The sequence below is a fragment of the Pseudomonas reinekei genome (assembly GCF_001945365.1).
In the GTDB taxonomy this organism is placed as follows: Bacteria; Pseudomonadota; Gammaproteobacteria; order Pseudomonadales; family Pseudomonadaceae; genus Aquipseudomonas; species Aquipseudomonas reinekei.
The window spans coordinates 112,053-169,723 of the sequence record NZ_MSTQ01000010.1 but is presented as its reverse complement, the minus strand read 5'-3'; the positions used below and the strand labels follow the sequence as shown (position 1 = coordinate 169,723).

The window sequence follows — 57,671 nt, the reverse complement described above, 5'->3', positions numbered from 1 at the left end:
CTTGGGTAGTATCTGGAAATTCCCCTACATGGTTGGCGTCTATGGCGGCGGCGCGTTTGTGCTGATGTTCCTGGCCTGTATCGCGCTGATCGGTGTGCCGGTCATGCTCGCGGAAACCCTGATCGGCCGGCGCGCCCGGCAGAGCCCGGCCAATGCCTTGAAGGTGCTGGCGCTGGAGGCGGGGCATTCGGCCAAGTGGTCGTGGGGCGCATTCGCCGGGATGATCACGGCGTTGCTGATCCTGTCTTTCTATAGTGTGGTTGGCGGCTGGTCGCTGGATTACATCATCGACATGGGCCGTGGCGACTTCCAGGGTGCGACCCCCGATCAGGTGGGCGCTTACTTTGGTGCAGTGATCGCCGATCCATGGCGGCTGACACTTTGGCACACAGTGTTCATGCTGCTGTCGGCCGTGGTGATTGCCAAGGGTGTGGTAGCCGGGCTTGAGCGCAGCTTGCGGATCATGATGCCGCTATTGTTTGTGATGATCCTTGTGCTGCTGGGCTACAGCATGACCACCGGGCATTTCATGGAAGGCGTGCATTTCATGTTCGACTTCCACCCGGAAAAGGTCATGGACGGCTTGCTGCCAGCGATGGGGCATGCCTTCTTTTCCCTGAGTGTCGGCGTTGGTTCGATCATGATCTACGGCGCCTACATGCCGAAGGATTCGTCGATATCCGGCACTGTTGTCGGCGTTGCACTGCTCGATACCTTCGTTTCACTGGTCGCCGGTCTGGCACTCTTTCCGATTGTGTTTGCCGGGGGGTTGAACCCGAGCGAGGGCCCTGGCCTGATGTTTGTCAGCCTGCCTTTTGCCTTTGGCAACGTAGCGTTTGGCCAGTTGATGGGCGTAGTGTTCTTCGTGTTGGTTGCGATTGCGGCGTGGAGTTCGGCCATTTCGCTGCTCGAACCCATGGTGGCTTACTTGGTCGAGCGCTCGAAAGTCAGTCGGGCCTGGGTCACGTTCTGGCTGGCTTTCATCTGCTGGTTTGTCGGTCTGGGCACAGTGTTTTCCTTCAATATCTGGAAGGAAGCCAAGTTTTTCGTGAACGAAGGCGGGTTGTTCCACCTCTACCAATGGGGAGCGGCAGGCGGTCTCGACTTCTTCGGCGTGATCGATTTTTTCACCTCGCGGATCATGCTGCCACTCGGTGGGCTGTGTTTCGTGGTGTTTGCAGGCTGGGTGATGGGCCGTGACGCGGTGCGTGAGGAATTGTCCATCCGCAACCCGGCATTGTTCGCTCTGTCCCTGTTTTTGATGCGCTATGTGGCGCCCATCGGCATTCTCGTAGTGTTTGCCGCCCAGCTCTGGAAGTAACGCTGACATGACGACACACATTTCACGATCAGCCCTGCTGCCGTATCCGGCGCAAGCGCTTTATGACCTGGTCAACGACGTTGCGCGGTATCCGGAATTCCTGCCGTGGTGCTCAGCGGCTGAAGTCCTGGAGAGTTCTCCCGAGCACATGCGCGCCAGCGTTGGTGTGGCCAAGGGCGGGCTCAGCCAGCATTTCGTGACGCGCAATACCCTGGTGCCTGGTCAATCGATCGAGATGAACCTGGAAGAAGGGCCGTTCACTCAGCTGCACGGCGTCTGGGTCTTCAAACCGTTGGGTGAGAAGGCCTGCAAGATCAGCCTGGACCTGTCGTTTGACTACGCGGGGCCGATTATTCGTGCCACCTTGGGGCCTTTGTTCAATCAGGCCGCCAATACGCTGGTGGATGCGTTCTGCCAGCGTGCCAAGCAAATGCATGGTTGAGGTGATGATCGAGGTCGAGGTGGTGTATGCCGCTGAAGATCGTCAGGTGCTCATGTCGGTCGCAGTGCCGGCGGGGACCACGGTTCGTGCTGCATTGTTGAAGTCCGGGATCGGTGATGTGTTTGCCGAGCTGGACTTGGCTGAATGCCCGGTGGGTATCTTCGGCAAGGTGATTGGCGATTCCGACACCCGAGCGGTCCAGTCGGGAGATCGCATCGAGATTTACCGGCCGCTGCTGGCAGATCCCAAGGAAGTCCGGCGACTTCGGGCTGCCAAGGCGGCCGAGGCCAAAGCCCGGAATCAATGAATTGCAAAACAGCAGGTAATAAAAAACCCGGGCATGCCGGGTTTTTTATTGCGTCGCAAATTATTGCGGCGAGGTGTCCAGTGGTTCTGGAGTCGGAACAGGAACGGTTTCTACGCCGTCGACGTCCTTTTGAATCTGATCCAGCAACGAACCTGGCTTGACCGGTTTTTCCGGTTTCGGCTTCTCGACGTTTTCTGCCGGTGCGGTGACAGTAGTGCCACTGTCCTTGCCGAGAATCGCCTCGTCGCGGCTCACGCCCGGCATGAAATCGCCGGAGAGACTGACAAGCTGGTCATTTGGGTTGAAGATAACGCTAATGCGTTCCTGTTGGCGTTCACCGCCCCCTGGTTGCAGGCTGTACAGGTAATCCCAGCGATCGGCATGGAACGTGTCGGTCAGCAGAGGGTTACCCATGATAAACCGTACTTGCTTTCGGGTCATTCCCGGGCGTAACTGGTCTATCATGTCCTGCGTGACGACATTGCCCTGCTGGATGTCGATTTTGTAAACCCCGGGGAATGAACAACCGGCGAGTGCGAGCAGTCCCACAAAGGTGAAACTGGTTAGCAAGAGCTTGGTGTTTTGCATCGGTGGGCGACTTCCACTATCTTGGCTGGGACAACGTAAACGCCGATCATACCCGCATTAAGAGAAGCTGCGAAGCAGCATCGCGAGAAAGCTGACCATGGTTGAAAATAGCGAACTACGCAAAGCCGGCCTCAAAGTGACCCTGCCACGGGTCAAAATTCTGCAAATGCTCGACTCCGCCGAGCAACGCCACATGAGTGCTGAAGATGTCTATAAGGCACTGATGGAGGCTGGTGAGGACGTCGGTCTGGCCACGGTTTACCGTGTACTGACTCAGTTCGAGGCAGCTGGCCTTGTGGTGCGGCACAACTTTGACGGAGGCCATGCGGTCTTCGAGCTGGACGACGGCAAGCATCACGACCATATGGTCAACGTCGAAACCAGCGAAGTGATCGAATTCTTCGACGAAGAAATCGAGCGCCTGCAGAAAGCGATCGTCGACAAGTACGGTTTCGAGATGGTTGATCACAATCTGGTGCTGTACGTACGCAAGAAAAAGTAAGCATGTCGCGCGAACCTGGTTCGCGAAACGAACGAAGGCGACCTTAGGGTCGCCTTCGTGCTTTCTGCGTACCTTAAACTTTTGCCGCCACCACCATTTTTTTCGCGTGAGCCAGGGACTCCTTGGTGAGATCGATGCCGCCGAGCATCCGGGCGACCTCTTCCACGCGATCGTTCTTGCTCAATTTGGAGACGGCCGTGCGAGTAGCGTCTTCGCCTCGTACCTTGTGGACAAAAAGATGTTGGTGCCCCTGTGCCGCTACTTGCGGCAAGTGGGTCACGGTCAGCACCTGTCCGCGCTCGCCGAGTCGACGCAGCAACTGGCCGACAATTTCGGCCGTCGGGCCACCAATGCCCACGTCCACTTCGTCAAACACCAAGGTCGGCACGCGAGAGGTCTGTGCGGTAATGACCTGAATCGCCAGGCTGATCCGCGACAGTTCGCCGCCGGATGCCACTTTCGCCAGGGCTTTTAATGGCTGGCCCGGGTTTGCGCTGACCAGCAGTTCGACCTGTTCGAGGCCGTTCGGCAACAGTTCATCGCTGCTATTGGGGCGAAGCTCAATGGTGAAGCGGCCGCCGGGCATGCCAAGGCGCTGGATTTCCTGCTCCACGGCGCTGGCCAGGCTGCTTGACGCCTGGTGGCGCAAGTCACTCAGCTCCCGGGCCTTCTCCTGATAATGACGGGCATAGGACGCCAGCTCTTCGCTCAGTCGCTCGATGGATTCGTCGTTGGCATTCAGGGTTTCGATTTCATCCAGCAGGCGTTGCTGCATCTCCGCGACTTCGGTCGGCTGGATGCGATGTTTGCGCGCCATGGTGTAAATCGCGTCGAGACGCTCTTCCAGATATTGGAGGCGCGCAGGGTCGGCATCGAAATTATCCAGGAATCGGTTTAGCTCCCCGACGGCTTCCTCCACCTGGATCTGGGCACTGGTCAGCAGGCTGCTGGCTTCACCGAGTGCGCCGATGGAACTGTTCGCGCTCGACAGACGATTGAGGCTGGCGGTAAGAGCATTCAAAACGTTGCCGGAGTCGCTTTCGCTGCATTGCTCGACCACTTGCCGGCAAATCCCCAGCAAGGTTTCGGCATTGGTCAGGTTCTTGTGTTCCTGTTCCAGCTGTTCCAGTTCGTTGTCGCCCAGGCCGAGATTTTCCAGTTCTTCCAGCTGATAGCTGAGCAGTTGATGGCGGGCGCGTTGCTCATCGCCGGAATTGGAGAGGCGTTCGAGCTCCTGGCGAGTCTGGCGCCAGCGCTGGGCGGCGAGCTGTACCTGGCGGGCGAGATCGGTTGCGCCGGCGTATTCGTCGAGCAGGCGGCGGTGGGTATCCGTCTTGAGCAGGGATTGGTGCTCGTGCTGGCTGTGGATATCGATCAGCAACTCGCCCAGCGACTTGAGGTCGCCGAGCGGGCAGGGCGTGCCGTTGATATAGCCGCGTGAACGTCCTTCGGCGGTGATTACCCGGCGCAGGATGCACGGGCCGTCGTTTTCGAGGTCGCGTTCGGCCAGCCAGGTGCTGGCTTCCGGAATGTCCGCCAGGTCGAAGGTTGCCAGGATGTCGGCCTTGTCTGCGCCGGGGCGAACCACGCCGCTGTCGGCGCGATCGCCCAGCGTCAGGCCCAGGGCGTCGAGCATGATCGACTTGCCGGCGCCGGTTTCACCCGTGATCACGCTCATTCCGCGATCGAGTTCGAGATCGAGATGTTCAACGATGGCGTAGTTATGTACGGACAGGTGCACCAGCATAAAGGCCGCTCCCAGGCTTTAGGTCTGGTTATTTATACAGTGTTTTGTTTCTGGCTGACAATGCCCTCGCTTAGCTCGTTTCGTTTGATCCGACGAAATCGTTAGCGCAGCAAGTAATACCAATGCAGAGCTTTTTGTAGGGTTAATCACATCGCCCCCCTTGAAGCCGGATTTTGCGGCCCCATATAGCTGGGCAGAAGCGCGAGTTGAGCTCGCGGACGATATTGAAAGGAGAATTCTATGGCTGACGAACAGACAGTGGATACGCAAAATCAAGACGCCGATCAGGCTCCTCAAGCTTCGGGTGATGACCTGGCGGCCCGTGTACAAGTGCTCGAAGAGCAGCTGGCAGGCGCGCAGGATCAAGCTTTGCGTGTAGCCGCCGATCTGCAGAACGTCCGCCGTCGCGCCGAGCAGGATGTCGAAAAGGCTCACAAATTCGCGCTGGAAAAATTCGCCGGCGACCTGCTGCCGATCATCGACAGTCTCGAGCGTGGCCTTGAGTTGTCGAGCCCGGATGACGAAAGCATCCGTCCGATGCGCGAAGGCATCGAACTGACCCTGAAAATGTTCCAGGACACCCTGAAGCGTTATCAGTTGGAAGCGATCGATCCGCATGGCGAACCGTTCAATGCCGTTCTTCATCAGGCGATGGCCATGCAGGAAAGCGCCGATCTCGAGCCGAACAGCGTGCTCAAGGTGTTCCAGAAGGGCTATCAGCTCAATGGTCGTCTGCTGCGCCCGGCAATGGTCGTGGTCAGCAAGGCTCCGGCACCGGTTTCGCCTTCGATTGACGAGCAGGCTTGAAATTAGCCGCAAGGCCCCCATTTAGAAGTCAAGCGTTTAAGTGCTACCGCAGTTAGCCACCACTGCTGCGGCATCCAAATCCAAAGTTTCGGGAGAGTGAACATGGGCAAAATTATCGGTATCGACCTGGGGACTACCAACTCCTGCGTCTCCGTACTTGAAAACGGCGTAGCCAAAGTTATTGAAAACGCCGAAGGCGCGCGTACCACGCCGTCGATCATCGCTTACGCCAACGATGGCGAAATTCTGGTCGGCCAGTCCGCCAAGCGTCAGGCGGTGACCAATCCGCATAACACCCTGTACGCGGTGAAGCGTCTGATCGGTCGCAAGTTCGACGAAGAAGTCGTGCAGAAAGACATCAAGATGGTCCCTTACAAAATCGCCAAGGCTGACAACGGCGATGCGTGGGTTGAAGTGAACGGCCAGAAAATGGCGCCGCCACAAATCTCGGCTGAAATTCTGAAGAAAATGAAGAAAACCGCCGAAGACTATCTCGGCGAGCCAGTGACCGAGGCGGTGATCACCGTTCCGGCCTACTTCAACGACAGCCAGCGTCAAGCCACCAAGGACGCCGGTCGCATCGCGGGCCTGGACGTAAAACGTATCATCAACGAACCAACCGCAGCCGCTCTGGCTTATGGTATGGACAAAGCCAAGGGCGATCACACCGTGATCGTTTATGACCTGGGTGGCGGTACTTTCGACGTTTCCGTGATCGAAATCGCAGAAGTCGATGGCGAGCACCAGTTTGAAGTGTTGGCTACCAACGGCGACACCTTCCTGGGCGGTGAAGACTTTGACATTCGTCTGATCGACTACCTCGTCGACGAATTCAAGAAAGAAAGCGGCATGAACCTCAAGGGTGACCCGCTGGCCATGCAGCGCCTGAAAGAAGCCGCTGAAAAAGCCAAGATCGAACTGTCTTCCGCTCAGTCGACCGACGTGAACCTGCCGTACATCACAGCAGACGCCACCGGTCCTAAGCACCTGAACGTGAAGATCTCCCGTGCCAAGCTGGAAGCACTGGTTGAAGACCTGGTTCAGCGCACCATCGAGCCTTGCCGCATTGCGCTGAAAGACTCCGGTATCGACGTTGGCGCGATCAACGACGTGATCCTGGTCGGCGGTCAGACCCGTATGCCACTGGTTCAGAAGCTGGTCACCGAGTTCTTCGGTAAAGAAGCTCGTAAAGACGTTAACCCGGACGAAGCGGTTGCCATGGGTGCTGCGATTCAGGGCGCTGTTCTGGCCGGTGACGTTAAAGACGTTCTGCTGCTCGACGTCAGCCCGCTGACCCTGGGTATCGAAACCATGGGTGGCGTGATGACCGCGCTGATCGAGAAAAACACCACGATTCCTACCAAGAAATCGCAAGTGTTCTCGACTGCCGACGACAACCAGGGCGCTGTAACCATCCACGTGTTGCAAGGTGAGCGTAAGCAAGCGGCGCAGAACAAGTCCCTGGGCAAGTTCGACCTGGCCGAGATTCCACCAGCACCACGTGGCGTGCCACAAATCGAAGTGACCTTCGACATCGACGCCAACGGCATTCTGCACGTAGGCGCCAAGGACAAGGCCACTGGCAAGACTCAGTCGATCGTGATCAAGGCCAACTCTGGTCTGTCCGACGAAGAGATCGAGCGCATGGTGCGTGATGCCGAGGCTAACGCCGAGGAAGACCGCAAGTTCGAAGAACTGGCCGCTGCCCGTAACCAGGGTGATGCACTGGTTCACTCGACGCGCAAAATGGTCGCTGATGCTGGCGACAAAGTGAGCGCTGAAGAGAAGACTGCAATCGAAGCCGCTGTAGTTGCCCTTGAAGCCGCTGTTAAAGGCGACGACAAGGCTGCTATCGAAGCCAAGGTTGAAGAGCTGTCGAAGGTCTCCGCGCCAGTGGCTCAGAAAATGTACGCCGAACAGGCTCAGCCAGCTGAAGGCGCTGCACCGCAAGGTGAGTCGGCCGAGAAGGCTGACGATGTCGTAGACGCCGAGTTCGAAGAAGTAAAAGACCACAAGTAAGTTGTTGGTCGCCCGGTTGACTGCCTTCAGGCGGTGACTGGTAGGATGTCGCCGCGCGGGAGCTTGCTCCCGCGTTGGCGTGTCTGGAACACGCGAATTTTTACAGTATGCGACCGCGTTCGCGTGCTGCTGGCATGGCCGGGAATGCTCCTGCTTTCCGAGCCTCAAGTGCCACATCGAAACAAAGACCAGGATCGTTGAATTGACGTGAGTTGGGTCCGGGCCTGTATTGGGGCTCAACGAGTTCGGCAGGGTTCAGGAGAGGTTTGCCGAACGTCCTCAAGGGTGCAAATGACTTATGGCAAAGCGTGACTATTACGAAGTATTGGGTGTTGAACGAGGCTCAAGCGAGGCGGACCTGAAAAAGGCTTACCGTCGCTTGGCGATGAAGCACCACCCGGACCGTAATCCCGATGACAAAGCGTCGGAAGAAATGTTCAAAGAGGCCAACGAGGCCTACGAAGTGCTGTCCGATTCCAGCAAACGTGCAGCGTACGACCAGTACGGCCATGCCGGTGTCGACCCGAGCATGGGTGGCGGCGGTGCCGGTTTTGGTGGTCAGAACTTCTCCGACATTTTTGGCGATGTCTTCAGTGACTTCTTCGGTGGCGGTCGCGGCGGTTCCCGTGGCGGCGCTCAGCGCGGCAGCGATTTGCGCTACACCCTGGAGCTGGACCTGGAAGAAGCGGTGCGCGGCACGACCGTGAATATCCGCGTTCCGACGCTGGTCAACTGCAAGCCGTGCGATGGCTCGGGCGCGAAGAAAGGTTCTTCGCCGGTGACTTGCCCTACCTGTGGCGGTATTGGCCAGGTACGCATGCAGCAAGGCTTCTTCTCGGTGCAGCAGACCTGCCCGCGCTGCCATGGCCAAGGCAAGATCATTTCCGATCCGTGCGATTCCTGCCACGGCGAAGGTCGTGTCGAAGAGTACAAGACCCTGTCTGTGAAAGTACCGGCCGGTGTCGATACCGGTGACCGCATTCGCCTGTCCGGCGAAGGCGAGGCGGGCGCACAGGGCGGCCCGACTGGCGACCTGTACGTGGTGATCAATGTGCGCGAGCACTCGATCTTCCAGCGCGATGGCAAGCACCTGTTCTGCGAAGTGCCGATCAGCTTCGTCGATGCGGCGCTGGGCGGCGAGCTGGAGATTCCGACCCTTGATGGCCGGGTCAAACTGAAAATCCCTGAAGGGACTCAAACCGGCAAGCAGTTCCGTGTTCGTGGCAAAGGCGTGGCGCCCGTGCGTGGCGGCGGTGCCGGTGACTTGATGTGCCGTGTGGCAGTCGAGACGCCGGTCAACCTGAGTCGTCGTCAGCGCGAAATGCTCGAGGAGTTCCGCAGTTCCCTGGCGGACGACAACAGCCATTCGCCGAAAACCACCGGCTGGTTCGAAGGCGTGAAGCGCTTCTTCGGCGATTTGTAAGGAGACGGGCATGCGACGTATAGCAGTGATGGGCGCCGCCGGGCGCATGGGCAAAACCCTGATTGAGGCCGTTCAGCAAGCGCCGGGTGCCGGTTTGACGGCGGCGGTGGATCGTCCTGACAGTACGCTGGTCGGCGCTGACGCTGGTGAGTTGGCTGCAATCGGTCGCATCGGCGTGCCGCTGTCGGGCGATCTGGATCGGGTGGTCGATGAGTTCGACGTCCTGATCGACTTCACGCACCCGACGGTGACCCTGAAGAACCTCGCGTTCTGCCGTAAGCACAACAAGGCAATGATCATCGGCACGACCGGCTTCAGCGTTGAAGAAAAGGAGTTGTTGGCTGAGGCGGGCAAGGATATCCCGATCGTCTTCGCCGCCAACTTCAGCGTGGGGGTGAACCTCTGCCTGAAGCTGCTCGACACCGCTGCTCGCGTGTTGGGCGATGATGTCGATATCGAAATCACCGAGGCCCACCATCGCCATAAAGTCGACGCGCCGTCCGGTACGGCCGTGCGTATGGGCGAAGTGATCGCTGATGCCTTGGGTCGTGATCTGAAGAAGGTCGCGGTTTACGGTCGTGAAGGTCAGACCGGTGCGCGTGATCGCGAGACCATCGGTTTCGCCACGGTGCGTGCTGGCGATATCGTCGGTGATCACACTGTGCTGTTCGCCGCTGACGGTGAGCGTGTCGAGATCACGCACAAGGCATCCAGTCGCATGACTTTCGCCAAGGGGGCAGTACGTGCTGCATTGTGGCTTGACGGGCGTGAGCCTGGTCTATACGACATGCAAGACGTGCTCGACTTGCGTTAAGATGCACCCGAAAATCGGGCTCGCGCGCAGCGTTTGAGCCCGGTTTTGTTCCGCCAGGCGACGTCCTGTCGCATTCTCCAGCCTTTAAGGCTCATTGGCGGTAGACCAAAAAGGCCTTTTTCTGTAAGCTACAGCTTTAGTGTGTCCACTAAAAGCGCGCAGAATAATTCAGTGAAGAAGCGGGGTGACGTGTCCATACGTCACTCCGCTTTTTTACAACCTGCGATCGCCCTTTCAGGCTTTATTTACGGGAGGTCTTCTTGACTAAGCCAGCCATACTCGCCCTTGCTGATGGCAGCATTTTTCGCGGCGAAGCCATTGGAGCCGACGGTCAAACCGTTGGTGAGGTGGTGTTCAACACCGCAATGACCGGCTATCAGGAAATCCTTACCGATCCTTCCTACGCCCAACAGATCGTTACCCTGACTTACCCGCACATCGGCAACACCGGTACCACCCCGGAAGATGCTGAGTCCAACCGTGTCTGGTCGGCTGGCCTGGTCATTCGTGATCTGCCACTGGTTGCGAGCAACTGGCGTAACACGATGTCCCTGTCCGATTACCTGAAGGCCAACAACGTGGTGGCCATTGCCGGTATCGACACCCGCCGCCTGACGCGTATCCTGCGTGAAAAAGGCGCGCAGAACGGCTGCATCATGGCCGGTGACAACATTTCCGAAGAGGCTGCCATCGCCGCAGCCCAGGGCTTCCCGGGCCTGAAAGGCATGGACCTGGCGAAAGTCGTCAGCACCAAGGACGCCTACGAGTGGCGCTCCACTGTCTGGGATCTGAAAACTGACAGCCACGCGACCATCGAAGCTTCCGAGCTGCCGTATCACGTGGTTGCTTACGACTACGGCGTCAAAGTGAACATCCTGCGCATGCTGGTCGAGCGCGGCTGCCGCGTGACCGTGGTGCCTGCTCAGACCCCTGCTGCCGACGTGCTGGCCCTGAAACCGGACGGCGTGTTCCTGTCCAACGGCCCAGGCGATCCTGAGCCTTGCGACTACGCGATCCAGGCCATCAAGGAAGTGCTGGAAACCGAGATCCCGGTCTTCGGTATCTGCCTCGGTCACCAGCTGCTGGCCCTGGCCTCTGGCGCCAAGACCCTGAAAATGGGTCACGGCCACCACGGTGCCAACCACCCGGTCCAGGACCTGGATACCGGTGTGGTGATGATCACCAGCCAGAACCACGGTTTTGCGGTAGACGAAGCGACCCTCCCAGCCAACGTCCGCGCGATCCACAAATCGCTGTTCGACGGCACCCTGCAAGGGATCGAGCGTACCGACAAGAGCGCCTTCAGCTTCCAGGGTCACCCGGAAGCCAGCCCTGGCCCGAACGACGTAGCGCCATTGTTCGATCGCTTCATCAATGAGATGGCCAAGCGACGCTGATCGCTCGCCCTGATGCAGCAAAGCTTGAGGGTGGTCCCGAAATCGGCGGCCCCCTCAAGGCTTCACAGATTGAACAAGACGGCTTGCCGACTGACCTGCGGATTTGAGTGACAAACCCATGCCAAAACGTACAGACATTAAAAGCATCCTGATTCTCGGCGCTGGCCCGATCGTGATCGGCCAGGCCTGCGAATTCGACTACTCCGGCGCCCAGGCCTGTAAAGCCCTGCGCGAAGAGGGTTACCGCGTCATCCTGGTGAACTCCAACCCGGCCACCATCATGACCGACCCGGCCATGGCCGACGCCACCTATATCGAGCCGATCAAATGGCAGACCGTTGCCAAGATCATCGAGAAAGAGCGTCCGGACGCACTGCTGCCGACCATGGGTGGCCAGACCGCTCTGAACTGCGCCCTGGACCTGGAGCGCGAAGGCGTTCTGGAGAAGTTCGGCGTAGAGATGATCGGTGCCAACGCCGACACCATCGACAAGGCTGAAGACCGTTCGCGTTTCGACAAGGCGATGAAATCCATCGGCCTGGCGTGCCCGCGTTCCGGTATCGCCCACAGCATGGAAGAGGCCAACGCGGTCCTCGAGAAGCTCGGCTTCCCATGCATCATCCGTCCGTCCTTCACCATGGGTGGCACCGGTGGTGGTATCGCTTACAACCGTGAAGAGTTCGAAGAAATCTGTGCCCGTGGTCTGGACCTATCGCCGACCAAGGAACTGCTGATCGACGAATCGCTGATCGGCTGGAAAGAGTACGAGATGGAGGTTGTCCGCGATAAGAAGGACAACTGCATCATCGTCTGCTCCATCGAAAACTTCGACCCGATGGGCGTGCACACCGGTGACTCGATCACCGTGGCTCCGGCACAAACCCTGACTGACAAGGAATACCAGATCCTGCGTAACGCCTCCCTGGCGGTACTGCGCGAGATCGGCGTGGAAACCGGCGGTTCCAACGTTCAGTTCGGTATCTGCCCGAACACAGGCCGCATGGTCGTGATCGAGATGAACCCGCGTGTATCCCGTTCCTCGGCACTGGCTTCGAAAGCCACCGGTTTCCCGATCGCCAAGGTCGCGGCCAAACTGGCTGTGGGTTACACCCTCGACGAGTTGTCGAACGACATCACCGGCGGCAAGACCCCGGCGTCCTTCGAACCGTCCATCGACTACGTCGTGACCAAGCTGCCGCGTTTCGCCTTCGAGAAGTTCGCCAAGGCTGACGCCCGCCTGACCACTCAGATGAAGTCGGTGGGTGAAGTCATGGCCATCGGCCGTACTTTCCAGGAATCCCTGCAGAAAGCGCTGCGCGGTCTGGAAGTGGGCGTTTGCGGTCTGGACGAGAAGGTCGACTTGAGCAACCCGGAAAGCATGAGCGTCCTCAAGCGCGAGCTGACGGTACCGGGCGCCGAGCGTATCTGGTACGTGGCGGACGCGATGCGCGCCGGCATGAGTGTTGAAGACATCTTCGGCATGACCATGATCGATCCTTGGTTCCTGGTGCAGATGGAAGATCTGATCAAGGACGAAGTGAAGGTCAAGACCCTGGGTCTGACCAGCATCGACCGCGACCTGATGTACCGCCTCAAGCGCAAAGGCTTCTCCGATATGCGCCTGGCCAAGCTGCTGGGTGTAACCGAGAAGAGCCTGCGTGCTCATCGCCACAAGCTGGAAGTGTTCCCGGTCTACAAGCGCGTCGATACCTGCGCCGCCGAGTTCGCCACGGACACCGCCTACCTGTACTCGACGTACGAGGAGGAGTGTGAAGCCGCGCCATCGGGCCGCGACAAGATCATGATCCTGGGTGGTGGTCCTAACCGTATCGGCCAGGGCATCGAGTTCGACTACTGCTGCGTACACGCGGCATTGGCTCTGCGCGACGACGGGTACGAGACCATCATGGTCAACTGCAACCCCGAAACCGTTTCCACCGATTACGACACTTCCGATCGCCTGTACTTCGAACCAGTGACCCTGGAAGACGTGCTGGAAATCGTTCGCGTCGAGAAGCCAAAAGGCGTGATCGTCCAGTACGGCGGCCAGACTCCGTTGAAACTGGCGCGTGCCCTGGAAGCGGCCGGCGTACCGATCATCGGTACCAGCCCTGACGCCATCGACCGTGCCGAAGACCGTGAACGCTTCCAGCAGATGGTCCAGCGCCTGAACCTGCGTCAGCCACCAAACGCCACCGTGCGCAGCGAAGACGAAGCGATTCGTGCCGCCAGCAAGATCGGTTACCCGCTGGTAGTGCGCCCGTCCTATGTACTGGGCGGCCGCGCGATGGAAATCGTCTACGAAGAAGAAGAGCTCAAGCGCTACCTGCGTGAAGCGGTTCAAGTGTCCAACGACAGCCCGGTGCTGCTGGACCACTTCCTCAACTGCGCCATTGAAATGGACGTGGATGCGGTCTGCGACGGCAAAGACGTGGTGATCGGCGCGATCATGCAGCACATCGAGCAGGCCGGCGTTCACTCCGGTGACTCCGCGTGCTCGCTGCCGCCGTACTCGCTGCCTGCCCACATCCAGGACGAGATGCGCGAACAGGTCAAGAAGATGGCCCTGGAGCTGGGCGTGGTCGGCCTGATGAACGTTCAGTTGGCGCTGCAAGGCGACGACATCTACGTCATCGAAGTCAACCCGCGTGCCTCGCGTACCGTGCCGTTCGTGTCCAAGTGCATCGGTGTTTCCCTGGCAATGATCGCAGCGCGCGTCATGGCCGGTAAAACCCTGAAGGAAATCGGTTTCACCAAGGAAATCATCCCGAACTTCTACAGTGTGAAAGAGGCGGTGTTCCCATTTGCCAAGTTCCCTGGCGTTGACCCGATCCTCGGCCCGGAGATGAAGTCGACCGGTGAAGTGATGGGCGTGGGCGATACCTTCGGGGAAGCGTTCGCCAAAGCCCAGATGGGTGCCAGCGAAGTGTTGCCGACTGGCGGTACTGCGTTTATCAGCGTACGTGACGATGACAAGCCGCTGGTTGCAGGCGTAGCCCGTGATCTGATCAACTTGGGTTTCGAAGTGGTCGCCACTGCCGGCACTGCCAAGCTGATTGAAGCCGCAGGCCTGAAAGTGCGTCGCGTGAACAAGGTGACCGAGGGGCGCCCACACGTGGTCGACATGATCAAGAATGACGAAGTCACCCTGATCATCAACACCACCGAAGGTCGTCAGTCGATTGCTGACTCCTATTCCATTCGTCGCAATGCTCTGCAGCACAAGATCTACTGCACCACCACCATTGCTGCTGGCGAAGCGATCTGTGAAGCGCTGAAGTTCGGTCCCGAGAAGACCGTGCGTCGCTTGCAGGATCTACACGCAGGATTGAAGGCATGAGCATAACGAAGTACCCAATGACCGTTCAGGGCGCTCGCGCCCTGGAAGAAGAACATGCACACCTGACCAAGGTCGTTCGTCCGAAGCTCAGCCAGGACATCGGTACGGCTCGTGAGTTGGGTGACTTGAAAGAAAACGCCGAATACCACGCTGCTCGCGAGCAGCAGGGTATGGTCGAGGCGCGGATCCGTGATATCGAAGGCCGGATTCAGAATCAGGTCATCATCGATGTCACGACCATTCCTCACACCGGCAAAGTGATTTTCGGCACTACCGTTGAAATCGCCAACGTCGAGACGGATGAGCGCGTCACTTACCACATCGTGGGTGAGGACGAGGCAGACTTCAAACTCGGCAAGATTTCGGTGGGTTCGCCATTGGCTCGCGCCTTGATTGCCAAGGAAGAGGGTGATGTCGTTGCCGTAAAAACGCCGGGTGGCGTTATCGAGTACGAGATTGTCGAAGTTCGCCACATCTAACGGCAGGCGCCCGCTTCGTGCGGGCGCGATGCTTTGGCAGTTGACCCAGATGTTGTGGGTCGGCGGCTTGTGGCTGTTGCACATCGGTCTGCTGCCGGTGCTGGGGCGCATAGGCCTGGCGCCGCTGCTGATTGATGAGATAGCAAGCATGTTGAATGCGCTGATGATCGGCTTCGCCGCAGCGTGTGTGATTTTTCAGGCTTTGGTGCTGATTCAGGCCGAGGGCCTTGTCAGTCTATGGCTCGATATTCGTGGGCAACTGCTGTTGATCGCGTTTTATGCGTGCGCGATGTACATCGCGGTGCGCATTGGCTGGCCGGATGCGGTGCGTTGGCAGGTGTTCAGCTATCTGGTGTTGGGCTTTTCCGGGCTGGTTCTGGTCTTGCAGCCGGTGCCGGGATGGAGTGGCAGGGTGCGCGAAGCACACCCGTGACCCTTGTCATCACTTGAAGCGATGAACGTTCGACAGCTGCTTGTTGACGCTGAAGTTCTTGCGGTAAATCAGTGCCATCTTGCCGATGACCTGGACGAGATCCGCTTTGCCGACCTTGCACAGTTCTGCAATGGACGCCAGGCGCGATTCGCGATCGAGGATGTTGAGCTTGATCTTGATCAGCTCGTGATCCGCCAAGGCGCGTTCAAGTTCGGCGAGGACACCTTCAGTCAAACCGTTGTCTGCCACAATCAGAACTGGTTTCAGGTGGTGGCCAATGGATTTGTACTGTTTCTTCTGCTCTGGAGTGAGCGGCATAATCTGACCCTTTCGTCTGGATTCTGTAAAATGGCGGCCATTTTACCCGAGGGTTCGTGGATCCGCCCAATTAATCACGACCCTTATCAAAGAGGTGCCCAATGGCGCGTTCCAAGACAAGCCTTGGTTGGCTGAAAAGACATGTCAATGATCCCTATGTGAAGCAGGCGCAGAAGGATGGCTACCGCTCGCGTGCAAGTTACAAGCTTCTGGAGGTCCAGGAGAAATACAAGCTGATCCGTCCTGGCATGAGCGTTGTCGACCTGGGGGCGGCGCCCGGTGGCTGGTCGCAGGTCACTAGCCGACTGATCGGTGGTCAGGGGCGCCTGATCGCCTCGGACATACTGGAAATGGACAGTATTCCGGACGTGACTTTCATCCAGGGTGACTTCACTGAGGACGAAGTGCTGGCAAAAATCCTTGAAGCCGTGGGTAATTCGCAGGTGGACCTTGTGATTTCCGATATGGCCCCCAATATGAGTGGTACACCTGAAGTGGACATGCCGAAAGCCATGTTTCTGTGCGAGCTGGCGCTTGATTTGGCGGAACGGATACTCAAGCCGGGTGGCAATTTTGTGATCAAGATTTTTCAGGGCGAAGGTTTCGATGTTTACCTGAAGGATGCGCGTAAGAAATTCGACAAGATCCAGATGATCAAGCCGGACTCTTCGCGTGGCAGCTCCCGCGAGCAATACATGCTGGCTTGGGGCTATCGCGGTCGCAGTGAATAAAACGAGGTTTTTTGGCGGGGTGATAGGTTTTTCGTATTTCGCCTCGCGTGCATAAGCGAATATTGTGTAGAAAGTGTTTCACAAAGGGTTACAGACGGCGCCTGCCAGTGTTGTAGGTAATGTAGTAAGTTAGGCCGGTGAATATCATGCGGAGCGCGCGCCACCAGCGGCGCTTGCTTCAGAGGGTAGTTAATTGAACGATATGGCAAAGAATCTGATCCTGTGGTTGATCATCGCGGCAGTCCTGGTGACGGTGATGAACAACTTCTCCAGCCCTAACGAGCCGCAGACCCTCAACTATTCCGACTTCATCCAGCAGGTCAAGGATGGCAAGGTCGAGCGCGTAGCGGTTGATGGCTACGTCATTACCGGCAAGCGCACCGATGGCGACAGCTTCAAGACCATTCGTCCGGCAATCCAGGACAACGGTCTGATCGGCGACCTGGTGGATAACCATGTCGTGGTCGAAGGCAAGCAGCCAGAACAGCAAAGCATCTGGACCCAGCTCCTGGTCGCCAGCTTCCCGATCCTCGTGATCATCGCCGTGTTCATGTTCTTCATGCGGCAGATGCAGGGTGGTGCCGGTGGCAAAGGCGGTCCGATGAGCTTCGGCAAGAGCAAGGCGCGCCTGCTCTCCGAAGATCAGGTTAAAACCACTCTGGCTGACGTTGCCGGTTGCGACGAAGCCAAGGAAGAAGTTGGCGAACTGGTCGAGTTCCTGCGTGATCCAGGCAAGTTCCAGCGCCTGGGCGGTCGAATTCCCCGCGGCGTGCTGATGGTTGGTCCTCCGGGTACTGGTAAAACCTTGCTTGCCAAGGCGATTGCCGGCGAAGCCAAGGTGCCGTTCTTCACTATTTCCGGCTCCGACTTCGTTGAAATGTTCGTGGGTGTCGGTGCCAGCCGTGTTCGCGATATGTTCGAACAGGCGAAGAAGCACGCGCCATGCATCATCTTCATCGATGAAATCGACGCCGTCGGTCGTCACCGTGGTGCCGGTATGGGCGGCGGTCACGATGAGCGCGAGCAGACTCTCAACCAGTTGCTGGTAGAGATGGACGGCTTCGAAATGAACGATGGCATCATTGTGATTGCCGCGACCAACCGTCCTGACGTACTCGACCCTGCGCTGCTGCGTCCGGGCCGGTTTGACCGTCAGGTCGTGGTGGGTCTGCCGGACATTCGTGGTCGTGAACAGATTCTCAAGGTTCACATGCGCAAAGTGCCCATGGGCGACGACGTCGCTCCGGCAGTGATCGCTCGTGGTACTCCGGGCTTCTCTGGTGCCGACCTGGCCAACTTGGTCAACGAAGCGTCGTTGTTCGCTGCCCGCGCTGGCAAGCGCATCGTCGAGATGAAAGAGTTCGAACTGGCCAAGGACAAGATCATGATGGGCGCCGAGCGCAAATCCATGGTCATGTCCGAGAAAGAAAAACAGAACACCGCTTACCACGAAGCAGGTCATGCCATTGTTGGCCGCGTCGTGCCTGAGCATGATCCGGTGTACAAGGTGTCGATCATTCCGCGCGGTCGTGCGCTGGGTGTGACCATGTTCCTCCCGGAAGAGGATCGCTACAGCCTGTCCAAGCGCGCGTTGATCAGCCAGATCTGCTCGCTGTACGGTGGTCGTATCGCTGAAGAGATGACGTTGGGCTTCGACGGTGTCACCACCGGCGCATCCAACGACATCATGCGTGCGAGCCAGATTGCGCGGAACATGGTGACCAAGTGGGGCTTGTCCGAAAAACTCGGTCCGTTGATGTACGCCGAAGAAGAGGGAGAAGTGTTCCTCGGTCGTGGCGGCGGTGGTCAGAGTGCCAGCTTCTCCGGTGAGACAGCCAAGCTGATCGACTCCGAAGTGCGCAGCATCATTGATCAGTGCTACGGCACGGCCAAACAAATCCTTACGGACAACCGCGACAAGCTTGATGCCATGGCGGATGCCCTGATGAAGTATGAAACCATTGATGCCGAGCAGATCGACGACATCATGGCTGGGCGTACACCTCGCGAACCTCGTGACTGGTCTGGTGGTACCGGAACATCCGGAACGCCTCCAGCGGTGCAGGGTGAGCGTCCGGAAACACCCATCGGCGGCCCGGCTGCTGACGTTTAAGGTTTGAAATGACTTCTGTTCAGTCCTCGACCCGGTTGCCTTGCGGCAACCGGGTTCTTGATTTGGCCCGTACGCATGTCATGGGCATTCTCAATGTAACCCCCGATTCTTTCTCCGATGGCGGCCAGTACAGCCAGCTCGATGCGGCCATGCGTCATGCTGAAGCCATGGTGGCGGCTGGCGCGACGCTGATCGATGTCGGTGGTGAATCGACGCGGCCGGGTGCCAGGGCGGTGTCGCCACTGGAAGAGCTGGAGCGTGTCGCGCCGATCGTCGAGCGGATTCACCGCGAACTGGATGTGATTATCTCGGTAGACACCTCGACCCCTGCCGTCATGCGCGAAACCGCACGGCTGGGCGCCGGATTGATCAACGATGTTCGATCGTTGCGTCGCGATGGTGCGCTGGATGCGGCTGCTGCCACCGGGCTGCCGGTCTGCCTGATGCATATGCTGGGTGAGCCCGGTGATATGCAGGACAATCCGCACTACCACGACGTCACGAAAGAAGTAGGCGAGTTTCTTGCCGAACGAATGGCTCAATGTGCTTCGGTGGGCATTGCGGTGGAAAAGATCATTCTCGATCCGGGTTTTGGCTTCGCAAAAACCTTGCAGCACAATCTAAGCTTATTCAAACATATGGATGCCTTGCATGCTCTGGGGCGACCCCTGTTGGTCGGGGTTTCGCGAAAAAGCATGATAGGGCAGGCGTTGAATCGCCCGGTGGGTGAGCGCTTGTACGGTGGTCTCGCACTCGCGGCGCTGGCTTCGCACAAGGGTGCGCGTATATTGCGCGTCCATGATGTAGCCGAAACAGTCGATGTGGTGAGGATGATCGCCGCAGTGGAATCAGCCGAATAAGAATGATGGAGCGTTTATGACTAGGAAATACTTTGGTACTGACGGCATTCGTGGTCGGGTCGGCGAATATCCGATTACTCCTGACTTCATGCTCAAGCTCGGCTGGGCGGCTGGCATGGCGTTTCGCAAGATGGGCGCCTGCAAGGTGCTGGTCGGCAAGGACACCCGAATTTCCGGGTACATGTTTGAATCCGCGCTTGAGGCCGGCCTGACTTCGGCGGGTGCTGATGTAATGCTCCTGGGACCGATGCCAACTCCTGCCATCGCCTACCTGACGCGCACGTTCCATGCTGAAGCCGGTATCGTGATCAGTGCGTCGCACAATCCCCACGACGACAACGGCATCAAGTTTTTCTCCGGCAAGGGCACCAAATTGCCGGATGAAGTCGAGCAGATGATCGAAGAGCTGCTGGACACGCCGATGACAGTGGTTGAGTCGAGCAAGATCGGCAAGGTTACGCGCATCAACGATGCGTCGGGTCGTTACATTGAATTCTGCAAGAGCAGTGTGCCTACGGGCACCAGTTTTGCCGGGCTTAAAATCGTCATCGATTGTGCTCATGGCGCGACTTACAAAGTGGCACCTAGCGTGTTTCGTGAGCTGGGCGCTGATGTCGTCGTCCTGTCCGCGCAACCCAATGGCTTGAACATCAATGACAATTGCGGTTCGACCCACATGGGGCAGTTGCAGGCTGCCGTACTGGCCGAGCACGCCGACCTGGGTATTGCCTTCGACGGTGACGGTGACCGCGTTTTGATGGTCGATCACACCGGCGCTATCGTCGATGGTGATGAGCTGCTTTACATCATTGCCCGCGACCTGCATGAGCGCGACAGGCTGCAGGGTGGGGTGGTCGGCACTCTGATGAGTAACCTGGGGCTGGAGCTGGCCCTGGCGGACCTGGCGATTCCATTTGTTCGTGCCAACGTCGGTGACCGTTATGTGATCGCTGATCTGCTGGAGCGCAATTGGCTGGTCGGCGGCGAGAACTCGGGGCATATCGTTTGCTTTAATCACACCACCACGGGTGATGCGATTATCGCCGCGCTGCAGGTGCTGATGGCGCTCAAGTCGCGCTCCGAAAGTCTTGCTCAGTCGCGTCAGACGCTGCGCAAGTGCCCCCAGGTGCTGATCAATGTGCGGTTTGCCGGTGGTGCGAGCCCGCTCGATCATCCATCGGTAAAGGAAGCCAGCGAGCGTGTCACCCACGCAATGGCGGGGCGCGGCCGTGTCCTGTTGCGCAAGTCGGGAACAGAGCCGTTGGTGCGTGTCATGGTCGAAGGCGAAGACGAAACGCAGGTTCGTGGTTACGCCGAAGAGCTGGCAAAACTGGTAACTGAAGTTTCTGCCTGAATTCGGCTTGCCAGCCTTGATTGTGTTGGGTAACATCTGCGCCCACTTTGACCGACGAGGTACAGCATGCGTCGCCCTATGGTAGCTGGTAACTGGAAGATGCACGGTACCCGCGCCAGCGTCGCTGAGCTGATCAACGGCCTTCGTGACTTGGCCTTGCCGAGCGGTGTTGATGTAGCGGTATTCCCGCCTTTGTTGCATATCAGCCAAGTGGTCGATGGCTTGAAAGGAAAGTCGATTTCGATCGGCGCGCAGAACTCTGCAGTGGAAGCCGGACAAGGTGCACTGACCGGTGAGGTCTCGCCAAGTCAGTTAGTGGATGCAGGTTGTTCCCTGGTGCTTGTCGGGCACTCTGAGCGCCGCCAGATTATGGGCGAGCAGGGCACAACGCTGATTCGCAAGTTTGCAGCGGCGCAGGCAAGTGGCCTGATTCCGGTATTGTGTGTAGGGGAAACCCTCGAGCAGCGCGAAGCGGGGAAGACTGTTGAAGTCGTCTCGCGTCAGCTGAGCAGCATCATCGACGAGCTGGGTGTTGGTGTCTTTGCAAATGCAGTAATTGCTTACGAGCCGGTCTGGGCCATTGGCACCGGGCTGACTGCTTCGCCACAACAGGCGCAGGATGTGCACGCCGCCATTCGTGCTCAGTTGGCGGCAGAAAATTCTGAAGTCGCACAAGGTGTGCGGCTTCTATACGGCGGCAGCGTGAAGGCGGCCAATGCGGTCGAACTGTTCGGCATGCCGGATATCGATGGGGGTCTCATTGGTGGGGCTTCCCTGAATGCAGATGAGTTCGGTGCGATTTGTCGCGCCGCGGGAAACTGAAAAAATGCTGGAAACAGTCGTAGTCGTTTTTCATCTGCTGGGTGCATTGGGCGTAGTTGCTCTCGTATTGCTTCAGCAGGGTAAAGGTGCGGATGCTGGTGCGTCTTTCGGAGCAGGTGCTTCAAATACTGTGTTCGGAAGCCAAGGTTCCTCTACCTTTCTTAGTAAGTTTACTGCTATACTTGCCGCAGGTTTTTTCATAACCAGCTTGGGGTTAGGTTACTTTGCTAAAGAGAAGGCTCACCAGCTGACTCAAGTAGGTCTCCCAAATCCAGCGGTTCTGGAAGTTCCAAAGCAACAACCGGCTTCTGATGATGTCCCGGTGCTTCAAGAGCAAAAGTCGGCTACTCCAGCGACTGACGTGCCTCCAGCTCAAGAGCAGAAGTAAGAAGGTTTCAAACGTAGTATTGCCGAGGTGGTGGAATTGGTAGACACGCAACCTTGAGGTGGTTGTGCCCATAGGGTGTAGGGGTTCGAGTCCCCTTCTCGGTACCAATTAGTCAGGAGAGCCCGCTGTTGCGGGCTTTCTTGCAGGTGGAAGGTTACATTGACCCTGTAGGGGATCGGTCGTATACTTCCGCCCCAGCTTTGTCGCGGGGTGGAGCAGTCTGGTAGCTCGTCGGGCTCATAACCCGAAGGTCGTCGGTTCAAATCCGGCCCCCGCAACCAGTTTAAGGAGCCCCTTTTAAGGGGCTTTTTGTTAGCTGGACACTTTCAACGCCGCTGTTCGACGGCGTTTCAAGGATGGGCGTTTCGCCCATTTTTTTATTTTGCATAGCATGCACATACATGCACTAGGGGGTTCAGGTGTCGAGCAAGCTAGAAGAGTTGCAGGCCTTGCTGGCCCCGGTGGTCGTGGCCCTAGGCTATGAATGCTGGGGTATTGAGTTTTCGGCCCAGGGTCGTCACTCGATGTTGCGCGTTTATATCGATAAAGAGGGTGGCGTGCTGGTGGACGATTGCGCCATTGTCAGCCGTCAAATCAGCGGTGTGCTGGATGTTGAAGATCCAATTTCCGTTGAATACACCCTTGAAGTTTCCTCGCCTGGCATGGAACGCCCACTGTTCACTCTTGAGCAGTTTGCAAAATTTGCCGGTGAACAAGTGAAGATCAAGCTGCGCTCGCCCTTCGAAGGTCGACGCAACTTTCAGGGCCTTCTGCGCGGTGTAGAAGAACAGGATGTCGTGGTGCAGGTAGAAGACCATGAGTTCCTGTTGCCGATCGATATGATCGACAAGGCCAACATTATTCCCAGTTTTGACTGAGACGCGGATCCCGCGGATCCAATGGCTTGCGAAAGGCGAGGCGTACGATGAGCAAAGAAGTACTGCTGGTTGTTGAGTCGGTATCCAACGAAAAGGGTGTACCGGCAAACGTAATTTTTGAAGCGCTGGAGCTGGCTCTGGCCACTGCTACCAAGAAGCGTTTCGAGGACGAAGTTGATCTGCGTGTGGAAATCAATCGCCACACCGGAGCTTATGAGACTTTCCGTCGCTGGACGGTCGTCGAAGAAGCAGACCTGGACGATCCGGCCATTGAAACCTGGCCAAGCAAGGTTGCAGAAACGCATCCTGGTGCCAAGGTCGGCGACGTCGTCGAAGAAAAAATCGAGTCCATCGAATTTGGTCGTATCGCTGCACAGACTGCCAAGCAAGTCATCGTGCAGAAGGTTCGCGAAGCCGAGCGCGCTCAGGTTGTTGACGCTTACCGCGAACGCCTGGGCGAAATCATCTCTGGCACCGTGAAAAAAGTGACCCGCGATAACGTGATCGTCGATCTGGGCAACAACGCTGAAGCGTTGCTGGCTCGTGAAGACATCATTTCTCGCGAAACCTTCCGGGTTGGCGTGCGTCTGCGTGCGCTGCTCAAGGAAATCCGCACCGAGAACCGTGGCCCGCAGTTGATCCTGTCGCGCACCGCGCCGGAAATGCTGATCGAGTTGTTCCGCATCGAAGTGCCGGAAATTGCTGAAGGCCTGATCGAAGTAATGGCTGCGTCCCGTGATCCGGGTTCGCGCGCCAAGATCGCCGTCCGTTCCAAGGACAAACGCATCGACCCGCAGGGCGCTTGCATCGGCATGCGCGGTTCGCGCGTCCAGGCAGTGTCGGGCGAGTTGGGCGGTGAGCGTGTGGACATCGTCCTGTGGGACGACAACCCGGCTCAGTTCGTAATCAACGCCATGTCCCCGGCTGAGGTTGCGGCAATTATCGTTGACGAAGATGCCCACGCAATGGACATCGCCGTTGGCGCAGACAATCTGGCTCAGGCCATCGGTCGCGGTGGTCAGAACGTGCGTCTGGCTAGCCAGTTGACTGGCTGGACCCTGAACGTGATGACCGAATCGGACATCCAGGCTAAGCAGCAAGCAGAAACCGGCGACATCCTGCGCAACTTCATCGACGAGCTGGAAGTCGACGAAGAACTGGCTCAGGTGCTGGTAGATGAAGGCTTCACCAGCCTGGAAGAGATTGCCTACGTACCGTTGGAAGAAATGCTCAACATCGACGGCTTTGACGAAGACATCGTCAACGAGCTTCGCGCTCGTGCCAAGGATCGTTTGTTGACCAAAGCCATCGCTACTGAGGAAAAGCTGGCAGACGCCCATCCGGCCGAAGACCTGCTCTCGCTTGAGGGTATGGACAAGGATTTGGCGATGGAACTGGCGGTGCGCGGCGTAATTACCCGCGAAGACCTGGCCGAGCAGTCTATTGACGACCTGCTCGACATCGACGGCATTGACGATGATCGTGCCGGCAAGTTGATCATGGCCGCCCGAGCCCACTGGTTCGAGTAATTAGGCGCGGCCTGAGGAGAGAAGTGCATGACGCAAGTCACGGTGAAACAACTGGCCGATGAGGTCAAAACACCGGTAGAGCGCCTGTTGCAGCAGATGCGTGAGGCAGGTCTGCCGCACACCGCCGCCGAAGAAAGTGTGACTGATAGTGAGAAGCAATCTTTGCTGACTCACTTGAAAAGCAGCCACAAGGCGAAAGTGGAAGAACCACGCAAGATTACGCTGCAGCGTAAAACCACCAGCACCCTGCGTGTTGCTGGCAGCAAAAGCATCAGCGTTGAAGTACGCAAGAAGAAAGTCTTCGTACAACGCAGCCCGGAAGAAATCGAAGCCGAGCGCAAGCGTGAACTGGATGAACGTCGCGCAGTGGAAAATGCTGCACGTCAGAAGGCTGAAGAAGAAGCCAAGCGTCGCGCCGAAGAAGAAGCGCGTCGCCAGCCTGCTGCGCCGACCGCTCCAGCTGAACCTGTTGCCGCACCTGTTGCAGCCGCCGAGCCTGTGCGTGAAAGCGCGCCGGTTGTAGCTGCTGCGCCGGCTGCCGACGCTCGTAAGCGTGACGAACCGCGCCGTCCGGACAAACCACGTGCCGACGATAGCAATCGTCGCGGTGGTGGTGGCGATGGCGAGCGCAAAAACGCTCCGCATCGTGCTTCGGTTAAAGAAAAGGCGCCTGCGCCACGCGTTGCCCCACGTACTACCGACGAAGAAAGCGATGGCTTCCGTCGCGGTGGTCGCGGCAAGGCCAAGCTGAAGAAACGCAACGCTCACGGTTTCCAGAGCCCTACCGGCCCTGTCGTGCGTGAAGTGAAGATCGGCGAGACCATCACTGTTGGCGATCTCGCTCAGCAGATGTCGGTCAAGGCAGCTGAAATCATCAAGTTCATGTTCAAACTGGGTACTCCAGCGACCATCAACCAGGTACTGGATCAGGAAACTGCCCAACTGGTTGCTGAAGAGCTGGGCCACAAAGTGACCCTGGTCAGCGACACCGCCCTGGAAGATTCCCTGGCTGAGTCCCTGAAGTTTGAAGGTGAGGCGGTTTCCCGTGCGCCAGTCGTGACCGTAATGGGCCACGTTGACCACGGTAAGACTTCCCTGCTCGACTACATCCGTCGTGCCAAGGTTGCAGCTGGCGAAGCCGGTGGCATTACCCAGCACATCGGTGCGTACCACGTTGAAACCGACCGTGGCATGGTGACGTTCCTCGATACCCCTGGTCACGCCGCGTTTACCGCAATGCGTGCCCGTGGTGCCAAGGCGACCGACATCGTGATCCTGGTGGTTGCAGCGGACGACGGCGTAATGCCGCAGACCATTGAAGCTGTCCAGCACGCAGTAGCGGCCGGTGTTCCACTGGTTGTTGCAGTGAACAAGATCGACAAGCCGGGCGCCGATCTCGATCGCATCCGTAGCGAACTGTCGGTTCATGGCGTGACATCGGAAGAGTGGGGCGGTGACACTCCATTCGTACCGGTCTCGGCGAAGATGGGTACTGGCGTCGACGAATTGCTCGAAGCCGTATTGCTGCAAGCCGAAGTTCTGGAATTGACTGCAACGCCGTCGGCTCCTGGCCGTGGTGTCGTGGTTGAATCGCGCCTGGACAAGGGCCGTGGCCCGGTGGCTACCGTTCTGGTTCAAGACGGTACGCTGCGTCAAGGCGACATGGTCCTGGTCGGTTCCAACTACGGTCGCGTTCGTGCCATGCTCGACGAGAACGGCAAGCCAATCAAGGAAGCCGGTCCAGCCATCCCTGTCGAGATTCTCGGCCTGGACGGTACCCCGGACGCTGGCGACGAGATGAGCGTTGTGGCTGACGAGAAGAAAGCCCGTGAAGTGGCTCTGTTCCGTCAAGGCAAGTTCCGCGAAGTCAAGCTGGCTCGTGCTCACGCCGGCAAGCTGGAAAACATCTTCGAAAACATGGGTCAGGAAGAGAAGAAGACGCTCAACATCGTCCTCAAATCCGACGTCCGTGGTTCGCTTGAAGCGTTGAACGGTGCCTTGAACGGCCTGGGTAACGACGAAGTGCAAGTACGTGTGGTCGGTGGCGGTGTCGGTGGTATCACCGAATCCGACGCCAACCTGGCACTGGCTTCCAACGCTGTACTGTTCGGCTTCAACGTGCGTGCCGATGCCGGCGCTCGCAAGATCGTCGAGCAGGAAGGTCTGGATATGCGTTACTACAACGTGATCTACGACATCATCGAAGACGTCAAGAAAGCCCTGACCGGTATGCTCGGCAGCGATGTTCGCGAGAACATCCTGGGTATCGCCGAAGTGCGTGACGTGTTCCGTTCGCCGAAGTTTGGCGCGATCGCCGGTTGCATGGTGGTTGAAGGTGTTGTTCACCGTAACCGTCCAATCCGTGTACTGCGTGAAGACATCGTTATCTTCGAAGGCGAGCTGGAATCCCTGCGCCGCTTCAAGGATGACGCTTCCGAAGTACGTGCCGGCATGGAATGCGGTATCGGCGTGAAGAGCTACAACGACGTCAAAGTCGGTGACAAGATCGAAGTCTTCGAGAAGGTTCAGGTTGCTCGCAGCCTCTAACTCGCGCACTTCAGGAGCCGTGATGGCCGGTCGCACTCAATCGTGCGACGCATCACCCGGACTCTAAACGCAACGCCCGGTCTGGCTTCTGTCAGGCCGGGCGTTTGCCGCTTTCAGACCTTACGGGTTTCACCGTGGGGCAGTTACAGGTAACAAGACATGGCAAAAGAATATAGCCGTACCCAACGTATCGGCGATCAGATGCAGCGCGAGCTGGCACAGCTGATCCGTCGCGAAGTCAAAGACCCGCGCGTCGGCCTGGTCACCATTACCGCTGTGGAAGTCAGCCGTGACGTCGGTCATGCCAAGATTTTCATCACCGTGATGGGCCAGGACAGCGCCGAAGACATCGCTCAAAGCATCAAGGTGCTGAATTCCGCCGCCGGTTTCCTGCGTATGCAGCTGGCTCGCGAAATGAAACTGCGCAGCGTTCCACAGTTGCACTTCCACTACGACGAAAGCGTCGTGCGCGGTGCGCACCTGTCGGCATTGATCGAGCGCGCTGTGGCTGAAGACAATCAGCATCCGGTTGCGGCAGAAGCCGAAGACACCAAGGAGTAATCGGTGGCTCAGGTCAAACGTATCCGTCGTAACGTCAGCGGAATCATCCTGCTCGACAAGCCTCTGGGATTCACCTCCAACGCGGCTTTGCAGAAGGTCCGCTGGTTGCTCAACGCCGAGAAGGCCGGTCACACCGGCAGCCTCGATCCGCTGGCCACCGGTGTGCTGCCGCTGTGCTTCGGTGAAGCCACCAAGTTCTCGCAATACCTGCTCGATTCCGACAAGGGTTACGAGACACTGGCGCAACTGGGCAAAACCACCACCACGGCGGACGCCGAGGGTGAAGTTTTGCAGGAGCGCCCGGTGACCGTTGGTCGCACCGATATCGAAGCTGTCCTGCCGGATTTTCGTGGGCAAATCAGTCAGATACCGCCGATGTACTCGGCCCTCAAGCGTGATGGCCAGCCGTTGTACAAGCTGGCTCGTGCAGGCGAAGTAGTGGAGCGCGAACCGCGTTCTGTTACTATTGCGCGCTTGGAATTGCTGGCCTTCGAAGGTGATACTGCGCGACTGGCGGTGGATTGCAGCAAAGGCACCTATATTCGTACCCTCGTGGAGGATATTGGTGAAAAACTCGGTTGTGGCGCTTACGTTGCAGAGCTGCGACGTACCCAGGCCGGGCCTTTCACACTCGCCCAGACAGTTACCCTGGAAGAGTTGGAAGCGGTACATGCCGAAGGCGGCAATGAAGCGGTCGATCGCTTCCTGATGCCATCGGACAGCGGCCTGCTCGATTGGCCACTGTTGCAGTTCTCGGAGCACAGCTCGTTCTACTGGCTCAATGGCCAGCCGGTTCGCGCCCCGGACGCACCGAAGTTCGGCATGGTACGGGTACAGGATCACAATGGTCGCTTCATCGGTATCGGTGAAGTGAGCGAAGACGGGCGCATTGCGCCACGTCGTTTGATTCGGTCAGAGTGACCGAAACCAGTCTGTGTAACAGCAGGCTGGAGAGGGTGGCTGTCAACAGGCACGGTCACTGCTCATTTATAGATACAGGGATTTGTCCCTGGCCTGTTGAAACTGTTTTTCTGAAACAGTTTCCTGATAAAAAGGATTGCCTCATGGCTCTCGACGTTCAAGAAAAAGCTCAAATCGTTGCTGACTACCAGCAAGCTGTTGGTGACACTGGTTCGCCAGAAGTGCAAGTTGCACTGCTGACCGCCAACATCAACAAACTGCAAGGTCACTTCAAGGCCAACGGTAAAGATCACCACTCCCGTCGTGGTCTGATCCGCATGGTTAACCAGCGTCGTAAGCTGCTGGACTACCTGAAAGGCAAGGACGTGAGCCGTTACAGCGCTCTGATCGCTCGCCTGGGTCTGCGTCGCTAATAAGCGATTGCGCTAGAGGTTGGTTGTCTGTCGTGCACCAGCGGGTTTCCCGCCGGCGCATGGCAGGCTCCCAGCCTCAAGTTTTATCTGGATATACGTTTTTACCCTGGACAGCCGCCGGGCCGATTCCCGACATTGCCCAAGAATTTCGCAAGAAACCTGTTTCCCCAAGAGCCACAAAAGAAGGTAGGACACCGTGAACCCGGTAATCAAAAAATTCCAGTTCGGTCAGTCGACCGTTACCCTCGAGACTGGCCGTATCGCCCGTCAGGCCTCCGGCGCAGTATTGGTCACCGTTGACGACGACGTCAGCGTATTGGTGACCGTAGTCGGTGCCAAGCAAGCCGATCCAGGCAAGGGCTTCTTCCCTCTGTCTGTTCACTACCAGGAAAAAACTTACGCTGCCGGTAAGATCCCTGGCGGTTTCTTCAAGCGTGAAGGCCGTCCTTCCGAGAAAGAAACCCTGACTTCCCGACTGATCGACCGTCCGATCCGTCCACTGTTCCCTGAAGGCTTCATGAACGAAGTGCAGGTTGTCTGCACCGTCGTTTCCACCAGCAAGAAGACCGATCCGGACATCGCTGCGATGATCGGTACCTCGGCTGCCCTGGCCATCTCCGGTATTCCTTTCGATGGCCCGATCGGCGCTGCCCGCGTTGCCTTCCACGAAAGCACTGGCTACCTGCTGAACCCGACCTACGAGCAACAGGCTGCCTCGAGCCTGGACATGGTCGTTGCCGGTACTTCGGACGCTGTGCTGATGGTTGAATCGGAAGCCAAAGAGCTGACCGAAGACCAGATGCTGGGCGCGGTACTGTTTGCTCACGACGAGTTCCAGGTTGTGATCAACGCTGTCAAAGAACTGGCTGCCGAAGCTGCCAAGCCAACCTGGACCTGGGCGCCTGCGCCAGAAGCCACCGAACTGCTGGGCGCTATCCGTGCCGAGTTCGGCGAAGCGATCTCCCAGGCCTACACCATCACCGTCAAGGCCGACCGTTACGCTCGCCTGGGCGAGTTGAAAGATCAGGTTGTTGCCAAGCTGTCCGGTGAAGAAGGCCAGCCTTCTTCCAGCGAAGTGAAAGCGGCTTTCGGCGAAATCGAATACCGCACCGTTCGCGAAAACATCGTTAACGGCAAGCCACGTATCGACGGCCGCGACACGAAGACCGTGCGTCCGCTGAATATCGAAGTCGGTGTTCTGCCTAAGACCCACGGTTCGGCCCTGTTCACCCGTGGTGAAACCCAGGCCCTGGTCGTTGCAACACTGGGCACCGCCCGTGACGCACAACTGCTGGACACCCTGGAAGGCGAGAAAAAAGACCCGTTCATGCTGCACTACAACTTCCCTCCGTTCTCGGTAGGCGAGTGTGGTCGCATGGGTGGCGCCGGTCGTCGCGAAATCGGTCACGGCCGTCTGGCCCGTCGTTCGGTTTCGGCCATGCTGCCTGCCGCTGACGTGTTCCCGTACACCATCCGAGTTGTATCGGAAATCACTGAATCCAACGGTTCGAGCTCGATGGCTTCCGTTTGCGGCGCTTCCCTGGCCCTGATGGACGCTGGTGTGCCGATGAAGGCGCCGGTTGCCGGTATCGCCATGGGTCTGGTTAAAGAAGGCGAGAAATTCGCTGTTCTGACCGACATCCTGGGTGACGAAGACCACCTGGGCGACATGGACTTCAAGGTAGCCGGTACCGCCAAAGGCGTCACCGCGCTGCAGATGGACATCAAGATCAAGGGCATCACCGAAGAAATCATGGAAATCGCTCTGGGCCAAGCCCTGGAAGCGCGCCTGAACATCCTCGGCCAGATGAACCAGATCATTGGCCAGTCGCGTACCGAGCTGTCGGCTAACGCGCCGACCATGATCGCGATGAAAATCGACACCGACAAAATCCGTGATGTCATCGGTAAAGGCGGCGCGACCATTCGTGCGATCTGCGAAGAGACCAAGGCTTCGATCGATATCGAAGACGACGGCTCGATCAAGATCTTCGGCGAAACCAAGGAAGCTGCAGAAGCTGCCCGTCAGCGCGTTCTGGGTATCACCGCTGAGGCTGAAATCGGCAAGATCTACGTTGGTAAGGTTGAGCGCATCGTCGACTTCGGCGCATTCGTCAACATCCTGCCTGGCAAGGACGGTCTGGTTCACATCTCCATGCTGAGCGACGCTCGCGTTGAGAAAGTGACCGACATCCTGAAAGAAGGTCAGGAAGTGGAAGTGCTGGTACTGGACGTGGACAACCGCGGCCGTATCAAGCTGTCCATCAAGGACGTAGCAGCCGCCAAGGCTTCGGGCGTTTAATCAACCCCCCCAGGCTTTAGCGCAATAAAAATGCCCCACCGTGAAAACGGCGGGGCATTTTTTTGGTCTCCTGCTAAGGAACACGTCCCTCTCGCGCCAAGGGCGCGGGCCGAGCGCGGACGATCTTCTTATTTAACCGTGTTCGAAGTTGCCTGACTCTATGGTCAGTGCTAGGTTTAGCCCACCGCCCGTGTAGCTCAGCCGGTAGAGCAGCGCACTCGTAACGCGAAGGTCGCAGGTTCGATTCCTGTCTCGGGCACCAGCGATACGTTGTTTTCAGATGATCCCGAATGGTTCTGAAGGCCAGACAACCGCATTTCATACGGTTTTTGCGTCAGAGAGATCCTTGATGATCCAGATCCATCTTCCATTCCCCAGATCAAAGAGAACGCCATGAACGTTAAAGAATTGACCCAAGAAGCCAGACACGCAGAAGCGCTCAAGAAGTATTTGCTGGATTCGCCCCAGCTGGCTGATGAGATCAAAGACCTGCCCGCCGACGATCAGGCAGACCAGATTCAATGGGCGTTCGAAGACGAGGCAGAGTCCCAGGGACTGCAACCGTGGGAACTGACGCTCAAGTACACCTCAACCCCGGAAGAATTCGACGCTGCGCGCCTTGTGCTACACAAGGAAGCGGCTGAGGTGTTGGGTGTCGAGTGGGAAGAGTACTGCGAGATGAACAATCTGGTGGTCTGACAAAAACGCCAGCCTTCCCAAGGCTGGCGTTTTTCATTCTACGGTGTGCGATCAGAGGCTCAAACGCATCGACAGATCCACCGCCTTCACGTCCTTGGTCATCGCACCAATGGAAATGTAATCCACGCCGGTTTCGGCGATCGGCAGCAACGTTTTTTCGTTGATCCCGCCGCTGGCTTCCAGTTTTGCCTTGCCACCGTTCAGGCGCACGGCTTCGCGCATGTCATCCAGGCTCAACTCGTCGAGCATGATGATATCGGCGCCGGCCGCCAGGGCTTCTTTCAGCTCATCCAGGCTTTCCACTTCGATCTCTACCGGTTTGCCCGGGGCGATCTTGTGCGCGGCAGCGATGGCTTGCGGGATGCCGCCGCAGGCAGCGATATGGTTTTCCTTGATCAGGAAGGCATCGTACAGACCGATGCGGTGGTTGTGGCAACCACCGCAGGTTACGGCGTACTTTTGCGCCAGGCGCAGCCCCGGCAGGGTTTTGCGGGTATCGAGCAGTTTGACCTGGGTTTCGGATACGAAGTCCGCCAGGTATTGCGCGCGCGTGGCCACGCCGGAGAGCATCTGCAGGAAGTTCAGCGCGCTACGTTCGCCCGTCAGCAGTGAACGTGCCGGGCCTTCGAGATGGAACAGCGTCTGATTGGGTTTGACCCGTTCGCCATCGGCGACTTGCCAGTGCACTGCAACCCGTGGGTCCAGTTGCCGGAAAACCGCATCGACCCAAGCGGTGCCAGCAATGACAGCCGCGGCGCGGGTAATGATGGTGGCTTTGGCCAGGCGTTCGGCCGGGATCAGCTGCGCGGTGATGTCGCCGCTGCCGATGTCTTCATGCAACGCACGGCGTACGTTGGCTTCGATTTCGGCGGTCAGATCGGCGAGACGTAGATTCGGCATAACGGACTCCACAAACAAAGTGGCCCGATTATAGGGCCATGGCGCGAAGCAACCCAAGGCATCCGAAGGATTGCCGGCGCTCTGAAACGTGCATTTGGTCGATTCCTGCAAGCAAATGCCGTTGGAGCAGGTCTGAATTTGATGCCGTGGTTACGGGTCGCTGGCACAACGTATGTCTTTTGCAAGATAATCGCGCCTTGCAATTGACGTCATGACTTTGACGATTTGAAGAATGACCGCTTCAGGGGGCTGGATGCACAACGACGGGAATGTAGTGCCTTTGCACAAGGCGACTACCGATCAGGCGATTCAATCGCCGCTCACCCGCCTGCCTGTGATTCTGCTTCAGGTGCGCGACAAGGCGGTGTTGCAGCTTCGACATGGCTTGCAGGCGCTCTTCGATAATGCCGACGACATCCTGTTCGAAATGACCGACCGAGCGAGTGATAGCGCCGAACAGAACACTTACTTCCAGGCGATGCGCGACTTGCGCCTGAAGCGTAAAAGCATCGAACGGCTTTTTTTTGAACAGATCTTCGAGGCATTTGCCCGCCTTTCCCGGTATGACGTTACGCACGCGAGCGCCACGTTGGCGCCTGCAGGGGGGGCGCGGCCCGATGATGCGTTGGAACGCACCGTTGCAGTGGAGGCCATGGTCAACAAAGTGTTGAACCGTGACGGCATGGCGCTCGACCAACTCACCGCTCGCCTCAGCATGCTGCTGGGCAAGGCACTGATTGAGCAGCATAACCCCCTGGGGCCGACGCTGTTGTGCGAGTTTTTCCTGCAGGCCGGGCGCAATCTCGGGGTGGGGATCAAGGTCAAGTTGATCATCCTCAAATTGTTCGAACGCTATGTGCTCAGTGATGCTGATCGGCTCTACGGCGAAGCCAATCGGTTGCTGATGGCCATGGGCGTGTTGCCCAATCTCCAGCCGGCGCCGGCGCGGCCGCTTGTGGCGCGTGCCGCCACCCCTGTGGCTGCCGAAACGCAACCTCCAGCTCCTGACGAAAGCCTGCCACCCGTGTTCCTGGCGTTGCAGGAACTGTTGTTCCACGTACGCGGCAGTCTCGCGCCGATCCTTGAGGCCCGTGCGCCGGCGCAACCGATTTCCAGCCGGGACTTGTTGCGACTGCTTTCGTACTTGCAGCAACACGTGCCCAAACCCGCAGAACAGGACGATTTCGATCTGCGCAATCAGCTAGAGCAGTTGCTGACACGTGTCAGTGTAAAAAGTGGCAAGTCGCGCGTGGTGGCGGTGGCGGACGAGGATGTGATCAACCTGGTCGCCATGCTGTTCGAGAGCATTCTCGCCGACCGCAACCTGCCCGACCGCCTCAAGGCATTGGTGGGCCAGCTGCAAATCCCGGTGGTCAAGGTAGCGGTACTCGACAAGAGTTTTTTCAGTCGCAGCACTCACCCCGCCAGACGCCTGCTCAATGAAATAGCCAGTGCCGCGCTGGGGTGGAGCGGCGGCGACGAGGTTCAGCGCGATAGCCTGTACTTGCGCATCGAGCAGGTGGTGACGCGTCTGCTGAACGACTTTGACGATGACCCGGCGATTTTTTCCGATCTGCTGGCTGACTTCCTCGCATTCACCCGTGATGAACAGCGCCGCAGTGATTTGCTGGAGCAGCGCACCCGCGATGCGGAAGAGGGGCGCGCCAAAACCCGGTTGGCCCGTCAGCATGTCGAACAGGCTTTGAACCAGGCGCTGTTGGGTAAAAACCTGCCTCGCGGCGTGCTGACGTTTGTTCAGGATGCCTGGAGCAAGGTGTTGCTGCTGACCTGCCTCAAGCACGGTGACCAGTCGACGCAGTGGCACGCGGCTGTGCAGACCATGACGCAGTTGATCTGGAGCGTTCAGCGCCATGCCGAAGCTGACGCGCGTTCGCGCTTGCTGACACTGGTTCCGGGCTTGCTCAAGGCGTTGCGGGAGGGCTTGAGTGGTTCGGCGTTTGATCCATTCGCCACCAGTGAGTTTTTCAGCGAACTGGAAGGCTTGCATGTTCAGCTGTTCGAGCCTGAATCGCACTCGGCAAAGGACGCGCCAGAGTTGGTCGAAGTGCTCGAAACAATCGTTTTGCAGTCAGCCGACGAAGGCCCGGCTCAAGCCTCCCCGGTGCCGTTGCCGGCGGAGGATATCGGGATGCGGCAGGTGGATCTGTTGCGCCTGGGTTGCTGGGTCGAGTTCCAGGAGGATCAGGACACTACGCTGCGCTGCAAGCTGGCGGCGATCCTCGACGCGACGGGCCACTACATTTTCGTCAACCGCACCGGCATGAAGGTGCTGGAGCGCAGCCGCACCGACCTGGCCCTGGAGTTTCGTCGCGGCGCGGTGCGTACACTCGATGACACCTTGCTGTTTGATCGGGCGCTGGAGTCGGTGATCGGCAACTTGCGACGCCTCGAACGCGGCAAGTGATCGCGTCCCGGGGGGCTATCGCGGCATACTGGGGGTCAACACACTTGTCGTTGAAGGAATCGGTATGCTGTTGGACCACGCGAGCGGTTGGTGTCAGGACGTGCGTTTGTGCCCCTCGCCCAACTTCAATGCGCGCCCCGAGGGCGAAATCTCCCTGCTGGTGATCCACAACATCAGCTTGCCGCCGGCACAATTCGCCACGGGCAAGGTGCAGGCGTTTTTCCAGAATCGTCTGGATGTCACGGAGCACCCCTACTTTGAGGGGATTGCCGACCTGCGGGTGTCCGCGCATTTTCTGATTGAGCGTGACGGTGCCATCACCCAGTTTGTCTCTTGCCTTGAGCGCGCCTGGCACGCTGGCGTTTCGAACTTCGAGGGACGGGAAACCTGTAACGATTTTTCCGTGGGCATCGAACTGGAGGGCACGGATGATCTGCCGTTCACCGATGATCAATATCGCGCGTTGACCGGCCTGACCCGGCAGCTGCAGGCGGCGTTTCCGGCGATCACTGCACAACGGATCTGTGGACATAGCGACATCGCCCCCGGACGCAAGACGGATCCGGGACCGGCGTTCGACTGGGCACGCTATCGTGCGGCCTTGGCAAATGAGGATGGACAATGAGTTTTCTGGTGTTGCTGTTGGCGGTCTGGATCGAGAAGTTTTCGGCCCTGCGCCATCGGGTTCAACGCGACGCGGGCTGGGTTCGCGAGCTGCACAAGCTTGAGATCAGCCCGCGTCTGGTAAAGCGTCCGTGGCTGGTTTTGGCGATCCTGGTGCTGTTTCCTGTTGCGCTACTGGGTTTGCTGCTGCTGGTGATTGAACCGGTGGCTTACGGTCTGCTCGCCTTGCCGGTGCACCTGTTAGTGGTGATTTACAGCCTGGGGCGCGGTGATCTGCTGGGCGGTCTAGGGCCATTTCGCGATGCCTGGCGCCGGGAAGACCTGCAAGCGGCCGCCCATGTCGCCAAGCGCGACCTGGACATTTGCGCCGACAGCGGCGAGCAGTTGCTGGAACGGGTCGAAGGGCATTTGCTGTGGGAGGCTTACCAGAGCTTTTTCGCGGTGATTTTCTGGTACTTCCTGTTGGGACCGGTCGCGGCCTTGAGCTACCGCCTGCTGGCGTTGGCTGAAGAGCACGGGAAAAACCCGGCCGTGGTCGAGCGTGCGGGACAATTGCGTCACGCCTTTGATTGGGTGCCGGTGCGCTTGCTGGCCGCAAGTTTTGCCTTGGTCGGCAACTTTGTCGCTGTCAGCCGCGTGATGTTGCATGAGCTGCTGAACTGGAACATCAGTGCCGCTCAGTTGATCGAGAAGGCCGGGCGGGTGGCCGCTGAAATTCCTGCGCCGGTGGCCGGACCTGACGGCATCAATAATCTGGACCGGCTCTGGGAGTTACTGCTGCGGGCGGCGGTGCTTTGGTATGCCGGTTTCGCCTTGTGGACTGTCCTGCCCTGAATCCTCTGATGCCTGTGGCAGGCTGCGTCTGCTGCCACAGGCCCTCGTTTGACTCCCGTTAACCTTAAGTTACAAAACCCCCTGCCGATTTAAGCTATACAGAGATAGCGCCGAATAGTGGCTATCTGCTTTCTCGCTGCGCCTGCCAATAACAATAAGAAATCCAAGGGAGACTTCCAGTGAAGAGCTTGCTCTATCCCGCCGTCGCGCTAATGAATCGCCTGAGCTTCGGCATGAAGTTCAGCCTGATCAGCGTTCTGTTCCTGGTGCCAATGCTGGTGACCAACTTCTATCTGGTGCGTGATTCCTATCGCGAATTCCAGGGCACCCGGATTGAACTGCAAAGCCTCGACCTGTTGGGCAGCAGCCTGACGCTGCGACGCGATCTGGAAACCCTGAACAATTTGGTGCAGATCAACGTTGCCCTCGGCCAGTCCGGTAAGGCCGCGAATATCGAGTCGCAGATCAGCAGCCTGGAACAAAGCGTACTGACGCGTCTGCAAGGGCTGACGGCGATGAGCAGCGAACCGGAGCAAATCGCGGTGTTCGATGGCAAGCGCGATGAAATGATCGCCGCGTTCAAGGCACAGCAAACGGAAAAATCCCTGCAAAGCAAAAGTGCGCTGACAGGCAAGCTGGTGGGCAATGCCCAGCTTTTCAGTCAGCTCATTGCCAGTCAGGCTGGCCTGAGCCTCGACAACCAAAGTGACATGCGCCAGCTCAGTGAGTTGGTGACCAGCGTCACGCCGCGCATCACTCAGGTTCTGGGTGAAGGCCGGGCGATGGGCGCGTCCTCGCTGGGGCAAGGTTTTCTCAACTCGGCGTCGAGCAACCGATTCGATGAGCTGTTGGGGCAGATCGAAAAACTCCAGGCCGAGTACGGTCTGAAATTGCAGGACGCGACGAATTCCAGCAAAGCGGCGACGCAAACCCTGGCTGCTCAGGCTGACAGCAGCAGAGCGTCATTGAAAAAGGCCAGTGAGCTGTTCGAAGAACAGGTGGTGATGGCCGACACGCTCGATGCGCCATGGCAGGCTTTCTATGATCAGGTCACCGTCCTGATGGACAAGACCTACCAACTCAACGAAGACACCCTGAAGTTTCTCGGCACCCAGTTGCAGCAGCGCCTGGACCAGAATCGCACCCACATGATCCTGCAGGCCGTGGCGTTGGCAGTGGTGTTTATCCTGATCTTCTATCTTTACGGCGGTTTCTACGCGTCCACCCGTACCACCCTCAAACGTCTGGGTGGGGTCATGGACAAAGTGGCGGCCGGCGACATGACGGTAACTTTCAGTGCCAATAGCCGCGACGAATTGGGCGAGTTGGGCGAGGTGTTCAACGGCACGGTGAAGAGAATCCATGACCTGATCGAGCGCGTCGGGCAGACCGTCAGTGAGGTCGAGCGCCAGGCCGGGCAAGTGGAGAGCGTTTCGGCGCAAAGTAACCAGGCTGTGGCCGGACAACGCACGCAGATCGAGCAGGTGGCCACGGCGATGAACCAGATGTCGGCGACGTCCCTGGAAGTGGCGCGCAGTGCCGCCGCGGCGGTCAGCAGCGCCCACAGCGTCAACGATGAAACCATCAGCGGGCGAGGGCTGGTGCAGTCCCAGCAAGGCAGCATCGCGGCACTGGCCAGTGAGATCGATCAGTCGGTGTTGGTGATCAATCAGCTGGCCAGTGACAGCCAGTCCATCAGCCGCGTGCTGGAAGTGATCAAGAGCATCGCCGAGCAGACCAACCTGCTGGCGCTGAACGCTGCGATCGAGGCGGCACGGGCCGGTGAGCAAGGGCGCGGGTTTGCCGTGGTGGCGGACGAGGTCCGGACCCTGGCCAAGCGCACCCAGCAATCGACCGAGGAGATCGAGCAGATGATTGCCAAATTGCACGGCGGTGTCGGTGCGGCAGTCAAGGCGATGGGCGTCAGCCATGAGATGGCAAGTGGCACCGTGGGACAGTCGGAAAAGGTCCAGCTTGCGCTGGAAAACATCCTTGGTGCAGTCGGCATGATCGTCGACCAGAATCAGCAGATCGCCGCCGCCGTGGAGCAACAAACCGCCGTGGCGCACGACATCGATCAGAACATCGTCGAGATCAACCGCGCCGGCGAGCGCACCGCTGAAGGCGCGCACCAGACCGAGGACGCCAGCCGCGCGTTGTCGGCGCAGGTGGTGGAGCTGAAACAGTTGATCAGCGCGTTCCGCGTTTAACCGACATCCGGTAATCCTGTTATTTCGGGCTGTCTGGAATTACCAGTTGAATAACTCACGGGCATTGACCGTGCTGGCGGCGGCCAATTGTTCGGGGCTGATGGCCATGATCTCGGCCAGTGCGGCACAGATCGCCGGCAAGTGCGCCGGGCTGTTGCGTTGGCCGGGGAACATGGCGGGCGCCATGTCCGGTGAGTCGGTTTCCAGCACCACCGAGTCGAGCGGCAGCTCGGCGAGTACCCGGTGCATGCGCAACGCCTGGGGCCAGGTCGCGGCGCCGCCGAGACCCAGTTTGAAACCCAGCTTGATGTATTCGCGCGCCTCTTCCTTGCTGCCGGCGAAGGCGTGGATGATCCCGGTACGTTTCACCTTGAAGCGTTTCAGCGTGGCGATCACCGCCGCGTGGCTGCGTCGCACATGAATCAGCGCCGGTAGATTGAAGTCCACCGCCAGTTGCAGTTGTGCGTCGAACAACGCTTGCTGACGCTCTCGGTCGAGGGTTTCGATGAAGTAGTCGAGGCCGATTTCGCCCACTGCACACACCTGTCGGTGACCGGCCAGACGGCTTAGCCAGTCACCGAGTTCGCGCAAGTCTTGCGGTCGATGATCGTCCAGATACACCGGATGTAAACCGAACGCCGCATGCAGGTCGGGATCGTTCTGCACCAGTTCCCAGACCCGTTGCCAATTACCCTGATAAACCCCCAGCACCACCATTTGCCGGACTCCAAGGGCGCGGCTTTCGGTCATCAGCGCCTGACGATCCGCGTCGAAGTCGGGAAAATCCAGATGCGTGTGGGTGTCGATCAGGTCCATGGCTCAGTCCTGACGGATACGTTGTTTGAACGTCCGTGGAATGGCTTGCACGCCGGGTTGGTAATCGGACTGCTCGATGGCCGCCAGGGCCAGCGCCAGGGCTTTGTCGGCGATCAGTTGATGTTGCTGGGCCATGGCATTGACCGGCAGCGGCAGGAAGTCCAGCAATTGGGTGTCGCCGAACGTGCCGAGGCGCAGCGGACGGTTTTTCAGCGGGAAGTCGTGCAGCGCGTCGAACACGCCTTGAAGCAGGACGTAGGACGTGGTCACCAGCGCTTCGGGAAGATGCCCTACACGCTGAAGTAATTCTTCCATCAGCTGTTTGCCGCACTCACGGCTGAACGACTCGCCGTGTTCGATCAACACTTCGCCGTTGTAGTCGGTCAGTGCCTCCTTGAAACCAGCGGCGCGTTCCTGGCTGATGCTCAGCTCGGGACGCGCGCCGATCAGGGCAATCTGTTTGGGCAGCGGGTCGAGCAGGCTTTGAGTCAGGTGCAGGCTGGCTTCGCGGTCGTCACTGATCACCGAGCAGAAATGTTCGGGCTCCATGACCCGGTCGATGGCGATGATCGGCAGACCCTTGGCCTGCAATTGCCGATAGCTGTCGTCGCCGGGTGGCAGGCAACTGGCAACGATCAACGCATCACAGCGCCGGGCGCGGAACAGTTGCAGCAATTGCCGTTCGCTGTCCGGCGCATCGTCGGAACTGGCGATCAGCAGCTGATAGCCGCGAGCCCGCGCGCCTTGCTCCAGCAGTTTGGCGATTCGCGCGTAACTGGGGTTTTCCAGATCCGGCAAAATAAAGCCCAACGTCCGGGTATGCCGGCTGCGCAGGCCGGCGGCCTGGGGATTGGGTGTGAAGCCGTGCAGTTCGACCACCGCGCGAACGCGCTCGACGGTGGCGCTGCTGATGCGTTGCTGTTCGGCCTTGCCATTGATGACGTAGCTGGCGGTGGTAACGGACACACCGGCCAACTGGGCTATATCACTGAGTTTCAACCCGCAATTCCTTGTTTTCTCGAGCTTGCCTCGACATTTTCGCCAATCCTAACCGATTCGGGCAGTCGACCATGGTCACAACGCATCCGACAAGTTGGGCTTCAACGATGGAACATAATCGAGTAACGTGCCAATCATTCTAGATTAAACGTTTCAGCAGGCGTATTTTCTAGGTTATATACGCTTTGGAAGGTTCTGCCGCGAAACCGCCAAAGATTGTTTTCAGACAAAAGCCTAAGCTGAATCATTCAAAACAATACCTGGCACCCAAGGTGCCAAAAAGGAGAAAGCATGCTCGAGCTCACCATAGAGCAGATTTCCATGGGCCAGTCGGCTGTGGATAAGTCCGCAGCGTTGCAGTTACTCGCCGGGCATCTGGTCGCTGACGGCCTGGTGGCCGACGGTTATCTCGCCGGCCTGCAGGCCCGTGAAGCCCAGGGCTCGACCTTTCTCGGTCAAGGTATTGCCATTCCCCACGGTACGCCACAAACCCGCGATCAGGTATTTACCACCGGTGTGCGGCTGATGCAGTTCCCCGAAGGCGTCGATTGGGGCGACGGGCAGACCGTTTACCTGGCCATTGGTATCGCCGCCAAATCCGACGAACACCTGCGCCTGTTGCAATTGCTGACCCGCGCCCTTGGCGAGACCGATCTGGGGCAGGCCCTGCGACGCGCCAGTTCTGCCGAGGCCTTGCTTAAACTGTTGCAAGGCGCGCCGCAGGAGTTGGCGCTGGATGCGCAGATGATTGGCCTGGGCGTTGCCGCTGAAGATTTCGAAGAGCTGGTCTGGCGCGGTGCTCGATTGCTGCGCCAGGCCGATTGCGTGAGCAACGGTTTTTCGGCGGTGTTGCAACAGGTCGAAGCGCTGCCGCTGGGCGACGGCTTGTGGTGGCTGCACAGCGAACAAACGGTGAAGCGTCCAGGACTGGCCTTCGTCACCCCCGACAGACCGCTGCGCTATCTCGGCCAACCCCTGCACGGGTTGTTTTGCCTGGCGAGTCTGGGCGAGGCCCATCAGGTGTTGCTCGAGCGTCTGTGCGCTTTGCTGATTGAAGGTCGCGGCCATGAATTGGGTCGTGCCACCAGTTGCCGGGCGGTGCTGGAAGTGCTCGGCGGTGAAGTGCCGGCGGATTGGCCAAGTACGCGCATCGCGCTGGCCAACGCCCATGGATTGCATGCGCGCCCGGCGAAGATGCTTGCGCAATTGGCCAAAAGCTTTGACGGCGAGATTCGCGTCCGCATCGTCGATAGTCAGGACAGCGCGGTGTCGGTGAAGAGTTTGAGCAAGTTGCTCAGCCTCGGCGCTCGTCGCGGCCAAGTGCTGGAAATCATCGCCGAACCAAGTATTGCCGCCGATGCCTTGCCAGCGCTGCTGGCCGCGATCGAAGAAGGCCTGGGTGAAGAGGTCGAACCGTTGCCACCGGTGACACAGCCCCGGGAAGAGATCATCGAGGTGGCCCAAGTGCTGCTGGCACCGGCCTCCGGCAGCCTGGTGCAGGCCATCGCCGCCGCGCCGGGAATCGCCATCGGCCCGGCGCATATTCAAGTCCTGCAAAGCATCGAGTACTCGCTGCGCGGTGAGTCGGCCGCGATTGAGCGCGAGCGTCTCAAGCAAGCGCTGGCGTCGGTGCGTCATGACATTCAGGGCTTGATCGAACGCAGCAAGGCCAAGGCCATTCGCGAGATTTTCATCACCCATCAGGAAATGCTCGACGATCCGGAACTGACCGATGAAGTCGATAGCCGTCTCAAGCAGGGTGAAAGCGCCGAAGCGGCGTGGATGTCAGTCATCGAAGCTGCGGCCAAACAGCAGGAAGCCTTGCAGGATGCCTTGCTCGCCGAACGCGCTGCCGATTTGCGCGATATTGGCCGGCGTGTGCTGGCGCAACTGTGCGGCATCGAAACCCCGAGCGAGCCGGATCAACCGTACATTCTGGTGATGGATGAAGTCGGCCCGTCCGATGTGGCGCGTCTCGATCCTACCCGCGTGGCCGGCATTCTCACCGCCCGTGGCGGCGCCACGGCCCACAGCGCGATTGTTGCGCGAGCGTTGGGGATTCCGGCACTGGTCGGTGCCGGGCCCGCGGTGCTGTTGCTGGCGCCGGGTACGCCGTTGTTGATCGACGGACAGCGCGGTCGCCTGCACGTGGATGCCGATGCCGCGACCCTGCAACGCGCCACCGAAGAACGCGATACCCGCGAACAGCGTTTGAAGGCCGCCGCCGAACAACGCCATCAACCGGCGTTGACCACCGACGGTCATGCGGTCGAAGTGTTTGCCAACATAGGTGAGAGCGCCGGCGTGACCGGCGCGGTCGAGCAGGGCGCCGAAGGCATTGGCCTGCTGCGCACCGAACTGATTTTCATGGCCCACCCGCAAGCGCCCGACGAGGCGACCCAGGAAGCCGAATACCGGCGCGTCCTCGACGGCCTCGCCGGGCGGCCGCTGGTGGTGCGCACCCTCGATGTCGGCGGCGACAAACCGCTGCCGTATTGGCCGATTGCCAAGGAAGAAAACCCTTTCCTCGGCGTGCGTGGCATTCGCCTGACGTTGCAACGTCCGCAGATCATGGAAGCGCAATTGCGCGCCTTGCTGCGCGCCGCCGACAACCGTCCGTTGCGCATCATGTTCCCCATGGTCGGCAGCGTCGATGAATGGCGTCAGGCACGAGACATGACTGAACGCTTGCGCCTGGAAATCCCGGTCGCGGACCTGCAGCTGGGGATCATGATCGAAGTGCCGTCGGCGGCATTGCTGGCGCCGGTACTGGCCAAGGAAGTCGATTTCTTCAGCGTCGGCACCAACGACCTGACGCAATACACCCTGGCCATCGACCGTGGTCATCCGACACTGTCCGCTCAGGCCGATGGCCTGCATCCGGCGGTGCTGCAACTGATCGACATCACCGTGCGCGCGGCCCATGCCCACGGTAAATGGGTCGGCGTGTGCGGCGAATTGGCGGCGGATCCCCTGGCCGTGCCGGTGCTGGTTGGCCTCGGTGTGGACGAACTCAGTGTCGGTGGTCGCAGCATCGCCGAGGTCAAGGCGCGGATTCGCGAACTCAGCCTCACCCAGACTCAAATGCTTGCCCGAGAGGCGCTCGCCGTGGGCAGCGCCAATGAAGTGCGCGCCTTAGTGGAGGCCCTGTAATGGCCCGGATTCTTACCCTGACCCTTAACCCGGCGCTCGACCTCACTGTCGAGTTGTCGCGCCTGGAGCCCGGTCAGGTCAACCGCAGCGACACCATGCACACCCACGCGGCCGGGAAAGGCGTGAACGTGGCGCAGGTGCTGGCGGACCTGGGCCATCAGCTGACGGTCAGTGGTTTTCTCGGTGAAGACAATCTGCAAGCGTTCGAAACCCTGTTCGCCAAGCGTGGTTTTGTCGATGCGTTCATCCGTGTTCCCGGCGAAACCCGTAGCAATATCAAACTGGCGGAAAGCGACGGTCGCATCACCGACCTCAATGGTCCGGGACCGATGGTCAGCGCGGCGGCGCAGCAGGCGCTGCTCGAACGCCTCGATCAGATCGCGCCGGGCCACGACGCCGTCGTCGTGGCCGGCAGTCTGCCGCAAGGCGTCAGCCCGCAGTGGTTGCAGGCGCTGATTCTGCGATTGAAAAACCTTGGTTTGAAGGTCGCTCTCGACACCAGCGGCGACGCGTTGGCGGCTGCGCTCAAGGCCGGTCCGTGGCTGATCAAGCCGAACACTGAAGAGCTCGCGCAAGTGCTGGGCTGCGAGGTGATTTCGGTTCTGGCTCAAGCCGAAGCAGCGAATCGCTTGCACGCCCAGGGCATCGAGCATGTGGTGATTTCCCACGGTGCCGAGGGTGTGAACTGGTTCAGCGTCGGCTCGGCGCTGCATGCCACGCCGCCCAAAGTCAGTGTCGCCAGTACGGTGGGTGCGGGTGACTCGCTGCTGGCGGGCATGCTCCACGGTTTGCTCAGCGCCGACACGCCTGAGCAAACCTTGCGCACGGCCACGGCGATTGCCGCAATGGCGGTCACCCAGATCGGTTTCGGTATCAGCGATACGGCGCACCTGGCGCAGCTCGAACAGGGCGTGCGCGTGCGTCCCCTGACAGAACAATAAGAGGGTTGGTCATGAAGTTAGCCATTGTTACTGCCTGCCCGAACGGCATGGTCACCAGTGTGCTGTGCGCTCGTTTGCTGGATGCCGCGGCCCAGCGTCAGGGTTGGAGCACCAGTGTCGAAATCAGCGATGCGGCGCACCCCGAACGGCAAATGTCGGCGGCCACGATTGAAGCCGCCGAGTGGGTCTTGTTGGTCACCAGTGCACCGGTGGACATGTCGCGATTCGTCGGCAAACGCGTCTACCAGAGCACCCCGGCCCAGGCCCTGCAAGATGTGGAATCAGTGCTGCGTCGCGGGGCCGAGGAGGCGCAGGTTTACCTCGCCGCTGAAGTCGTCGCCGAACCGGTCGTGACCACAAAAAAAGCGCCGCGCCTGGTCGCGGTCACCGCGTGTCCGACCGGCGTCGCCCACACCTTCATGGCCGCCGAAGCGTTGCAGCAAGCGGCGAAGCGTTTGGGCTATGACCTGCAGGTGGAAACCCAGGGTTCGGTCGGCGCGCGCAATCCGTTGAGCGCGCAGGCCATCGCCGACGCCGATGTGGTGCTGCTGGCGGCGGACATCGAAGTCGCCACCGAGCGTTTCGCCGGCAAGAAGATTTACCGTTGCGGCACCGGCATTGCCCTCAAGCAAGCCGAAGCGACCTTGAACAAAGCCCTCGCCGAAGGCACGCAGGAAACCGCCGCGAGCGGCGCCAAAGGCCCGGCCAAACAAGAGAAAACCGGCATCTATAAACACCTGCTGACCGGTGTCTCGTTCATGTTGCCGATGGTGGTGGCGGGCGGTTTGATGATCGCCTTGTCATTCGTGTTCGGCATCACCGCGTTCAAGGAGGAGGGCACACTCGCGGCGGCGCTGATGCAAATCGGCGGCGACACGGCGTTCAAACTGATGGTGCCGCTGCTGGCGGGTTACATCGCCTACTCGATTGCCGACCGTCCGGGCCTGGCGCCGGGGATGATCGGTGGACTGCTGGCGAGCACCCTGGGCGCGGGTTTTATTGGCGGGATCATCGCCGGTTTCATTGCCGGTTACGCGGCGCAGGCGATCAATCGTTATGCGCGGTTGCCGCAAAGCCTCGAGGCATTGAAACCGATTTTGATCATCCCGCTGCTGGCCAGTTTGTTCACCGGCCTGGTGATGATTTACGTCGTCGGCAAACCGGTGGCCGGCATGCTCGCCGGGCTCACGCATTTCCTCGACAGCATGGGCACCACCAACGCGATTCTGCTCGGTGTGCTGCTGGGCGGGATGATGTGCGTCGACCTCGGCGGGCCAATCAACAAAGCCGCCTATGCGTTCTCGGTGGGGCTGTTGGCATCGCAGAGTTATGCGCCTATGGCCGCGACCATGGCCGCCGGCATGGTGCCGCCGATTGGTCTGGGTATCGCCACGTTTATCGCCCGGCGCAAGTTCGCCCAGAGCGAGCGCGAAGCGGGTAAAGCGGCGCTGGTGTTGGGGTTGTGCTTCATCTCCGAAGGGGCGATTCCGTTTGCTGCGAAAGATCCGCTGCGGGTGATTCCGGCGAGCATTGCCGGTGGTGCGCTGACCGGCGCGTTGTCGATGTATTTCGGCTGCAAGTTGATGGCGCCCCACGGTGGTTTGTTCGTGCTGCTGATCCCGAATGCGATCAATCATGCGTTGCTGTATCTGCTGGCGATTGTCGCCGGGAGTCTGTTGACGGCGGTGGTGTATGCGTTGGTGAAGCGGCCTGAAACCGTTGAAATGGCGTTGGAGCCGGCCAAGGCCTGACACATCACCTACAGGGATCGCGTTTTCACATCAGCGTCATGCGCACATGCTTAAGTTTTTCCTTTTCCAGGGAGAACACCATGAGCGATTTCAACCTCGGCCGCCGGCGTGTGATGCAAGCGGTCGGCGCCGGATTGCTGCTGCCGGGGCTGGCGCCAGCGGTCATCGCCTCGGTCAAGGATCGACCGCAACTCACCGATGGCGTGCAGTCCGGCGACCTGCTGGGTGACCGTGCGATCATCTGGAGTCGCAGTGACCGCCCGGCGCGAATGGTGGTGGAGTGGGACACTCGCAGTCTGTTTCCCAACCCACGGCGATTCGTCTCGGCGCTGGCCGATGCCCGCACCGACTTCACCGCCCGTGTCGAGCTCACCGGGTTGCCGGCCGATCAGGCGATTTTCTACCGCGTACAGTTTGAAGACGCCCAAAGCGGAGTCGCCAGCGAACCGTGGTTCGGCCACTTGCGCAGCGTGCCGCAAACCCGCCGCGATATTCGCTTCGTCTGGAGTGGCGACACCGTCGGCCAAGGCTATGGCATCAATCCCGACATCGGCGGCATGCGCATCTACGAAGCCATGCGCTTGCGCCTGCCGGACTTTTTCATCCACAGCGGCGACACCATCTATGCCGACGGCCCCGTGCCGGCCCAACTCACCACCGAAAGCGGCCGCGTGTGGCGCAACATCACCACCGAAGCCAAGAGCAAAGTCGCCGAAACCCTCGATGATTACCGCGGCAATTACCGCTACAACCTGATGGACGAAAACATCCGCCGCTTCAACGCCGAAGTGCCGCAGATCTGGCAGTGGGACGACCACGAAGTGGTGAACAACTGGTCGCCGGGCAAGCAACTGGATGAGCGTTACAAGAGCAAAGATATCCACAGCCTGGTGGGCCGCGCGCGTCAGGCCTGGCTCGAATATGCACCGATGCGTTTGCAGAGCGCCGATGGCGGCGGGCGGATTTATCGTCAGCTCAGCTACGGGCCGCTGCTCGATGTGTTCGTGCTCGACATGCGCAGCTACCGCGAAGCCAATGATGACAACCTCGGTGACGCCAAGCCTTTCCTTGGGCGAGAGCAACTGGACTGGCTGAAAGCGTCGCTTAAAGGCTCCAAGGCCCAGTGGAAAATCATCGCCGCCGACATGCCCATCGGCTTGGGTGTGCCCGATGGGGAAGTCAGCCCCGGTGTCGCGCGCTGGGAGGCGGTGGCCAATGGCGATCCGGGGCCGGCCCAGGGACGCGAGCTGGAAATCGCCGAGTTGCTGGGCTTCCTGCGGGCGCAGCAGGTGCGCAACTTCGTCTGGCTGACGGCGGATGTGCACTATTGCGCGGTCCATCATTACCATCCGGAGCGTGCCGCGTTTCAGGACTTCGAACCGTTTTGGGAGTTCGTCGCAGGTCCCCTGAATGCGGGAAGCTACGGGCCCAATCCGCTGGATAAAACGTTCGGACCGCAAGTGCTGTTCCAGAAGGCACCGCCCGCGCAGAACACGTCACCGTTTGCCGGGTTTCAGTTTTTTGGTGAGGTGAACATCGAAGGGCAGAGCGGGGAATTGAGCGTGGTGTTGCGCGATCTTGATGGGGTGGCGGTGTTTGAGCAGAAACTGCAGCCGGTGTAACGGCGCCACTTGCAGGAGCAAGCTTGCTCCTGCAGGTGGGCGGTGTTGTCAGTAAACGTCGCGGCGGTAGCGGCCTTGTTCGATCAGGCGTTCGACTTCGGCACTGCCAAGTACGTCGTTGAGCACTTGATCCACACCGCTGGCCATGCCCTGCAAGCTGCCGCAGATGTAGATCACGGCGCCGTCCGCCAGCCATTTCTTCAGCTCACTGGCCGATTCGCGCAGGCAATCCTGCACGTAGATCTTCTCGGGCTGATCCCGCGAGAACGCCAGGTCCAGGCGCTGCAAGTCACCGCAAGTCAACCACTCTTGCAGTTCATCGCGGCACAGGTAGTCGTGTTCGCGATTGCGCTCGCCAAACAGCAGCCACTGGCGTTGCTGCCCATCGGCAATCCGCGCCTTGAGCAAGCTGCGCAATCCGGCCAGACCGGTGCCGTTGCCCAGCAGAATCATTGGCACCGCTTCGTTCGGCAGGTGGAAGCCGCTGTTGCGACGGACCCGCAGGCTGATGCTGCCGCCAATCGGCGCGTGTTCGGTGAGCCAGCCGGAGCCGACCCCGAGGCTGCCATCGGCACGCAGTTCCTGGCGCACGATCAACTCCAGAATGCCGTCGGCGGCAATCGAAGCAATCGAGTATTCGCGCATGGCCAGCGGCACGAGAGCGTCGACCAGGGCTTGTGCGTGCAGGCCGACCAAATGGCTGCGGTTTTCCGGCAGTTGGCGGGTGGCGAGGGCTTGCTCCAGAGGTTGCGAGAGACCGTCGTGTTCAATCGTGGCGCGACCATCGATCCCCAGGCCATCGAGGAAATGCTCGATCGCCCAAGGGCAATTGCGCGGTAACACTTCCACCAGGTCACCGGCCAGCCAACTGCTGCGGATGGGCGCGGTCAGGGCGAGCAAATAGACGGGCGAACCGCTGCTGCCGGGGTTGAGCTGCTCGCGGCGGGTCAGGGTCCAGTTGTCGAAGCTCGGTGCTTGCCAGGTGTCCGCCGGCGCCTGACCGGTCAACAGGCCAAGTTGCTGCTGCCAGTGACGCAAGGCGTAAGGGTCGCCGCTGTCGACCTCCACAGGGGCGAACAGGGTCTTGCCGCCGTGTTCGCCGAGCCAATTGTGCAGGCGTCGGGCGAAACCGCAGAAGTGTTGATACTGGCGGTCACCGAGACCGAGCACGGCGTAGTTCAGGCTTTCCAGGCTCAAGTTGCGATTCAGTAGCTTGCGTTCAAAACCACGGGCGCTGTCTGGCGCTTCGCCGTCGCCGAAGGTGCTGACCACGAACAGCGCGTTGCTCGAGTCACGCAGGTCCTGCTCGCTGACATCCGCCAGCGGCTGGACCCTGACCGGCAGGCCGGCAGCCTGCAGTTGGCCGGCGGTTTGCCAAGCCAGCTGCTCGGCAAAACCGCTCTGGCTGGCGAAACCGATCAGCCATGCCGACGCGTCGCTGCCCGGTTGCGCGAGGCCTTTGCGGGCGTCCTTGATCTGGCGTTTTTTGCGTCGACGATCGAGGTACAGCATCCAGCCGGTGATGAAGAACAGCGGCATGGTCAGCGCGGTGATCGTCAAGATGATGCGCCCGCCGATGCCAAAGTAACTGCCGACGTGCAGCGCGTAGAGGCTGGTCAGCAACTGCGCCTTGAAGCTCTTGTCGCTGTAGCGGTCGTGACGCTTGATCACACCGGTGACCGGATCGAGGGTGATCTGGTTCAGCGCACGGTCGTGGGGCGAGTCTTTGAGCAGGTAGAACACGGTCGCCGGTTGTCCGGCCACGGGAGGCATGCGGGTGTTATAGAAACTCAGGCCGGGACCAGCTGCGCTGTAGATGCTGCTCCACATCGCCGAATAATCGGCCGTTGGCGCCGGGCCGCTTGGGGCTGGGCCGCGACCACCACGCACGCGTTCGTTCTGCGGTGAGTCCGAGAGCAATTGATTCAGGCCCTTGTTGTACCACTCGTAGGACCAGGACAAACCGGTCAGCGCCGACAGGAGATAAAACACCAGGCACCAGGTACCCGCGACCGAATGCAGGTCCCAGTTGAAGCTGCGACCTTTTTTCTTCCAGTCGAGGGTCAGCCAGGCGCGCCAGCTTTTCCACTGGCGCGGCCAGCGCAGATAGAGGCCGGACAGGCAGAAGAACACCAGGATCAGGGTGCAGGCGCCGGTAATCTGCCGACCGGTATCGCCCATGGCGAGGAAGCGGTGCAGTTGCAGCATCAGGCCGAAGAATTGCTGGCCGCTAGCGTCGCCCAGCAGTTCGCCGGTGTACGGGTCGAAGAAACGCATGGGGCCGCGACGCTCACCCGGTGCCGGGGTGAAGAAGGCTTTTGCGGCGATGTCGCTGTCGATGTCGACCGAGAGCATCGCAACTTTCAGGTGGCTGGCCGCTTCGATTTTTTCTACCAGTTCAGCAGGCGGCAGCACACCGGCGACCTGTTTCTGCACCTGCAACACAGACGGGTTCAACGCGTACAGGATCTCATCCTGAAACGACACCGTCGCCCCGGTGATCCCCATCAAGGCCAGGACCAGTCCGGCGCTGATGCCAAAAAACCAGTGCAACTGGAACAGGGTTTTCTTCAACACGTCGCTCGCCTTGTTCAAAAGTGGTCATCACGGCGCGCATTATGCCGTGGGTTGTCGAGAAACATTCCTTTTACACACAAAAGCTGTGGGAGCGAGCTTGCTCGCGATGATGGCCTTACAGTCAACCTGCATGTTGAATGTTATGGCCCCATCGCGAGCAATCTCGCCCCCCCAGGGATTGCGCTGTTGTGCAATCAGAAGTGGAAGTTGGTGCTCAGCAAAGCAGTACGGCCCGCCGCCTGGTTGGCGAAGTGAGTCGAGAAGGCCTTGTCGTAATAGGTTTCGTCGGTCAGGTTCTGCACGTTCAATTGCAGGTCGATGTTTTTGGTCAGCTTGTAGGCGGCCATTGCATCGTAGCGAACGTAGGAATCAACCATGGTGGTGTTGGCCGCGCTACCGAAGACGTCGTCGACATAGAACGCGCCGCCGCCGATGGTCAGCTTTGGCGTGACCTGGTAGGTCGTCCACAGGCTGGCACTGTTCTTCGGAGTGTTCGGCAATTGGTTGCCATTGTTGGCTCGGTTGGCCGGCAAGTCGCCGCCATCCACCTGTTCGCTGTCCATGTAGGCGTAACCGGCGAACACCTGCCATTGGTCGGTGAGCTTGCCGGTGGCCGACAGTTCGAAACCTTGCACCCGGGTCTTGCCGACGTTTTCGTAGGTGGTGGTGTTGGTTTGCACACGAGCGTTGTCTTTCTCGGTGCGGAAGATATCAGCGGTCAGCGACAAACGATCGTTGAGCAGATCCCACTTGGTGCCGATTTCGTAGTTCTTGGTGGTTTCCGGTTCCATGTCGCTGCTCAGCAGGTTGCCGTTGCGATCAGGCGTGCCGCCCAACGGGTTGCCGTCCTGGCCTTCGCCGAGGGTTGCGCCCGGTGGTGTTGCCGACGTTGCGTAGGACGCGTAGATGCTGCCGTTTTCCGCTGGCTTGTAGACCACACCGAACTGACCGGTCACGAACTCGCTGACATCATCGCCCTTGGAAGTGGTGGTGCCGGCCGCGTTGTAGGTTTTGTAGTCGGTGTCGAAATGGTCGTAGCGCAGGCCCATGTTCACCAGCCACTGCTCGGACAGCGTCAGGGTGTCGAACACGTAGAGCGCGTAGGTTTTACCCGTGGTGTCGGTGCCGGCGTAGTTGCGCGAGATGGCGCCGCTCCAGGGGTCGCTCGGGTTCGGGTTCGACAGCGAGGTGCAGTTGTAGCCGCTTGGCGCGCCGATGATTGCCGGGTTGCAAGTGGTGGTCGCTGCGGGTGTCCCCGGCGTGGTGTCGGTGTTGACGGTGTACGAGGATTTCTGGCTTTCCTCGCGGCTCAACTCGATACCGGTGGCGAAGCTGTTCTTGAAGCCCGCGATGTACACGTCCCCAAACAGATCGGTCTGGTTGGTGGTGGTCTCGGTGTTGCTGACGCGGGTGTTGGCCCGGCGCCAGACGCTGCCATTGTTGACGTTGCCCTTGCTGTCGTCCGGCTGGGTCAGGATGTAGTCCTGCATGCTGGAACCGTGACGCAGGGTGTTCTTCACGGTCAACGCGTCGTTCAGGTCGTGCTCGATGGAGAGGGTCGCCGTGTCGGTGCGGCCCTTGCGGAAGTCGCGGCCGTCGAGACCATAGAAGTTGCTGCTATCGCCGCCATCCTGAGGCTTGTCCGGGTTGGACTTGGTACGGGCAGCGGAGCCAGCGGTCGGGATCGAGTAGGGAATACCCGAGTCCGGCGTGTCGTTGCTTTCGAGGTGGTAGTAGTCGAGGTTGACCCGGGTGTCGGTGCCCAGGCCGAAGGCCAGCGACGGTGCCACGCCCCAGCGGTCGTAATCGACGCTGTCACGGCCGGCGACGTTGCTTTCGTGGCTCATCAGGTTCAGACGGCCGGCGACGGTGTCGGAAAACTGATAGTTGCCGTCCATGGTGTAGCGCTGGGTCTGGTCGGAGCCCCAGGTGAAACCACCGTCGAACGAGTTGCCCAGGTGCGCTTTCTTGCTCACCAGGTTGATGCTGCCGCCCGCCGCGCCACGGCCGCCGATGGCCGAGTTCGGGCCTTTGCTGACTTCGATCGATTCTACGGCGAAGATCTCGCGGCTCTGCGAACCGGTGTCGCGCACGCCGTCGAGGTAGGTGTCGCCCTGGGCATCGAAACCGCGAATGAACGGACGGTCGCCCTGCGGGTTGCCGCCTTCACCGGCACCGAAGGTGATGCCTGGAACGGTGCGCAGCGCATCCTGCATGTTCAGGGCGCCGGTGTCCTTGATGACTTGCTGCGGGATGACCGTGACCGAGCGTGGGGTGTCGACCAGCGGTGCGGTGTATTTGGGAGAGGACGCCTTTTCGACGTTGTAGGTCGTCTCGTCCTGGGCTTCACCGGTAATGGCAGTGGCACCGAGGGAAATCGTGTTACCCGGTGCTTTCTCGTCGGTCTTTTCAGCCGCGAAAACCATGTGGCCAGCGGAGCCGGCAGTGATCGCAACGCCAATTGCAGAAGCGAGCAGACGCGGTGAACTGACGGGTAATTGTGCGTGTTGACGTGACATTTTTATTCCCCTCCCCAAGGATTTGAGGCGGCGGAATATAGGGTAAACACGTATTTGTATCAATTGCGAAGAATTACTATTTGAGACGAATTTACATTCTTTACAATTTGGCGTTACGGTTTTTACCGTTTCATCCGTCTGGCGGGTTTTACATGGGCAATAAGAATCAATATCATTGCCATCCTTTTGCCTCCAGGTGTCTTCACCATGCTGCTGCACATTCCCGGCCTGTTCGACAAAGAAGAAGTGCAGCGCATTCGCGAGGCTCTGGAACAGGCTGATTGGGCCGACGGCAAGATCACCGCCGGTTATCAATCGGCCAAGGCCAAGCACAATTTGCAGTTGCCGGAAGGCCATCCACTGGCCAAGGACATTGGCGCGGCCATGCTCGAGCGGCTGTGGAAGAATCCGCTGTTCATGTCAGCGGCATTGCCGCACAAGGTGTTTCCTCCGTTGCTGAACTGTTACACGGCCGGTGGCAGTTTCGATTTCCACATCGACAACGCCGTGCGCCAGCCCAAGGGCAGCATCGAACGGGTGCGCACTGACCTGTCGGCCACGCTGTTCTTCAGCGAGCCCGAGGATTACGACGGCGGCGAGCTGGAAATCCAGGACACCTACGGCACCCAGCGTGTGAAGTTGCCCGCCGGCGACATGGTTTTGTACCCGGGCACCAGCCTGCACAAGGTCAACGCAGTGACACGCGGCACGCGCTATGCCTCGTTTTTCTGGACGCAGAGCCTGGTGCGTGAAGACAGTCAGCGGGCGCTGCTGTTCGAGATGGACGGGGCGATCCGGCAACTGGCCCAGGATGTGTCCGATCACCCTTCGTTGATCCGCCTGACCGGCACCTATCACAACCTGTTGCGCCGCTGGGTCGAGGTATGAGTTTTCAATTGCGTCGTGAGGAAATCCTCGACGGCGATGCGCTTAAATCCATGCTCGAAGAAAGCCCGGCCCGTGCCGCCCAGGCCATTCTGATGGCCGCCCGCGAAGACGTCCTCGATGCCCAGGCGTTGCTCGGGCAGATTCTGCTGGACGGGCAGGGCATTGCCCAGGATCAGCCGTTGGCGGTGCGCTGGTTCGACATCGCCGCCCGACGCGGGCATTTGATGGCGCGCAACATGCTCGGCCGTTGTCATGAGCATGGCTGGGGATGCGCGCTCGACGTTGCAGTAGCCGCGCGGCACTATCGAATTGCAGCCGAAGCCGGGCTGGATTGGGCGATGTACAACTACGCCAACCTGTTGGCGACCGGGCGTGGGGTGGCTGAGGATCAGTTGCAAGCGCTGAGTCTCTATCATCACGCTGCCCAGTTGGGTCATGCGAAATCGATGAACCTGCTCGGCCGATACCTGGAAGAAGGGCGCGTTTGCCCGGCAGATCCGGCAGCGGCCCGCGACTGGTATCGGCGTTCCGCCGAGGGCGGGGATTTTCGTGGGCAGTTCAGCTTTGCGGCGGTGTTGACCGAAGAGGGACATATCGACGACGCATTGGTCTGGCTGCGCAAGGCGCTGGCCGGGGGGAATCTGAATTTCCTGCGGGTGGCGAGTGAAGCATTGTCGGCATCGGCGGACCCAAGGGTTCGCGTGCTGGTGGCTGAATATCAGCAGCGAACTCGAGCGTTGAGCCAAGGATCAATGGATCAGTAAGGCAGTTGTGGTTCCAGGTTGAAATGCCAGGCACAAAAAAGCCCATGACGCGTCATGGGCTTATTGCTTTCTGCGTGACGTACTTACACGTAGAACGACTTCAGCGGCGGGAAGCCATTGAACTCGACGGCGCTGTAGCTGGTGGTGTACGCACCGGTCGACAGCCAGTACAGGCGATCACCGATGGCCAGGTTCAGCGGCAGGCCGTACTTGTAGTTTTCGTACATGATGTCGGCGCTGTCGCAGGTCGGGCCGGCGATCACGACTTCTTCCATCTCGCCTTTCTTCTCGGTCCAGATCGGGAACTTGATGGCTTCGTCCATGGTTTCGATCAGGCCGGAGAACTTGCCCACATCCGTATACACCCAACGCTCGACGGCGGTACGGGATTTACGCGCGACCAGCACCACTTCGCTGACCAGGATGCCAGCGTTGGCGATCAACGAACGGCCCGGCTCGAGGATAATTTCCGGCAGATCGTCACCGAAGTCTTCCTTGAGGAAACGGATGATTTCTTCGGCGTAGGTTTCCAGGCTGTTGGTGCGGGTGATGTAGTTGGCCGGGAAGCCACCGCCCATGTTGATCAGCTTCAGGTGGATGCCGTCTTCTTCTTTCAGACGCTCGAAGATCACTTTGACCTTGGCGATCGCCGCGTCCCAGACGCTGATGTCGCGCTGCTGCGAACCCACGTGGAACGAGATGCCGTAAGGCACCAGGCCCAGGTCACGGGCGAGGATCAGCAGGTCCATGGCCATGTCGGTCTGGCAACCGAATTTGCGCGACAACGGCCAGTCGGCAGTGGTCGAGCCTTCGGTCAGGATGCGTACGTAGACTTTCGAACCCGGTGCAGCCTTGGCGATGTTGCGCAAGTCGGCTTCGGAGTCGGTGGCGAACAGGCGCACGCCCTTGTCGTAGAAGTAGCGGATGTCCTTGGATTTCTTGATGGTGTTGCCGTAGCTGATCTGGTCGGCGCTGACGCCGCGGCTCAGCACTTTGTCCAGCTCGTAGATCGAGGCGATGTCGAAGCTTGAGCCTTTCTCTTTGAGCAGGTCGATGATTTCCACGGCCGGGTTGGCCTTGACCGCGTAGTAGACCTTGGCGAATTCGAAACCGGCGCGCAGGTCGTCGTAGGCCTGGCTGATCATCGCGGTGTCGATCACCACGAACGGGGTTTCTTGCTTGTCGGCGAACGCCTTCATTTTCTGAAAGGTTTCGCGCGCGAAATAGTCTTCGACCTGGATCGACATGCTGGGAACTCCTACTGGCAAACTAAAATTATCAATGGGTGCAAATGAACGTCCTCCGTATCCCCACTTTGGTTCGCCTACTTCCCAAGGCATGTCGCCGAAAGCAAAAAGGCCATGGGAAGCGGTGTCTCCCTTGGCCTTGCTGTCTCGTCGTCAGTACTTGAGCCGGATGGATCGTTTCCAGCATGGACGTTCGGCGCGAACTTTAGGGCGTGAGGGGCTTGAGATCAACAAAAAATGTCGCGTTTTTGCACGCTTCCGTCGTGCGGTCCCTGACAGCTACTGATGTAACCGACCTGCATGACAGTGTGATGTTCCCCGGATGGAGAGTTTTGGCGGGATTTGTGTTGCCTTTGTGGCGAGGGAGCAAGCTCCCTCGCCACAGGGTCAGGTCAGGCGATGGCAGTCTCAGCCGGCGAAACGATACTGGTCTTGCCCCCACGAGACTTGCCCGAGCTCAGATATTCAGCAATCGACTCCTGGGTTACCTCGCCCAGGAACACCCGCTCGGCATCCATCACTGGCAACCAGGAGCGATTGAACTCGTACATGCGCGACAACAGGATGCGCAAATGCTCGTCGTAGGCGGCCGTGGCGTTGAACTCGCGCAGGTATTGCCCGCAAGTGCCGGACTGACGATGCAGGTCGCGGCGGCGTACGTAGCCCAGCGCCTTGTTCTCGGTACAGGTCACCACCACGTAGCGGCGGTCGTGCTCGTCCATCAACTCCAGCGCTTCGGCCACCGGTGTTTCCGGGCTGACGGATGGCGCGTTGTCCGCCGCGTCTTCGGCTTTGACCAGCAACAGGCGTTTGAGCGTGCTGTCCTGGCCGACGAAGTTGCTGACAAACTCATCCGCTGGATGGGCGAGCAGGGTGTCCGGGTGGTCGATCTGCAACAGCTTGCCGGCGCGGAAGATCGCGATCTTGTCGCCCAGCTTGATGGCTTCGTCGATGTCGTGGCTGACCATGATCACGGTCTTGTTCAGCGCCCGCTGCATTTCGAAGAACTCGTTCTGGATCATCTCGCGGTTGATCGGGTCGACCGCGCCAAACGGTTCGTCCATCAACAGCAGCGGCGCATCGGCCGCCAGCGCGCGGATCACGCCAATCCGTTGTTGCTGGCCGCCGGACAATTCCCGTGGATAACGATGCAGGTATTGCTTGGGTTCGAGCTTGATCATGCTCATCAACTCGCGGGCGCGGCCATGGCATTTCTGTTTGTCCCAGCCGAGCAGTTTCGGCACGACCACGATGTTCTCTTCGATGGTCATGTTCGGGAACAAACCAATCTGCTGGATCACGTAGCCAATGTTGCGGCGCAGGGTCACTTCGTCGAGACCGGTGGT

General features: G+C 59.3%; 46 protein-coding genes and 3 tRNA genes (2 of these 49 cut by a window edge). 39 read left to right on the top strand and 10 right to left on the bottom strand.

The features are described 5' to 3' along the window. The 3 genes in view from BVK86_RS18025 to BVK86_RS18015 are tightly spaced (at most 7 nt apart) and all read left to right on the top strand, a layout consistent with a single transcriptional unit that may run on beyond the window. Nucleotides 1-1,321: the 3' portion of a sodium-dependent transporter gene (locus BVK86_RS18025; protein WP_075947692.1), read on the top strand. It extends 83 nt beyond the left edge of the window; the window shows 1,321 of its 1,404 coding nt (coding positions 84-1,404); the start codon falls outside the window, past its left edge; the stop codon is at nt 1,319-1,321. A gap of 7 nt (nt 1,322-1,328) precedes the next feature. Further along, nucleotides 1,329-1,763, top strand: a complete 435-nt coding sequence (locus BVK86_RS18020) for a type II toxin-antitoxin system RatA family toxin (protein WP_075947691.1) — start codon at nt 1,329-1,331, stop codon at nt 1,761-1,763. After that, nucleotides 1,756-2,070: an RnfH family protein gene (locus BVK86_RS18015; protein WP_075947690.1), complete on the top strand. Its 315-nt coding sequence runs from the start codon at nt 1,756-1,758 to the stop codon at nt 2,068-2,070. Before BVK86_RS18020 ends, BVK86_RS18015 begins: the two co-directional genes overlap by 8 nt. 60 nt (nt 2,071-2,130) lie before the next feature. On the opposite strand, the gene BVK86_RS18010 is transcribed toward BVK86_RS18015, so the two are convergent. After that, complete coding sequence (locus BVK86_RS18010; RefSeq protein WP_034148348.1) at nt 2,131-2,658, bottom strand: outer membrane protein assembly factor BamE; 528 nt, start codon at nt 2,656-2,658, stop codon at nt 2,131-2,133. Nucleotides 2,659-2,755: 97 nt separating this feature from the next. On the opposite strand from BVK86_RS18010, the gene fur reads away from it, so the two are divergent. After that, nucleotides 2,756-3,160, top strand: a complete 405-nt coding sequence (gene fur / locus BVK86_RS18005; RefSeq protein WP_003197684.1) for a ferric iron uptake transcriptional regulator — start codon at nt 2,756-2,758, stop codon at nt 3,158-3,160. Between the two features lie 73 nt (nt 3,161-3,233). On the opposite strand, the gene recN is transcribed toward fur, so the two are convergent. After that, nucleotides 3,234-4,907, bottom strand: a complete 1,674-nt coding sequence (recN, locus tag BVK86_RS18000; RefSeq protein ID WP_075947689.1) for a DNA repair protein RecN — start codon at nt 4,905-4,907, stop codon at nt 3,234-3,236. Nucleotides 4,908-5,147: 240 nt separating this feature from the next. Between recN and grpE the strand changes: the two genes are divergently transcribed. The 8 genes from grpE (at nt 5,148) to BVK86_RS17960 (ending at nt 15,619) form a co-directional block, all read left to right on the top strand. Next, the gene (gene grpE, locus BVK86_RS17995; protein ID WP_075947688.1) at nt 5,148-5,714 is read left to right on the top strand and encodes a nucleotide exchange factor GrpE; all 567 of its coding nucleotides are present in this window, start codon (nt 5,148-5,150) and stop codon (nt 5,712-5,714) included. Between the two features lie 102 nt (nt 5,715-5,816). Further along, the gene (gene dnaK, locus BVK86_RS17990) at nt 5,817-7,733 is read left to right on the top strand and encodes a molecular chaperone DnaK (RefSeq protein ID WP_056854958.1); all 1,917 of its coding nucleotides are present in this window, start codon (nt 5,817-5,819) and stop codon (nt 7,731-7,733) included. A 298-nt stretch (nt 7,734-8,031) separates the two neighbouring features. After that, nucleotides 8,032-9,156, top strand: a complete 1,125-nt coding sequence (gene dnaJ, locus BVK86_RS17985) for a molecular chaperone DnaJ (protein WP_007973132.1) — start codon at nt 8,032-8,034, stop codon at nt 9,154-9,156. Nucleotides 9,157-9,166: 10 nt separating this feature from the next. After that, entirely contained in the window at nt 9,167-9,970 is an 804-nt protein-coding gene (dapB, locus tag BVK86_RS17980; RefSeq protein ID WP_075947687.1) for a 4-hydroxy-tetrahydrodipicolinate reductase, read from the top strand. Between the two features lie 260 nt (nt 9,971-10,230). After that, the gene (gene carA / locus BVK86_RS17975; RefSeq protein ID WP_075947686.1) at nt 10,231-11,367 is read left to right on the top strand and encodes a glutamine-hydrolyzing carbamoyl-phosphate synthase small subunit; all 1,137 of its coding nucleotides are present in this window, start codon (nt 10,231-10,233) and stop codon (nt 11,365-11,367) included. Between the two features lie 118 nt (nt 11,368-11,485). After that, nucleotides 11,486-14,707 carry a carbamoyl-phosphate synthase large subunit gene (gene carB, locus BVK86_RS17970; protein ID WP_075947685.1) on the top strand — a complete coding sequence of 1,074 codons (3,222 nt, stop codon included), beginning with the start codon at nt 11,486-11,488 and terminating at the stop codon, nt 14,705-14,707. Nucleotides 14,708-14,709: 2 nt separating this feature from the next. Beyond that, a complete protein-coding gene (greA, locus tag BVK86_RS17965; protein WP_075947728.1) occupies nt 14,710-15,186 on the top strand; it encodes a transcription elongation factor GreA in 477 nt (158 codons plus the stop codon). 28 nt (nt 15,187-15,214) lie between these two features. Then, nucleotides 15,215-15,619 (top strand): MFS transporter, encoded by a 405-nt coding sequence (locus BVK86_RS17960; RefSeq protein ID WP_075947684.1) that lies wholly within the window; start codon nt 15,215-15,217, stop codon nt 15,617-15,619. A 9-nt stretch (nt 15,620-15,628) separates the two neighbouring features. Here the strand turns inward: BVK86_RS17960 and BVK86_RS17955 are convergent, their stop codons facing one another. Next, nucleotides 15,629-15,937, bottom strand: coding sequence for a YhbY family RNA-binding protein (locus tag BVK86_RS17955; RefSeq protein ID WP_075947683.1), 309 nt, complete (start codon nt 15,935-15,937; stop codon nt 15,629-15,631). 101 nt (nt 15,938-16,038) lie between these two features. Between BVK86_RS17955 and rlmE the strand changes: the two genes are divergently transcribed. The 17 genes from rlmE to BVK86_RS17870 all read left to right on the top strand — a co-directional run bounded on the left by rlmE (nt 16,039) and on the right by BVK86_RS17870 (nt 32,055). Further along, nucleotides 16,039-16,668: a 23S rRNA (uridine(2552)-2'-O)-methyltransferase RlmE gene (gene rlmE / locus BVK86_RS17950; RefSeq protein WP_075947682.1), complete on the top strand. Its 630-nt coding sequence runs from the start codon at nt 16,039-16,041 to the stop codon at nt 16,666-16,668. Between the two features lie 202 nt (nt 16,669-16,870). Further along, nucleotides 16,871-18,781, top strand: a complete 1,911-nt coding sequence (gene ftsH, locus BVK86_RS17945; RefSeq protein ID WP_075947681.1) for an ATP-dependent zinc metalloprotease FtsH — start codon at nt 16,871-16,873, stop codon at nt 18,779-18,781. 8 nt (nt 18,782-18,789) lie between these two features. Beyond that, a complete protein-coding gene (gene folP, locus BVK86_RS17940; RefSeq protein ID WP_075947680.1) occupies nt 18,790-19,641 on the top strand; it encodes a dihydropteroate synthase in 852 nt (283 codons plus the stop codon). Nucleotides 19,642-19,657: 16 nt separating this feature from the next. Then, nucleotides 19,658-20,995: a phosphoglucosamine mutase gene (glmM, locus tag BVK86_RS17935; RefSeq protein ID WP_075947679.1), complete on the top strand. Its 1,338-nt coding sequence runs from the start codon at nt 19,658-19,660 to the stop codon at nt 20,993-20,995. 66 nt (nt 20,996-21,061) lie between these two features. Further along, nucleotides 21,062-21,817, top strand: a complete 756-nt coding sequence (gene tpiA, locus BVK86_RS17930) for a triose-phosphate isomerase (RefSeq protein ID WP_075947678.1) — start codon at nt 21,062-21,064, stop codon at nt 21,815-21,817. Nucleotides 21,818-21,821: 4 nt separating this feature from the next. Continuing rightward, nucleotides 21,822-22,205: a preprotein translocase subunit SecG gene (secG, locus tag BVK86_RS17925; RefSeq protein WP_017336473.1), complete on the top strand. Its 384-nt coding sequence runs from the start codon at nt 21,822-21,824 to the stop codon at nt 22,203-22,205. Between the two features lie 21 nt (nt 22,206-22,226). Then, nucleotides 22,227-22,312 (top strand) — tRNA-Leu (locus BVK86_RS17920). Between the two features lie 97 nt (nt 22,313-22,409). Then, a tRNA-Met gene (locus tag BVK86_RS17915) sits at nt 22,410-22,486 on the top strand. Nucleotides 22,487-22,624: 138 nt separating this feature from the next. After that, nucleotides 22,625-23,083, top strand: a complete 459-nt coding sequence (rimP, locus tag BVK86_RS17910; RefSeq protein WP_007973115.1) for a ribosome maturation factor RimP — start codon at nt 22,625-22,627, stop codon at nt 23,081-23,083. 47 nt (nt 23,084-23,130) lie between these two features. After that, a complete protein-coding gene (gene nusA / locus BVK86_RS17905) occupies nt 23,131-24,612 on the top strand; it encodes a transcription termination factor NusA (RefSeq protein ID WP_047537517.1) in 1,482 nt (493 codons plus the stop codon). A gap of 27 nt (nt 24,613-24,639) precedes the next feature. Next, a complete protein-coding gene (infB, locus tag BVK86_RS17900; protein ID WP_075947677.1) occupies nt 24,640-27,159 on the top strand; it encodes a translation initiation factor IF-2 in 2,520 nt (839 codons plus the stop codon). Between the two features lie 159 nt (nt 27,160-27,318). Further along, the gene (gene rbfA / locus BVK86_RS17895) at nt 27,319-27,720 is read left to right on the top strand and encodes a 30S ribosome-binding factor RbfA (protein WP_034148332.1); all 402 of its coding nucleotides are present in this window, start codon (nt 27,319-27,321) and stop codon (nt 27,718-27,720) included. Nucleotides 27,721-27,723: 3 nt separating this feature from the next. Continuing rightward, nucleotides 27,724-28,641 (top strand): tRNA pseudouridine(55) synthase TruB, encoded by a 918-nt coding sequence (gene truB / locus BVK86_RS17890; protein WP_075947676.1) that lies wholly within the window; start codon nt 27,724-27,726, stop codon nt 28,639-28,641. A 143-nt stretch (nt 28,642-28,784) separates the two neighbouring features. Beyond that, the gene (rpsO, locus tag BVK86_RS17885) at nt 28,785-29,054 is read left to right on the top strand and encodes a 30S ribosomal protein S15 (RefSeq protein WP_011332409.1); all 270 of its coding nucleotides are present in this window, start codon (nt 28,785-28,787) and stop codon (nt 29,052-29,054) included. Between the two features lie 196 nt (nt 29,055-29,250). Next, nucleotides 29,251-31,356 carry a polyribonucleotide nucleotidyltransferase gene (gene pnp, locus BVK86_RS17880; RefSeq protein ID WP_007915263.1) on the top strand — a complete coding sequence of 702 codons (2,106 nt, stop codon included), beginning with the start codon at nt 29,251-29,253 and terminating at the stop codon, nt 31,354-31,356. Nucleotides 31,357-31,542: 186 nt separating this feature from the next. Beyond that, nucleotides 31,543-31,618: transfer RNA gene (locus BVK86_RS17875), tRNA-Thr, on the top strand. Between the two features lie 131 nt (nt 31,619-31,749). Beyond that, nucleotides 31,750-32,055, top strand: a complete 306-nt coding sequence (locus BVK86_RS17870) for a DUF6388 family protein (protein ID WP_075947675.1) — start codon at nt 31,750-31,752, stop codon at nt 32,053-32,055. A gap of 51 nt (nt 32,056-32,106) precedes the next feature. Here the strand turns inward: BVK86_RS17870 and nadC are convergent, their stop codons facing one another. Further along, entirely contained in the window at nt 32,107-32,955 is an 849-nt protein-coding gene (gene nadC, locus BVK86_RS17865) for a carboxylating nicotinate-nucleotide diphosphorylase (RefSeq protein ID WP_075947674.1), read from the bottom strand. A 253-nt stretch (nt 32,956-33,208) separates the two neighbouring features. Between nadC and BVK86_RS17860 the strand changes: the two genes are divergently transcribed. The 4 genes from BVK86_RS17860 to BVK86_RS17845 all read left to right on the top strand — a co-directional run bounded on the left by BVK86_RS17860 (nt 33,209) and on the right by BVK86_RS17845 (nt 39,048). After that, complete coding sequence (locus BVK86_RS17860) at nt 33,209-35,380, top strand: DUF1631 domain-containing protein (RefSeq protein WP_075947673.1); 2,172 nt, start codon at nt 33,209-33,211, stop codon at nt 35,378-35,380. A 64-nt stretch (nt 35,381-35,444) separates the two neighbouring features. Continuing rightward, nucleotides 35,445-36,005: a 1,6-anhydro-N-acetylmuramyl-L-alanine amidase AmpD gene (gene ampD / locus BVK86_RS17855; protein ID WP_075947672.1), complete on the top strand. Its 561-nt coding sequence runs from the start codon at nt 35,445-35,447 to the stop codon at nt 36,003-36,005. Then, nucleotides 36,002-36,838 carry a regulatory signaling modulator protein AmpE gene (ampE, locus tag BVK86_RS17850; protein WP_075947671.1) on the top strand — a complete coding sequence of 279 codons (837 nt, stop codon included), beginning with the start codon at nt 36,002-36,004 and terminating at the stop codon, nt 36,836-36,838. Before ampD ends, ampE begins: the two co-directional genes overlap by 4 nt. Nucleotides 36,839-37,017: 179 nt before the next feature. Further along, complete coding sequence (locus BVK86_RS17845; protein ID WP_075947670.1) at nt 37,018-39,048, top strand: methyl-accepting chemotaxis protein; 2,031 nt, start codon at nt 37,018-37,020, stop codon at nt 39,046-39,048. 39 nt (nt 39,049-39,087) lie between these two features. On the opposite strand, the gene BVK86_RS17840 is transcribed toward BVK86_RS17845, so the two are convergent. After that, nucleotides 39,088-39,864 carry a TatD family hydrolase gene (locus tag BVK86_RS17840; protein ID WP_075947669.1) on the bottom strand — a complete coding sequence of 259 codons (777 nt, stop codon included), beginning with the start codon at nt 39,862-39,864 and terminating at the stop codon, nt 39,088-39,090. A gap of 3 nt (nt 39,865-39,867) precedes the next feature. Further along, on the bottom strand, nt 39,868-40,863 hold the full coding sequence (gene cra, locus BVK86_RS17835; RefSeq protein WP_075947668.1) for a catabolite repressor/activator: 996 nt from the start codon (nt 40,861-40,863) through the stop codon (nt 39,868-39,870). Nucleotides 40,864-41,154: 291 nt separating this feature from the next. On the opposite strand from cra, the gene ptsP reads away from it, so the two are divergent. From ptsP to BVK86_RS17815, 4 genes are all read left to right on the top strand, one after another. Beyond that, nucleotides 41,155-44,016 (top strand): phosphoenolpyruvate--protein phosphotransferase, encoded by a 2,862-nt coding sequence (gene ptsP / locus BVK86_RS17830; RefSeq protein WP_075947667.1) that lies wholly within the window; start codon nt 41,155-41,157, stop codon nt 44,014-44,016. Next, the gene (gene pfkB / locus BVK86_RS17825; protein ID WP_075947666.1) at nt 44,016-44,957 is read left to right on the top strand and encodes a 1-phosphofructokinase; all 942 of its coding nucleotides are present in this window, start codon (nt 44,016-44,018) and stop codon (nt 44,955-44,957) included. The genes ptsP and pfkB overlap by 1 nt, the downstream gene beginning before the upstream one ends. An 11-nt stretch (nt 44,958-44,968) precedes the next feature. Continuing rightward, nucleotides 44,969-46,708 (top strand): PTS fructose-like transporter subunit IIB, encoded by a 1,740-nt coding sequence (locus tag BVK86_RS17820; protein WP_075947665.1) that lies wholly within the window; start codon nt 44,969-44,971, stop codon nt 46,706-46,708. A gap of 80 nt (nt 46,709-46,788) precedes the next feature. Beyond that, nucleotides 46,789-48,330 (top strand): alkaline phosphatase D family protein, encoded by a 1,542-nt coding sequence (locus BVK86_RS17815; RefSeq protein WP_075947664.1) that lies wholly within the window; start codon nt 46,789-46,791, stop codon nt 48,328-48,330. A 48-nt stretch (nt 48,331-48,378) separates the two neighbouring features. Here BVK86_RS17815 and BVK86_RS17810 read toward each other — a convergent pair whose 3' ends face one another. After that, nucleotides 48,379-50,907, bottom strand: a complete 2,529-nt coding sequence (locus BVK86_RS17810; protein ID WP_075947727.1) for a PepSY domain-containing protein — start codon at nt 50,905-50,907, stop codon at nt 48,379-48,381. A gap of 194 nt (nt 50,908-51,101) precedes the next feature. Then, nucleotides 51,102-53,426, bottom strand: a complete 2,325-nt coding sequence (locus tag BVK86_RS17805) for a TonB-dependent receptor (protein WP_075947663.1) — start codon at nt 53,424-53,426, stop codon at nt 51,102-51,104. Between the two features lie 207 nt (nt 53,427-53,633). Between BVK86_RS17805 and BVK86_RS17800 the strand changes: the two genes are divergently transcribed. Together BVK86_RS17800 and BVK86_RS17795 are read left to right on the top strand one after the other, a co-directional pair. Continuing rightward, complete coding sequence (locus BVK86_RS17800) at nt 53,634-54,314, top strand: Fe2+-dependent dioxygenase (RefSeq protein WP_075947662.1); 681 nt, start codon at nt 53,634-53,636, stop codon at nt 54,312-54,314. Beyond that, on the top strand, nt 54,311-55,078 hold the full coding sequence (locus tag BVK86_RS17795; protein ID WP_075947661.1) for a tetratricopeptide repeat protein: 768 nt from the start codon (nt 54,311-54,313) through the stop codon (nt 55,076-55,078). The genes BVK86_RS17800 and BVK86_RS17795 overlap by 4 nt, the downstream gene beginning before the upstream one ends. A gap of 83 nt (nt 55,079-55,161) precedes the next feature. On the opposite strand, the gene BVK86_RS17790 is transcribed toward BVK86_RS17795, so the two are convergent. Continuing rightward, nucleotides 55,162-56,325: a type III PLP-dependent enzyme gene (locus tag BVK86_RS17790; RefSeq protein WP_075947660.1), complete on the bottom strand. Its 1,164-nt coding sequence runs from the start codon at nt 56,323-56,325 to the stop codon at nt 55,162-55,164. A 392-nt stretch (nt 56,326-56,717) separates the two neighbouring features. Next, on the bottom strand, nt 56,718-57,671 hold the 3' portion of the coding sequence (locus tag BVK86_RS17785; protein ID WP_075947659.1) for an osmoprotectant ABC transporter ATP-binding protein OsmV. Its footprint extends 204 nt past the window's final position; 954 of the gene's 1,158 nt are visible here — the last part of the coding sequence; its start codon lies off the right edge, out of view — the gene reads right to left on this strand; the stop codon is at nt 56,718-56,720.

What these genes read in the sequence shown, in the direction of transcription:
- rlmE (WP_075947682.1), top strand. Translation starts at nt 16,039, where the DNA reads ATGGCGCGTTCCAAGACAAGCCTTGGTTGGCTGAAAAGACATGTCAAT.
- ftsH (WP_075947681.1), top strand. Translation starts at nt 16,871, where the DNA reads ATGGCAAAGAATCTGATCCTGTGGTTGATCATCGCGGCAGTCCTGGTG.
- BVK86_RS17795 (WP_075947661.1), top strand. Translation starts at nt 54,311, where the DNA reads ATGAGTTTTCAATTGCGTCGTGAGGAAATCCTCGACGGCGATGCGCTT.
- BVK86_RS17870 (WP_075947675.1), top strand. Translation starts at nt 31,750, where the DNA reads ATGAACGTTAAAGAATTGACCCAAGAAGCCAGACACGCAGAAGCGCTC.
- fur (WP_003197684.1), top strand. Translation starts at nt 2,756, where the DNA reads ATGGTTGAAAATAGCGAACTACGCAAAGCCGGCCTCAAAGTGACCCTG.
- secG (WP_017336473.1), top strand. Translation starts at nt 21,822, where the DNA reads ATGCTGGAAACAGTCGTAGTCGTTTTTCATCTGCTGGGTGCATTGGGC.
- rbfA (WP_034148332.1), top strand. Translation starts at nt 27,319, where the DNA reads ATGGCAAAAGAATATAGCCGTACCCAACGTATCGGCGATCAGATGCAG.
- BVK86_RS18010 (WP_034148348.1), bottom strand. Translation starts at nt 2,658, where the DNA reads ATGCAAAACACCAAGCTCTTGCTAACCAGTTTCACCTTTGTGGGACTG.
- BVK86_RS17790 (WP_075947660.1), bottom strand. Translation starts at nt 56,325, where the DNA reads ATGTCGATCCAGGTCGAAGACTATTTCGCGCGCGAAACCTTTCAGAAA.
- BVK86_RS17800 (WP_075947662.1), top strand. Translation starts at nt 53,634, where the DNA reads ATGCTGCTGCACATTCCCGGCCTGTTCGACAAAGAAGAAGTGCAGCGC.
- grpE (WP_075947688.1), top strand. Translation starts at nt 5,148, where the DNA reads ATGGCTGACGAACAGACAGTGGATACGCAAAATCAAGACGCCGATCAG.
- dnaJ (WP_007973132.1), top strand. Translation starts at nt 8,032, where the DNA reads ATGGCAAAGCGTGACTATTACGAAGTATTGGGTGTTGAACGAGGCTCA.
- ptsP (WP_075947667.1), top strand. Translation starts at nt 41,155, where the DNA reads ATGCTCGAGCTCACCATAGAGCAGATTTCCATGGGCCAGTCGGCTGTG.
- BVK86_RS17955 (WP_075947683.1), bottom strand. Translation starts at nt 15,937, where the DNA reads ATGCCGCTCACTCCAGAGCAGAAGAAACAGTACAAATCCATTGGCCAC.
- rpsO (WP_011332409.1), top strand. Translation starts at nt 28,785, where the DNA reads ATGGCTCTCGACGTTCAAGAAAAAGCTCAAATCGTTGCTGACTACCAG.
- BVK86_RS17840 (WP_075947669.1), bottom strand. Translation starts at nt 39,864, where the DNA reads ATGGACCTGATCGACACCCACACGCATCTGGATTTTCCCGACTTCGAC.
- BVK86_RS17960 (WP_075947684.1), top strand. Translation starts at nt 15,215, where the DNA reads ATGCTTTGGCAGTTGACCCAGATGTTGTGGGTCGGCGGCTTGTGGCTG.
- BVK86_RS18020 (WP_075947691.1), top strand. Translation starts at nt 1,329, where the DNA reads ATGACGACACACATTTCACGATCAGCCCTGCTGCCGTATCCGGCGCAA.
- BVK86_RS17815 (WP_075947664.1), top strand. Translation starts at nt 46,789, where the DNA reads ATGAGCGATTTCAACCTCGGCCGCCGGCGTGTGATGCAAGCGGTCGGC.
- ampD (WP_075947672.1), top strand. Translation starts at nt 35,445, where the DNA reads ATGCTGTTGGACCACGCGAGCGGTTGGTGTCAGGACGTGCGTTTGTGC.
- folP (WP_075947680.1), top strand. Translation starts at nt 18,790, where the DNA reads ATGACTTCTGTTCAGTCCTCGACCCGGTTGCCTTGCGGCAACCGGGTT.
- nusA (WP_047537517.1), top strand. Translation starts at nt 23,131, where the DNA reads ATGAGCAAAGAAGTACTGCTGGTTGTTGAGTCGGTATCCAACGAAAAG.
- pfkB (WP_075947666.1), top strand. Translation starts at nt 44,016, where the DNA reads ATGGCCCGGATTCTTACCCTGACCCTTAACCCGGCGCTCGACCTCACT.
- tpiA (WP_075947678.1), top strand. Translation starts at nt 21,062, where the DNA reads ATGCGTCGCCCTATGGTAGCTGGTAACTGGAAGATGCACGGTACCCGC.
- nadC (WP_075947674.1), bottom strand. Translation starts at nt 32,955, where the DNA reads ATGCCGAATCTACGTCTCGCCGATCTGACCGCCGAAATCGAAGCCAAC.
- ampE (WP_075947671.1), top strand. Translation starts at nt 36,002, where the DNA reads ATGAGTTTTCTGGTGTTGCTGTTGGCGGTCTGGATCGAGAAGTTTTCG.
- recN (WP_075947689.1), bottom strand. Translation starts at nt 4,907, where the DNA reads ATGCTGGTGCACCTGTCCGTACATAACTACGCCATCGTTGAACATCTC.
- BVK86_RS17805 (WP_075947663.1), bottom strand. Translation starts at nt 53,426, where the DNA reads ATGTCACGTCAACACGCACAATTACCCGTCAGTTCACCGCGTCTGCTC.
- infB (WP_075947677.1), top strand. Translation starts at nt 24,640, where the DNA reads ATGACGCAAGTCACGGTGAAACAACTGGCCGATGAGGTCAAAACACCG.
- BVK86_RS18015 (WP_075947690.1), top strand. Translation starts at nt 1,756, where the DNA reads ATGGTTGAGGTGATGATCGAGGTCGAGGTGGTGTATGCCGCTGAAGAT.
- dnaK (WP_056854958.1), top strand. Translation starts at nt 5,817, where the DNA reads ATGGGCAAAATTATCGGTATCGACCTGGGGACTACCAACTCCTGCGTC.
- glmM (WP_075947679.1), top strand. Translation starts at nt 19,658, where the DNA reads ATGACTAGGAAATACTTTGGTACTGACGGCATTCGTGGTCGGGTCGGC.
- carB (WP_075947685.1), top strand. Translation starts at nt 11,486, where the DNA reads ATGCCAAAACGTACAGACATTAAAAGCATCCTGATTCTCGGCGCTGGC.
- BVK86_RS17860 (WP_075947673.1), top strand. Translation starts at nt 33,209, where the DNA reads ATGCACAACGACGGGAATGTAGTGCCTTTGCACAAGGCGACTACCGAT.
- BVK86_RS17820 (WP_075947665.1), top strand. Translation starts at nt 44,969, where the DNA reads ATGAAGTTAGCCATTGTTACTGCCTGCCCGAACGGCATGGTCACCAGT.
- dapB (WP_075947687.1), top strand. Translation starts at nt 9,167, where the DNA reads ATGCGACGTATAGCAGTGATGGGCGCCGCCGGGCGCATGGGCAAAACC.